The organism is Desertivirga arenae (assembly GCF_017355785.1).
Lineage (GTDB): Bacteria > Bacteroidota > Bacteroidia > Sphingobacteriales > Sphingobacteriaceae > Desertivirga > Desertivirga arenae.
Window position 1 is genome coordinate 230,686 of the sequence record NZ_JAFEWE010000005.1, and the last position, 57,671, is coordinate 288,356.

39 protein-coding genes (2 of these 39 only partly in view) are annotated in these 57,671 nt (G+C 41.2%); 9 read left to right on the top strand and 30 right to left on the bottom strand.

Features of this window, described 5'->3' with window-relative positions:
- The 8 genes from J4N24_RS12815 to J4N24_RS12850 all read right to left on the bottom strand — a co-directional run.
- Positions 1 to 1,056, bottom strand: the 5' portion of a protein-coding gene (locus J4N24_RS12815; RefSeq protein WP_207534086.1) for a DUF4998 domain-containing protein. The gene continues 165 nt to the left of window position 1, outside the view; only the first 1,056 of its 1,221 coding nucleotides appear in the window; its start codon is at positions 1,054 to 1,056; the stop codon falls past the left edge of the window.
- Positions 1,057 to 1,076: 20 nt separating this feature from the next.
- On the bottom strand, positions 1,077 to 2,309 hold the full coding sequence (locus J4N24_RS12820) for a DUF5000 domain-containing lipoprotein (protein WP_207534087.1): 1,233 nt from the start codon (positions 2,307 to 2,309) through the stop codon (positions 1,077 to 1,079).
- A gap of 31 nt (positions 2,310 to 2,340) precedes the next feature.
- The gene (locus J4N24_RS12825; protein ID WP_207534088.1) at positions 2,341 to 4,257 is read right to left on the bottom strand and encodes a RagB/SusD family nutrient uptake outer membrane protein; all 1,917 of its coding nucleotides are present in this window, start codon (positions 4,255 to 4,257) and stop codon (positions 2,341 to 2,343) included.
- 7 nt (positions 4,258 to 4,264) lie between these two features.
- Positions 4,265 to 7,561 carry a SusC/RagA family TonB-linked outer membrane protein gene (locus J4N24_RS12830; protein ID WP_207534089.1) on the bottom strand — a complete coding sequence of 1,099 codons (3,297 nt, stop codon included), beginning with the start codon at positions 7,559 to 7,561 and terminating at the stop codon, positions 4,265 to 4,267.
- 403 nt (positions 7,562 to 7,964) lie between these two features.
- The gene (locus tag J4N24_RS12835) at positions 7,965 to 9,566 is read right to left on the bottom strand and encodes a solute:sodium symporter family transporter (protein ID WP_207534090.1); all 1,602 of its coding nucleotides are present in this window, start codon (positions 9,564 to 9,566) and stop codon (positions 7,965 to 7,967) included.
- Entirely contained in the window at positions 9,566 to 10,585 is a 1,020-nt protein-coding gene (locus J4N24_RS12840) for a GntR family transcriptional regulator (protein ID WP_207534091.1), read from the bottom strand. The genes J4N24_RS12835 and J4N24_RS12840 overlap by 1 nt, the downstream gene beginning before the upstream one ends.
- Before the next feature lie 93 nt (positions 10,586 to 10,678).
- A complete protein-coding gene (locus J4N24_RS12845; protein ID WP_207534092.1) occupies positions 10,679 to 12,721 on the bottom strand; it encodes an alpha-amylase family protein in 2,043 nt (680 codons plus the stop codon).
- 59 nt (positions 12,722 to 12,780) lie between these two features.
- A complete protein-coding gene (locus J4N24_RS12850; protein WP_207534093.1) occupies positions 12,781 to 13,287 on the bottom strand; it encodes a 3'-5' exonuclease in 507 nt (168 codons plus the stop codon).
- Positions 13,288 to 13,512: 225 nt separating this feature from the next.
- On the opposite strand from J4N24_RS12850, the gene J4N24_RS12855 reads away from it, so the two are divergent.
- The 3 genes from J4N24_RS12855 (at position 13,513) to J4N24_RS12865 (ending at position 15,579) form a co-directional block, all read left to right on the top strand.
- Complete coding sequence (locus J4N24_RS12855) at positions 13,513 to 13,959, top strand: KTSC domain-containing protein (RefSeq protein ID WP_207534094.1); 447 nt, start codon at positions 13,513 to 13,515, stop codon at positions 13,957 to 13,959.
- Between the two features lie 6 nt (positions 13,960 to 13,965).
- Entirely contained in the window at positions 13,966 to 14,517 is a 552-nt protein-coding gene (locus tag J4N24_RS12860) for a uracil-DNA glycosylase family protein (RefSeq protein WP_207534095.1), read from the top strand.
- A gap of 183 nt (positions 14,518 to 14,700) precedes the next feature.
- Complete coding sequence (locus J4N24_RS12865; protein ID WP_207534096.1) at positions 14,701 to 15,579, top strand: NmrA family NAD(P)-binding protein; 879 nt, start codon at positions 14,701 to 14,703, stop codon at positions 15,577 to 15,579.
- A gap of 25 nt (positions 15,580 to 15,604) precedes the next feature.
- Here the strand turns inward: J4N24_RS12865 and J4N24_RS12870 are convergent, their stop codons facing one another.
- From J4N24_RS12870 to J4N24_RS12885, 4 genes are all read right to left on the bottom strand, one after another.
- Complete coding sequence (locus tag J4N24_RS12870) at positions 15,605 to 16,255, bottom strand: DUF1361 domain-containing protein (protein ID WP_207534097.1); 651 nt, start codon at positions 16,253 to 16,255, stop codon at positions 15,605 to 15,607.
- A gap of 100 nt (positions 16,256 to 16,355) precedes the next feature.
- Positions 16,356 to 17,759 (bottom strand): B12-binding domain-containing radical SAM protein, encoded by a 1,404-nt coding sequence (locus J4N24_RS12875; RefSeq protein ID WP_207534098.1) that lies wholly within the window; start codon positions 17,757 to 17,759, stop codon positions 16,356 to 16,358.
- A 224-nt stretch (positions 17,760 to 17,983) separates the two neighbouring features.
- Positions 17,984 to 18,274 carry a hypothetical protein gene (locus J4N24_RS12880; RefSeq protein WP_207534099.1) on the bottom strand — a complete coding sequence of 97 codons (291 nt, stop codon included), beginning with the start codon at positions 18,272 to 18,274 and terminating at the stop codon, positions 17,984 to 17,986.
- A 92-nt stretch (positions 18,275 to 18,366) separates the two neighbouring features.
- Positions 18,367 to 21,267, bottom strand: coding sequence for a ligand-binding sensor domain-containing protein (locus J4N24_RS12885; RefSeq protein ID WP_207534100.1), 2,901 nt, complete (start codon positions 21,265 to 21,267; stop codon positions 18,367 to 18,369).
- A gap of 177 nt (positions 21,268 to 21,444) precedes the next feature.
- Here J4N24_RS12885 and J4N24_RS12890 point away from each other — a divergent pair, with 177 nt between their 5' ends.
- The 6 genes from J4N24_RS12890 to J4N24_RS12915 all read left to right on the top strand — a co-directional run bounded on the left by J4N24_RS12890 (position 21,445) and on the right by J4N24_RS12915 (position 31,928).
- Positions 21,445 to 22,275, top strand: coding sequence for a hypothetical protein (locus J4N24_RS12890; protein ID WP_207534101.1), 831 nt, complete (start codon positions 21,445 to 21,447; stop codon positions 22,273 to 22,275).
- A 72-nt stretch (positions 22,276 to 22,347) separates the two neighbouring features.
- Entirely contained in the window at positions 22,348 to 25,356 is a 3,009-nt protein-coding gene (locus tag J4N24_RS12895; RefSeq protein WP_207534102.1) for a SusC/RagA family TonB-linked outer membrane protein, read from the top strand.
- 39 nt (positions 25,357 to 25,395) lie between these two features.
- Positions 25,396 to 27,060 (top strand): RagB/SusD family nutrient uptake outer membrane protein, encoded by a 1,665-nt coding sequence (locus J4N24_RS12900; protein WP_207534103.1) that lies wholly within the window; start codon positions 25,396 to 25,398, stop codon positions 27,058 to 27,060.
- A 125-nt stretch (positions 27,061 to 27,185) separates the two neighbouring features.
- Positions 27,186 to 28,481 carry a glycoside hydrolase 5 family protein gene (locus J4N24_RS12905; RefSeq protein WP_207534104.1) on the top strand — a complete coding sequence of 432 codons (1,296 nt, stop codon included), beginning with the start codon at positions 27,186 to 27,188 and terminating at the stop codon, positions 28,479 to 28,481.
- Between the two features lie 12 nt (positions 28,482 to 28,493).
- Positions 28,494 to 29,597 (top strand): family 16 glycosylhydrolase, encoded by a 1,104-nt coding sequence (locus tag J4N24_RS12910; RefSeq protein ID WP_207534105.1) that lies wholly within the window; start codon positions 28,494 to 28,496, stop codon positions 29,595 to 29,597.
- 27 nt (positions 29,598 to 29,624) lie between these two features.
- Complete coding sequence (locus J4N24_RS12915) at positions 29,625 to 31,928, top strand: glycoside hydrolase family 3 N-terminal domain-containing protein (RefSeq protein ID WP_242691611.1); 2,304 nt, start codon at positions 29,625 to 29,627, stop codon at positions 31,926 to 31,928.
- An 80-nt stretch (positions 31,929 to 32,008) separates the two neighbouring features.
- Here the strand turns inward: J4N24_RS12915 and J4N24_RS12920 are convergent, their stop codons facing one another.
- From J4N24_RS12920 to J4N24_RS13005, 18 genes are all read right to left on the bottom strand, one after another.
- On the bottom strand, positions 32,009 to 33,025 hold the full coding sequence (locus J4N24_RS12920; protein ID WP_207534107.1) for a glycoside hydrolase family 43 protein: 1,017 nt from the start codon (positions 33,023 to 33,025) through the stop codon (positions 32,009 to 32,011).
- 138 nt (positions 33,026 to 33,163) lie between these two features.
- On the bottom strand, positions 33,164 to 33,889 hold the full coding sequence (locus J4N24_RS12925; protein ID WP_207534109.1) for a hypothetical protein: 726 nt from the start codon (positions 33,887 to 33,889) through the stop codon (positions 33,164 to 33,166).
- A gap of 9 nt (positions 33,890 to 33,898) precedes the next feature.
- Positions 33,899 to 34,897: a hypothetical protein gene (locus J4N24_RS12930; RefSeq protein ID WP_207534110.1), complete on the bottom strand. Its 999-nt coding sequence runs from the start codon at positions 34,895 to 34,897 to the stop codon at positions 33,899 to 33,901.
- 18 nt (positions 34,898 to 34,915) lie between these two features.
- On the bottom strand, positions 34,916 to 36,427 hold the full coding sequence (locus tag J4N24_RS12935) for a helix-hairpin-helix domain-containing protein (RefSeq protein ID WP_207534111.1): 1,512 nt from the start codon (positions 36,425 to 36,427) through the stop codon (positions 34,916 to 34,918).
- Between the two features lie 33 nt (positions 36,428 to 36,460).
- A complete protein-coding gene (locus tag J4N24_RS12940; RefSeq protein WP_207534113.1) occupies positions 36,461 to 37,876 on the bottom strand; it encodes a PP2C family serine/threonine-protein phosphatase in 1,416 nt (471 codons plus the stop codon).
- 14 nt (positions 37,877 to 37,890) lie between these two features.
- Positions 37,891 to 38,529: a vWA domain-containing protein gene (locus tag J4N24_RS12945; protein ID WP_207534114.1), complete on the bottom strand. Its 639-nt coding sequence runs from the start codon at positions 38,527 to 38,529 to the stop codon at positions 37,891 to 37,893.
- 148 nt (positions 38,530 to 38,677) lie between these two features.
- A complete protein-coding gene (locus J4N24_RS12950) occupies positions 38,678 to 39,940 on the bottom strand; it encodes a mandelate racemase/muconate lactonizing enzyme family protein (RefSeq protein ID WP_207534115.1) in 1,263 nt (420 codons plus the stop codon).
- Positions 39,941 to 39,958: 18 nt separating this feature from the next.
- On the bottom strand, positions 39,959 to 40,258 hold the full coding sequence (locus J4N24_RS12955; protein ID WP_256439375.1) for a sulfatase/phosphatase domain-containing protein: 300 nt from the start codon (positions 40,256 to 40,258) through the stop codon (positions 39,959 to 39,961).
- A 63-nt stretch (positions 40,259 to 40,321) separates the two neighbouring features.
- Positions 40,322 to 41,728, bottom strand: coding sequence for a sulfatase family protein (locus J4N24_RS12960; protein ID WP_207534117.1), 1,407 nt, complete (start codon positions 41,726 to 41,728; stop codon positions 40,322 to 40,324).
- A complete protein-coding gene (locus tag J4N24_RS12965) occupies positions 41,715 to 43,562 on the bottom strand; it encodes a sulfatase-like hydrolase/transferase (protein ID WP_207534118.1) in 1,848 nt (615 codons plus the stop codon). The genes J4N24_RS12960 and J4N24_RS12965 overlap by 14 nt, the downstream gene beginning before the upstream one ends.
- Positions 43,563 to 43,570: 8 nt before the next feature.
- Positions 43,571 to 45,004 (bottom strand): sulfatase family protein, encoded by a 1,434-nt coding sequence (locus tag J4N24_RS12970; protein WP_207534120.1) that lies wholly within the window; start codon positions 45,002 to 45,004, stop codon positions 43,571 to 43,573.
- A gap of 25 nt (positions 45,005 to 45,029) precedes the next feature.
- Positions 45,030 to 46,562, bottom strand: a complete 1,533-nt coding sequence (locus J4N24_RS12975; protein WP_207534122.1) for a sulfatase family protein — start codon at positions 46,560 to 46,562, stop codon at positions 45,030 to 45,032.
- A gap of 195 nt (positions 46,563 to 46,757) precedes the next feature.
- Positions 46,758 to 49,100: an arylsulfatase gene (locus J4N24_RS12980; protein WP_207534123.1), complete on the bottom strand. Its 2,343-nt coding sequence runs from the start codon at positions 49,098 to 49,100 to the stop codon at positions 46,758 to 46,760.
- A 34-nt stretch (positions 49,101 to 49,134) separates the two neighbouring features.
- On the bottom strand, positions 49,135 to 50,538 hold the full coding sequence (locus J4N24_RS12985) for a sulfatase (protein ID WP_207534124.1): 1,404 nt from the start codon (positions 50,536 to 50,538) through the stop codon (positions 49,135 to 49,137).
- Positions 50,539 to 50,586: 48 nt separating this feature from the next.
- On the bottom strand, positions 50,587 to 51,972 hold the full coding sequence (locus tag J4N24_RS12990) for a sulfatase family protein (RefSeq protein ID WP_207534125.1): 1,386 nt from the start codon (positions 51,970 to 51,972) through the stop codon (positions 50,587 to 50,589).
- Between the two features lie 15 nt (positions 51,973 to 51,987).
- Positions 51,988 to 53,436: a sulfatase gene (locus J4N24_RS12995; RefSeq protein WP_207534126.1), complete on the bottom strand. Its 1,449-nt coding sequence runs from the start codon at positions 53,434 to 53,436 to the stop codon at positions 51,988 to 51,990.
- Between the two features lie 140 nt (positions 53,437 to 53,576).
- Complete coding sequence (locus J4N24_RS13000; RefSeq protein WP_207534127.1) at positions 53,577 to 55,031, bottom strand: RagB/SusD family nutrient uptake outer membrane protein; 1,455 nt, start codon at positions 55,029 to 55,031, stop codon at positions 53,577 to 53,579.
- Positions 55,032 to 55,049: 18 nt separating this feature from the next.
- Positions 55,050 to 57,671: the 3' portion of a SusC/RagA family TonB-linked outer membrane protein gene (locus tag J4N24_RS13005; RefSeq protein ID WP_207534128.1), read on the bottom strand. 462 nt of this gene lie beyond the right edge of the window; only the last 2,622 of its 3,084 coding nucleotides appear in the window; its start codon lies beyond the right edge, outside the window — the gene reads right to left on this strand; the stop codon is at positions 55,050 to 55,052.

Here is a 57,671-nt window from a genome sequence, read left to right on the forward strand (position 1 = left end):
AAGCACCCATCCTTTTGCAATCGATTCATCTTTCCAGCCTCCGTCATTCCCTTTTAATGTTGTAGCCGCTCCGTTAAGATCTGCTCTACCCCAAACTTCAAAATTGTCTGGATTGTGGCAGCAGTCCCGACCTGTTTCTTCCAGCCGACCTAAATTGTTGTATACACGGCCAAGATCAATAGTAAAGTGAACAGGCATATAATCTCCTCCATTTGTATGGAAAACGTTACCCCAGCCCTGAGGGCCAACACTTCCATCCCACAATTTTTCATAGCTGGCACCTGAATCCCAAGGCTGAGCATCATTGGGAAGTTGAACAGCCTTGAACAACGACTTATCACACTCAACGTAAGAGTACACATGAGGAAAATTCTCATAGTTAGCTACGTAAAAGGTGTCTAAAGATCCCTGTGCTGGTATGTAAGAAGAACGGTACTGTATTTCTGTTCCAGGTTTAAAATCATCCAGCTGAATAGAACTTTCGTTAGATAGCAATTGCTTTTCTACAGATCTCCCGGCTTTGTTAACATACTTAATTGTAGTAGCAATATTAATAGTATCAGGAGAACCAAAGTTAAGCGTAAGGCGTCCAGTGTTATCATCCAACACATAAGGACTACTCCCATTAAAGGCCCTGTTTAAAAGTCTTGCCTCATAGATACTACCATAAACCTTAACATTATTTACTTCCAGGGGAATAGACTTGTTTCCGTTCTTATCGAAAGAATAAATTGTAAAAGAATAAGTGTACTCGTTCAGATTTGGGATTACTACCTTTATTAGATCGTTCGTGTTATGCGAAGTTGCATTCACAGCGATAGAGTCACGCATATTATTCCAATAAACAATATATTTTGTAACGCTAGGATCCGGACTTGGGTTAAAGGAAAATCCTACCCTGTTTTTACCAGGCAGCACGCTCACTTTGGCCATGCGTCCGGGATAGACAACCTCTTTATTATTTAAGAAGGATTTAAATTCAGTATCTTCCTTACTGCAGCTGTAAACAATTATCCCGAGGATAAAGAAAAGTGTTACACGATATATCAATTTCATGTGTTAAATTCTTAAAGTTGTTAATCCGGATCTCCAAAAAATGTCATTTCCATTACGTGGGCGAAATCTCCGCCTGACCACGTATCGGATACTGCAAGCCGCAGATATTTAACTTTTGGTGCAGTAAGTGGCAGATTAAAATTTACGCCTCCTCTAACAAAAGCCTCATCCTGAGGAGTTGCAGACGTGCTTGGATTTCCCGAAGGAGGGTCTGGATAATGATAGTTAGCTAAATTTACCCAGTCACCCACAACTGTTCCAACTGGTGCTGTTCTCGGTAGTACTGCATCTTTAGGTTGGTCTTTAGCAGATCCCCAAAGAGCAAAGTTTTTTGGATTCCCATGGCCGTAGGCAAATTCATTATAGCGTTCGAACATGATAAAACGGCTCAATTTTACACTAGCACCTAATCCAAATGTGGCAACTATAGGAAAACCCTTTCCGGAGTTAGTATGCCATCCGTTCCCGTCGATCTTTCCGTCCCATAAATAAGGTAGCTCCCACCCATACCCAATTTCTCCATCTGTTGGAAGTCTGTAAGCAAAGAACTTACTTTTATCTAACTGAGTTTCCGGCAGTGGTGTGATAGTTTGTACAGTTGTGTCCGACTTATTTCCAAACTTATCTGTAACATAATAGGCGAATTTCCTAGGAACTGCTGTGTAGCCCCGAATCGAATAATCAACATCAGTACTCTTTGTAAAATTCTGATCAACTACATCCAGTTGGTTCGAAGCTTCATCCAGCGTAAGAAAAATAATTCCCACCGCCTTTTTGGCGTTATTAGTTGCTTTAATATTTACACCACCAAAATCAGGAGTAAGCGCAATTGAAGGTTTAATCAATAAATAGGGTGGAGTTAAAGGATGAACCTTTATAGTGACTGGATCAGACATAACATTGGCCCGGGATACTGCATAAAGGGTAACTTCGTAATCCTGACTTTTCGCAAAACCCTCAACAGTAATGGTGTCTGAATAGTAACTTGACTTGTTTTCAAGATTTTGAAAATCGTTAATCTTGTATCTGGCAAGAACATACAGAAGATTCTCAGAATTCGGTAAGGTGTACGTAATATGAGCACCACCGTTAAAGTTTTCGACTTTAACATTTGTTAAAATGCCCGGCTTGCTTTTATCGTTTGAGACAGGATCGTTATACGCATCGATGCGTTCACAGCTTGTGCTTAAAATACTCAATAGGCCAGCCAAAAGCAATAACGTTTTGAAGCTGTTTATAAGATTCTTTATCATTTTACTATATAATTTGTAAAAAGTCGATTTTTTACCAAAATGGATTCTGAACCAGGTTAGGGTTAATAACAATGTCATTATCCTTGATAGGCCACAAATAATCTTTTACTCCAAATACAGGGTTAACTAATGTTCTAGGTCTGTAAAAGTTTATTGCGTCTGCTTCGTATACATTCCATCCCTGTAGTGGGGTTCCCAACACATTTTGAAGTTCTTTCCATCTACGAAGATCCCATCCTGCCTGCGCTTCAAAACAAAGCTCTATTCTTCTTTCCTGATGAATAATATCTCGCATCCCCTCCTTTGTATTGATCTTATTTGGATTTCTAGAGTAGGTGGTCCAGGCCGCTTTTACTCCAGGTAGTCCGGCTCTTTCTCTTACTAAATCAATATATTTAAACACGTCAGAATTAGCTGGCCCGCTAAATTCATTTAAGCATTCAGAATATAGAAGATATAAGCCTGCAAGACGAATTAATGGAAGATGAAAAGGAACAGGCGTAAAATTTTCGTCATATACTGATAAATAATTTACCAGCTTTTTAGGCCAATATCCTGTCACATTTAACCTGATCATATCTTTTGGTCCTGCAAAAGAGGTGCTTCCACGCGATTGTACATAGTACGCGTTATTCTGGTCGTACCTCCCATTTCCGAACCATATACCTCCATCAAATGCAATGCTGGCATAAAAACGAGATTCACGATTAAAGTGAGCTCTCACTGTTTCGTATCCCTCTTTTACATAGTATCTAGTAGCTGCATCACCTGTTTTTATCGAATACCTATTAGTATAATCCCAGGTTTTATCTTCGTTTATAGGAACTCCTTTATCTGTATAGAACATCTCCTGTGTTTGAATAGGAACAGAAAAAGTAGAAGGGTTAGAGAATACATTGATAGTTGCTTTCTGAGTTAGACGAGGTGTAGCAAAACCTTGATAGTCAAAGGTTGGACTTTGAGGCCATACCGTCTCAGGATTTTCATCCCATTTCTCTGTTACGGAGTTCTGAATGGTTAAAACCTTCTTTAACTCGTCAGACAGCTGCCCAACCGTTGCAGGTGGGAGATAAGAATATAGTTTCATTCCCTGAGCTTCGCAGATTGTGATTGCAGCAAGACTAGCATCTGCAGCTTTCTTCCATTTCTGAGCATCAAAAGATGTCGGGAATAAATTAACGCCATTTTTGTCCTTAAAAGAAGCATAGTCGGGATTTCCATTAAACAAAGGACTTGCAGCAGTTGCAAGTACTTCCGCTTTTAAAGCCAGGGCAATTGGACGGGTAATCCTTCCGAGTTCACGTGCTTGATTTGAAATAATCAAAGGTAAACCAGGAGTAGCTTCATCTAATAAAGCAACTATATAATCAACAACCTCGTCAACAGGTGCTCTTTTAACTCTTATTTCATCAGTACCACTCGTTATTTCAAGATTTTCCCGAACCAGAGGAATGGGTCCATACATTCGGAATAAGCAGTAGTGATAATAGGCTTTAAGGAACTTAGCTTCCGCTATCCACCTTTGCTTTTCTGATTCAGTTAAATCTATAGGTTTATCTATATTCTCCAGCATCGTGTTACATAATCTTATCGACCTGAAAAGACTATAACTTCCATTTTCCCCATCCCACCTGTTAAGGCCCGGATTGGAGGAGTTTTGTCTCCCTTTTATTAAGTTGAAGCCAGTAACATTGAAATCTAAATAATTGGTCAGATTTTCAGGATAAATAATTTCACCGGAAGTAGTAAAACCAGGATCTGAAGCAACATTAGACTGCCTTTGCAAATAAGCATAGCAGCTGAAAAGATAATTTTCCGCTTCATTTCTGTTTCTAAAGGCATACTCTAACGTTCCTAAATTATCAGGAGTAACGTCTAAATACTTTTTACAAGATGTGCCTGATAATGCCAGCAATAACAAGCATATATATTTATAATATGATTTCATATGGTAATTACAAACTAACGTTTACACCAATGTTGTACACCTTCTGGATGGGGTAAGCAAAGCCGTTCCCACCCTGTTCCGGATCCCACATCTTAAAAGGACTCCAGGTTAAGAGATTAAGTCCGTTCATATATATCCGGCAATTATTTAACCTTATACTCTTTGCAAGTCGCTTAGGCAAAGTATAACCTAATTCTAAAGATTTAAGACGAACCAGGCTTCCGTTACGCATCCACCATGTACTGGTTTGCAGGTTATTTTCGATATCAGCTTTATTTAAACCGAGGCGAGGATAGAGAGCATACAAATCCTGATTTTGTTCTGACCAATGATTATCAGCAAATTCTCTCATCAACTGCGTGTTTCCCCATACCCAAGCTTCTTCACTCGGGACAAAAGGACTTACTTTCCTAGGGTCAATAAAGAAGGTCATTCTTGCCTGGCCTTGAAAAAATGCAGATAGATCAAAGTTCTTGAATCCCGATGTAAAACCTAAACCATAAACTATTTCAGGCGATTGAGGAAAACCAATAAAAGCTTGATCTGCGCCGTCAATCTTACCGTCGTTGTTCAAATCTCTGTACTTAATGTCACCTCCCTTCGGGGCTTTTCCATTTGCTGAAAATATTTGAGAAGGAGAATTTGCTGCTTCCTTGTCATCCACAAAGAGTCGTTCTGCTATGTACCCCCATGCCCTGTTTATTGGCTGACCTGAAGTATATCTGTAAGATTCTCTCCATTGCGGTTCCTCATAATTCACATACTTGTTTTTGGTAAATGTGAAGTTAGAGATTAGGCCGAGCCTAAGGCTTCTTCCAAGACTTCTGTTAAAATCCGCGTGAATGTCAATACCCTTTGAATTAGCTGTTCCGATATTCGCACTTACATCAGGTTTTCCCTGATAAATAGCCTCTAGCCCCATTGTGGTAGGTAAAGCTGCGCGGGTCATCAGAATATCCTCACGATCATTATTGTACACTTCTGCAGTGAGGTTCAAGCTATTGAAAAGTGTTAATTCCAGGCCAATGTTCGTTTGTTTTGAAGTCTCCCAGGTAATATCTCTATTTTCGTAACTATTGATGTATACCCCACTGCGAGTATATCCGCTAGTCCCGAAGGATGCATAGTTTCCTCCACCATTTAAATTCACATCGGGCTGGTAAAAGAAGCGTTGGTTACCTATTGCGTCGTTACCTACAAGACCATAACTAGCACGGAACTTCAGTCGGTCAATAACATGCGTGATTCCACCTTTCCAAAAAGCTTCATTAGATACTACCCATCCCCCACCAATTGTTGGAAAAAAGCCGAACCTATGATTCTCGGAAAAACGCTCAGATCCATTGTACCCAAAATTCGTCTCAAGAAAATACTTGTTCCTGTAAGAATAGGTTAAGCGACCTGCGAGACCTAAGTTCCGATACGGAAGTGCATATTGAAGAGTGGCAACTGTATAATCAGTTTTAGGGTCTTTTTTATTCGAATAGAGGGTTTGTTGCGCCGTTGCAATAAGAGTAGAATTTATGTTGTGGTTTCCAAAAGTCTTATCATAATTTACAGAACCCTGGAAATACAAATACGTGTCAATATTAGGTTCTCCTGCACGGTACTCCAGATATTCCCTTGCGTCTCCAGGCTGACTGTTAAGCCAGTTCAAAGAATATTCTCCGGTTGTCCTGTTGTAGTTTTGAGCAGAATAATAAAAGGGTCGATAAGACATCTGGGAATCAAAATACGAATGACGGTTGGTGCTAAAAATACCTCTGGCAGTTAATCCCTCAGTCAAAAAATCAAGCTTTTGATTCAATTCCAATTGAGCAGACATTCTCGACTCTGAAGAGTTTTTATGTCCCCTAAGTAGCGCAGCATAAGGATTATTATAGCCAATTACTGTTGATCCACTGGTAGTCGGTAATCCTGCATTTCCAAACAATATATGCTGTGCATTTCGATTCGCTTCATCAGGTGGGAAAAACGCAGGAAATTCTACAGGACTAGTGTGAACAGCAATATTATAAAGATCTGTCGAAAAGCCTCCATCAGCAGAAAGAGGGCCATTATATTCATTGAAGTTACCAGAAAGGCGAACAATAAGTTCTGTCTTCTTCGTTAAATCGATGTTAACATTTGAACGAAGCTGGTAATTCTGAAATTTAACGTTGCTGTTGTTATTATTACGGTCATCTTCTCTTAAAATACCATTATCAATATTATATGAGCCAGCTACATAGTATCTGGCAACACCCCCTCCTCCACTTACGCTAAGATTTGCTCTCTGTGTTGTAGTTCTTTTCTTGAAGAGCAGCCCTAGCCAATCTACAGCTGGATATACATAAGGATTAGATCCAGGATCTTTGTTTACTGTCGCTTGAGTGTTTCTTATATCATTTGGAGTGAATCTTGGATCGCTCGTAACGTCTCTTGTAAGGATAGCCTCATTATATAGGTTCATATAAGTAATGGGGTCGGCCAGCTCTAAAGTTTTTGCAGACTCTGAAGATGAGTTCTCTAAACGGAAACTAATTTTTGCCTTACCCTCTTTTCCTTCCTTCGTGCTTACGATAATTACTCCATTAGCTCCTCTTGCTCCATACAATGCAGTTGCACTTGCATCTTTTAAGATGGAGAAGCTGGCAATGTCATCGACTTGAAGACGGGCAAGATCAGATGGAGTTAGTTCCACATTATCAATTAAGATTAAAGGATCTCTCTTATAACCGAAAGTTGTAACGCCACGAACAAAGAATTCAGAGTTATCTTGCCCCGGCTGCCCGCTCCTTTGGTATCCTATAACACCCGCTACCTGACCAGCAATAGCATTTGTTAAATTACTGGCAGGAATTTTTAAATCGCCAGGCTTTACAGTTGTAACAGAGCCAACTATTGCTTCCTTACGTTGCTTAGTTCCATAAGCAACCACGACAACCTCATCAAGTTTACCCGAAGCTTTTAGTACTATATTTAGAATTTTGTTATTAGCACTTACGGTCACCCTTTGATCACGGAAACCCACATAGGTCACTCTCAAAACTGTCCCTGTCTCAACATCCAGTACAAACTTTCCGTTTAGATCTGTATTTGTTCCAACACCCTTTTTGTTTTCAGCGATAATGTTTACACCTATAAGCTTTTCTCCAAGCGAATCAGTAACGGTTCCTGTAACTGTAATTTTTGGAGTCTGAGCAGATGCACTAATACTTAAAAGATTAATAAATAAGAACACAATCCAATAAAGTCTGGCCGCAGGATCTCCTGACCTTTGAATGGTCAGCAGTGGCCACTTTAATTCGAAAATCTGTTTCATAAATTTCGTTTCATAATGGTTAATTGTTCAGCAATAAATTTGTGAAGAACTGAGAATTACATGTTTCAGCTGTCTCCTCATCTTGGTTAAATGATATTTCAAATGGTTAGTTATCGAGAAGATTTGAATCTCGGTTAGTAGAGTTCCACTCTTAATGTTTATAGTAGCTTTTTAGTCATATGAATTTATTTAATTAAAGTTCTATTCTATTCTGTACTACAATAGTAAGGAAATAAATTCCACCTGCAAAATTTTTTATATCAAAATCAAAAATTAAATATTATAGACTCCTGCAAAGAAATACCACTGCTTATCAGGCACTTAATATAACTCACACTTCTGAGGGGTCGCAAAAGTAAGGGGCAACAGAAAGAGATAGATTAGGCCTTTACCAAAAAATTTATTATTTGGCTAGCACCAAGGGAGAAAAAACCAGATAGATGAGAACCATTAATACCAAAAGCACAATGCTGTAATAATGCCTGTTCTTCCAGGGTGAAATATCCACCTTATTATTTAGTTCAAGAACGAATGGAGTAGCGCGAGGTTTTAAACGGCCAATAATCAGCATTAACAAAGAGGTTATACAAAAGATAATGGCAACAACGTGTAGAAAATGAAGTTTAATATCAAAAACAAACTGACTAAGTAGATAACAGATAATAAAAGTTACAAGCCCGGCTTTAGCGGCAAGGGCCGGAACCCTTTTTGTTATAAAACCCAAGAAAATAATAGTGAATATAGGTATAGTGAATAATACACCAACCTTCTGCAGGTAGTTATAAAAACCCTGCTGAGAGAAGATTATGAAAGGCGCAAAAAAGACGGCAAATAATGAAATAGCAATCTGAAAAAGTCGTCCCGCCCTTACCAATTCATATTCCGAAGCTTCAACTCCGCGCTTTTTTTTCAAGTAAGGCTTATATAAATTCAACACGAACAGTGTACTGCTGCTGTTCAGACCTGCATTGTAAGTGGTTATAGCCGCTCCTAACAAAACAGAAGCTGTTAGTCCCACCAAAAAGCCTGGTAAAACATCTTTAACCAAGGTTGGAAAAACCTCTGCAGTATTATTTAGGGAAGGATACATATGAACAGCAATCAAGCCTGGGATATTAATTAACAGAGGGCAAAGCAGTTTAGCTAAACATGCAAGAGCGATTCCCTTCTGACTATCCTTCAGACTTTTGCCGGCTATTGCCTGCTGTATGATATACTGTTCCATACCCCAGTAATAAAGGTTCACTATGATCATACCCGTAAACAAAGTAGAAAAAGGGACAGCATCTGTTTCTGATCCGATGGCATTTAGGTGTTCTTTCTTGGACGAGACAAGTACTTCTAATCCTGATTCTACACTTCCTCCTCCTAAATGCATAAGCCCATAATACGGGATAATCAATGCAAGAACGAACATACAGGTACTGAGTACTGTATCAGAGATCGTTATAGCTTTAAAGCCACCCAATATAGAGTAGAGACTTCCGAGTATTCCAATTACAAAAACAAGTAGCCAAATACTCTGCCAATAACTTATCCCGAAGAATGTGGGTACATTGAACATACTGCTAAATGCTACTGCACCTCCATAAAGCACTGCTGGCAAAAGATTTACGATATAGCTGAATAAAAACACAATGGAGACAAGCAATTTCGTGTCCTTATCATAACGCTTCTCAAGAAAATCGGGAGTGGTCATTACCCCGGTTTTAAGATAAATGGGAATGAAGTATTCAGACACAATTAACATGGCAAACACCGAGGTAATTCCCCACCCGATGACCGACATGTTATTCATATAAACCGATTCATTCTCGCCAATAAACTGGTTTGAACTTATATTGCTGAAGAATAAAGAGGCACCTATTATAAGGTATCCATTAGTCCGACTCGCAAAGAAAAAATCAGTAGTAGTGGTTTTACTACTACCGGACGATTTCACAAACGAAATAAATGCGGCTAAAAAAGTAAAAAAAACGAAGCTTAATACTATAGTAAGGTTCACTATAATGAGTTTCTTCTGATTAATTCATTTTTCATGGTATGCTTCACAGGCGTCTTACTAAGCACAAACTCTGCTGCCATCCTTCCCATGTTGGCGAAATCAATCGAGAAGGTAGTGATGCCATCAAAAATTATTTCTTTTACATAGTCGTCGTTATGTGAAAGAATTCCCAAATCCTTACCTAAAACCAAGCCTTTGCTTTTCGTATCTTTCAACATCTGCCATAACTCTAAATTATGGATCGTGAAGTAGACTTTCCCTGACTCAATACTACCTGGCTCGTACGTATTTTTCAGTATGCCGTTAATATTATAATCTTTTACAAACTTCTTAAAGGATTTCAAAACCTCATTAGGCTCGGCAGAAGAAGGTTTAAAGAAGAAAACAAATTCGTCAAATTCCCTTATCCGGTCAGCGAGAGCGGCGAAAGCTCCATAAGATGATTTCTCAAATTCCTGCACGATATAGGAGTACTCTCCCTTCAACCGAAGATAACGGTCCACCATCAAAAACTTATTCATCGGAAGTTCTTCCAGCAAAGCAACTGAATTGGGATGGGGAATTGGAGCTATTACGTACATCCCATATTTCCCTTTAATATCCCTTAGAATCGTCTCAAATATTTGAGGATTATTGTGATGAAAAAAGATATCGAGATGTACATTTTCACCCAAGCTACTTCTGAAGCTCTGATAAAAGGTTTCCTGAAAGGTATCAAAGGCAAATAATAATAAGCAAACCTTTAGATGCTGCTCAGTCGATTCGGTTGAGACGAAATAACCTCTCCTATTCTTGGATTCTATGATCCCTCTCGTTATTAACTCTTTGTAAGCCCTTACTATCGTCTCCCGCGCGTAGTTAAACTCCCGGATCATCTGATTAACCGAGGGCAGCATATCTCCTCTCGATACGATCTTTTGATCTATCGCATTAATAATCCCCTGTACAAGTTTCTCATGCTTGGAGAAGGAATTAACATCTTCCAGTACTCTTATCTCATTAAATAGGTCGCTATTCATTAATAAGGTTTTTTGTATCGTTTTTACTATTAAATGGCCAGTAGTTAAATTTACTATCTCTCAGAGCTCGCCCAGTCTTTTCTAACCAACAGCTCATAGTTCGATTTTCAAAAGCAGTGCATCCTTTGCAGGAACTTTTATTTTATGATCTATCCCCAAAGCAAATGCTTTTCCGGAAAATATATCCATAGAGTTACTTTTTAGTACTCCAGACAGCCCGGTTTTAGAAAGATCTACCTCCAATTCCTTATCAGAAGCTTCATAATTAAAGACCGCAAAATAACAGAATCTCCCGATCTTTTTCCAAAAGACTTCACATGCAGATTTTCCGGTATTTCCAACTAATGGTCTGAAGGCTTTACCATCTGCCACCAACTCCAACAATTCATCTTTTTGAAACAATTCTTTCGCCCTGGTTCTCCATATTCCGGGGGTCGAGAAGTCGTCCCCAGTAATAAATGTTCCTGTTATAACGGCAGATAAAGTTCTGGCTCTATTCTCACCGTAACTTTCAGTTGCAAGCACCACATGGTCTGCGTCAACGTAATTGTACAGGTTAGTTTGCCACCAGCCGTAGGTCAGGCTATTTAAAGTATATTCGGTTTCATTAATTGCCTTGAATGCATCACAAGCTATACGCCTTGCATGTACGTAACGGCCAGAAGCCATTGTCGGGGAAATAGCTGCATAAATAAGCATCTTATTATCTAACTGGTTCACAAGATATTCCATGCCCGACCTATAAGCCTGCATGCCTGTAGAAATATTTTTATCGTAGAAAGAATCGGCCTCAATCGCTGCATGTCCAAGAAAATCAATTTTAATCATCTTAAAACCACATGCCTTCAACTTACTAATCACTAACTTTATTCTTTCCCTGGTGCCAGGATGGGTGGGATCTAAAGCACGGGCGCCATCGAAATCATGATAGCCTCCGTTCACTTTCGTCCAGGCATCCCCAAAAACATAGGATGTACCCTCCATCCGCCTCTGCCCTCCCGACTTAAATCCCCAATCAGTAAAGGGAGCCCAATAAACGCCAGGCTGCAGACCTCTCTTAACACAATATTCAGCAAAACCTTTAAGTTCACTAAAATCACCTTCTAAACCTCCTTTAATCATATTGTCCCAGTAAGAATCGAGATCGATAAAAAAATCTTTCCCGTTTCTGAAGCCTTGAAGGCTATCAGCGAAAAAATCGACAACACCGGTTGCATTCTCATAGTTTATATTCTGCTGTACAACGCCCCAACTATTCCATCCTACCGGAGTCGGTTTATTCCAATTAAAGACAAAGGGTTTCTCAGCAAGCCTGTTAGCTTTTGCGTATTCTTCCAACCCCTCCCGCCAATCGGAGAAATAACCAACCATAAATTTCGCTGACTTAAGCTGATTATTCACCAAAAATCCATGTTCGTGCTGATCCCGCGTTACATCTTTATCGGTATATCCTGATATCGCGCTTAGCTGGTAACCAAAACTACTAGCCTTTGTCTTTATGGCCGACTTCCAAACCTGGTGTTCCACTGATCCGATAACCAATCCCTTACCTGATGTCTCCTCGTAAACTGTCCCGATCTCTGAACTGATATTCACCACTCCTTCTTTAAATTCTTTGGCGTCGTAACGTATCCACGCGTCGTTATCGAAGGGGACAAAAAGAGAACGTTGCTTTAGCTTTCCCTCAGGATTAATTACATCGGCAACTAGAGGCACCATATAATTTGATTTCAATTTAAATCCTTCAATCGTAAGGTCAATAAGAAAAAAAGGCTTTCCTACATATGTATAAATATTATGGCGGATAGTGGGTTTCCCCTCAGACTGGTACTCTATACTCGTTTTAACCCCCCGGCCAAACTCATCATTTATCTTTTTACTACTCGAGGTTCGGTTCTTATAAATACTTGTGTTCAAAGTTGTATTTAAATAACGCGCATCCATCGTGCCGTTAGCTATTATCTTTTTACCCGACTCAAACACTTCCAGCTTACCCGACAAAAGATCATACCTGATGCTTCCGGTCTTTCCGAAAGGAATAATGACAGTTTGTTTTGTGATAGCAGTTGCTCTGGTAGAAATCAGAGAAATCAGAAGTAATAATCCGGTTAGTTTAAGGGATTTAAGAAGAGACATATTCTATACTATTCTACAAGTATAAGATATAATTCTTTTTGGACAAAAATATTATTTACTTAGGAATTAACCGGCTGACTTTCAGCAGTCTTTTTATTATGCATAATGAACAATTTCGCACAAGCAATTGCATCAGATAGAGCGTCATGGTGATTAAGTTCTATCCCATAGGTGTGACAGAGCAGATTCAATTTCTGTCCGTAGATCTTATATGTGCAATGGGTTTTAAATCCAGGAACAGTAAGGCGATAGTAACTTAGGGTTTGTTGAAGACAGCTAACATCAAAAGCACTATTATGAGCAACAATATTTTGATCACAGATATAAGGTCTTAGACGTGGCCAAATCTTATCGAATGTGAGGGCGTTCCTTGTTTTCTCCGGAGTTATCCCATGCACGGCAATGTTCTGGGCCGAGTAGAAATTATCAGGCGGCCTCACTAGTATAGCTCCTTGCTGCGTAATTACATTCTGTTCTACCCGCACCAAACCGATTTGGCAAATACTGTGGCGTTTTCCCTGAGCTGTTTCGAAGTCTAAAGCTGTAAAGGTGTGTAGATTATTCAAAATTATAAGATTGAAATATTCGCACTAAAGATAATTCTTTCTGTCTACCCTATCTCTATTCCTATGCATTAATAACAACAAGGGCGGGGGTTCAAATCAGATTTCGAATAAATGATCCAGGAAAAGGATTTAATCGTACCTTTGCCGCTCCTTAATGAGAAAAAGGAAGGATTAAATAGATTATTACTCAGGCATTTGCCTGAATTCCCACTCATATTAAATTCATTGAAAAAGATTATTGATTACAGGAAGCTGTTCGGGGTAACAGAAACAGCAGATTTACAGGAATTGAAGACGGTTTATCGTGGATTGATGAAGAACTGGCATCCTGACAAATTTCAGGAAAGTGAAGAAAGCAAAACAGCCGCCGAAGAAAAAAGCAAAGCAATCATTGAAGCTTATCACTTCCTGGTTAGTATAGCTCCGGAAACCAGAGAAAAAACAGCAAGTGAGTATATAACTACAACTAACTCTGCTATTGCCGACTTTCAATTCAAGTCTCAGGTCCTTACAGTCAGCTTTATGGATGGCAACGAGTATGAATATTATGGCGTTCCCAAAAACGTATATGTTAAATTTATCAATGCAGACTCTCCTGGTCGCTTTTTTAGAAGACATATCTGTAACGCTTACGTTTACAGAAGCACATCCCGTTTAACAGCTTCAGCTTAGCCGCCTATGCCAGTAGTAAGACATAAATTCCAAAGCATTCAGCCTGGTGCTGATGCAGAAATGTTAATTCTTGGCACTTTTGTACCCGAAGCCGAAGAAAATACAGATTTCTTCTACGGGCGTTCACGAAATTATTTATGGCATCTGCTTCCTATCTGTTGGAAGCTGGAGTCATTGAAAGAAGCTTCTTTAACTCAGAAGCAGGATTTTATGAGAAAGTATAAGATTGGCTTTGCTGATCTTATCAACACTCTAGAGGTGCCAGAAGGAGAAGAGGCTAATACCGATGATAATTTCGTTGACAGCCACGTATCTGAATGGAATAACATTATTTCCTTAATAGAAAGTCTTCCTGCACTGAAAGCTGTTTACTTTACAAAGAAAACATTCAACGGCATTCCGAATATCAAAGAGCAGCTTATCGCCATTGCCGCTTATTGTAAACAAAAGAACATCCGCCTCTGCAAGCTTGAAACCCCTGCCCGCCATTTCAGCGTAGAAAAACAGCAGCAGTGGGTTGATACCATTGTCTTACAAAAAACTTGTCTGAGAGTTTAAGGTAATCCTCCTGTTTTCCTGTTAGGAGTAGGCACACGGTTTATTTTGACAGATTCAACCATCGGGACCACAAATGTTAGTTAAGGTAAAAGTTCCATCTTTTTTCACTACCTAGACTTTAACCCCTGACATACTGTTGTCATACCAGCTGTTCATCTTTGAACTATCGAAATGAAATGTGGTATGAATATTATTGTAGGAGCAACAGGACAAATAGGTTCTCTTATTTTAAGACAACTCAAGGATGCAAATATCCAGGCAAGGGCAGTATTGAGAAACCCGGCAAAATTATTTGATAAAACTTTAGAATTCAGACAAGCTGATCTCTTTAGCCTGGAAGAGGTCAAAAGAGCATTCGAGGGAGGATCCACAGCGTTCCTTATCACTCCGGAAGATCCAAATTCGAATGATCCGATAGGAGATGCTGAAAAGATCGTGGAGAATTACAGATCTGCGGTTATCACTACGGGGATACAGAAGGTAATAGTTTTATCCAGCATCGGTGCTCACCTTCAGGAGAATACTGGCAATCTGGCGATGTCCAGAATTTTAGAGCAAGGGTTTGAGGATCTGGCAGTAGAGAAAATTTTCATACGGCCTTCATATTATTACAGCAATTGGTTGCCTTATCTTGACATAGTGAAGCAATATGGCACACTACCCACTTTTTTCCCTGAAAATCTTGCATTAGATATGAATGCTCCTGAGGATGTAGCCAAGTTTATAGTCCTAGTACTTTCCGGTAAAATCGATAACGCCAGTCAGAAAATTATTGAATTAACGGGTCCTGGCCTGTATAGCTCTTCTGATGTGGCAACTATACTTTCAAAAGTATTCGGTAAAGAGGTACAGGCCCAGCAAATACCGAAAGAGAACTGGAGGGAAACCCTTTTATCTGCCGGATTTACTGAAAATGCTGCTAAGAATATCATGGAGATGACACAAGTTGTTGTTGATGGAATGGCAATACCTGAGAATCCGGATAAGGTAATTCGTCTTTCGACAACTTTGCAAAAATATTTTGAAGGACAAACGGCCATTGAAGATGGCATATCCACATAGATCATGCTCGCCCAGTCGCTACTTCTTATCGTCTAACAAGCTTAAATGAGCAATACATCATATTTAGTAGCAAACCGATCAATATAGTAAAGCCCCAGGTTTGAGGATGAGCAATTGGGTGAATAAGACGTTCAATGATATCGTAGAGCAAACTCCATGGACTGCTTAGAATATCCCAGCTATTCCATCTCAAAAACCTGCCCAGATAAATACCAAAGGCGCTCAGGAACAAAAAGCAACTCGTTAGTATTAAAAGTTTTAACCTGCTCATATACTGTTCAAGTAAGGCCTCTATATCCATCAAACTCTGAAAGCCGTATAATAAACCGGTCCATGCGAATGAAAGGATTAGTATAAGGTCAAACCATATCGGAGCAGAGGTCTCAGACCGAAGATGAAAAAGATCTGTTAGAATATACGGTGAATTGGGAAAGAATAGTAACCAAATGAAGATGAGTACTGAAGTCACCCATCTCCTATTGATCCTGTAAGCAATAACATAAGTACTAATAAACCAAGGTATAAAGGCGAGAAACAGGTTCCAGTTAAGAAAAAGATAAGCGCCTGTCCCGGTTGTCAAAAATCTTAAAACCGATAAGATTAATGAGAATACCGACATTATTACAAGGAGATACGATGTATTAGCGCGGTCAATTTTTTTTAATTCTGCTAACATAACATAAAGGTGTTTTAAATGGTAGAAACGATAGTAAACCCATTTTTTATAAAGTCATAGGGTAAATGCTGCTTAGCGTATATTGAGCCGTATAACGTCGCTACAAAGAAACTGTCGCTGCAATTTGGGAAGGACCGGTTGAAACTTTTCCGTCTAAGATATTCCCGTTGATCATACCTGAACCAGTTCTTTTACTCATGTCAATTGGATAGTTTCTCCTAACACGTTTGTAGGCATAAAAACCATTCATAAATAAGGCTAGAAAAGCTGCGCCCATACGCAATGTAAAAGCCGCCCGGATTATTCTTCTAAGAGAATACTTGAGAGAAAACGACTTTTTCCATAAAGCCCGGTGCGCGTCCAGCAATTTCTGCTCAGTCATTTTTTTCGGCCTGAATGCCACATTATAACCGTTGTAGAAATTCCAGTTCCTATCTTCAATGATCCTTCCCTCCATCTTCAATGTAGTATAAATGGGAGTACCCCGAAAAGGAGTCATGATACTTAAAAACGGCACATCTATTCCGATTTCCATTAATTGATCAGCCATGTTAATAATACTCTGCTCATCATCATTGTCAAACCCGGCAATAAATCCTGCCATAACAGCAATTCCTCTTTTCCTGATCTCTGCAACAGCTTCTTTGTAACTGCTTATTTTATTTTGTCTTTTATTCGCATCTGCCAAAGATTCTGTCCCAAAAGACTCTATACCAAGAAAAACACCAATACATCCAGATTCCTTCATAAGATCAAGTAAGTCCGAGTCTTTTGCAATATCCATGCTCGCCTGCGTAAGCCACCACTTGTTCAAAGGGATCATACCCTTCAAGAGTTCTTTTATATAAGGCCTTCGGATAGTAAGATTATCATCCCAAAACCAAACAACTTTTCTTTGCCACCAGAACTTGAACCTGTCGTATGAAGCATCTATCAGTACATCTTCCACAGGTCGTAACCGAAAGCCGGGATTTAGTGAAGGAACAGTGCAAAATGAACAGGAAAAAGGGCAACCTCTGGTAGCTTGAATGACTTTCTTAACGAAAAATTTGTTTGGAAGAAGATCATACCTGGGTGTAGGTAAGCCTTTCATATCACAAGGAGATCCCTTATAAATTCGCTTAAGTTGATTAAGCTCCACGTCTTCAAGAAGAATAGGCCAGGCATTCTCTGCTTCCCCCGTCACAATCGCATCAAAATATTGAAGTGCTTCTTCCTCACAATAAGTGACATGAGGTCCCCCGGCAACTACAGTCTTTCCTTTCTTCCGGAACTCTGTAGCTAAGTTATATGCAGCATTAGCAAAACCACTAAAAAATGAAATTGCAATAAGGTCAGCATTACTGTTTATTTCTATCTGGTCTACCTGCTGATGAAACACCCGGACATCATGTTTCTCAGGGGTTATTGCAGCTAAGTGAATACCGGTTATTGGAGGTACAAAATCCCTTTCGTGTCCAAACTCATATCTCTGAATATAGGCGATGATTAAATCTATTTTCATTGGAATAATCTGTTTAATTATTTATGGTTCTCATTCTCGCAGTAATACCGGTTCACTTACTGCAAAGAGGATCCTGCTCACATGCTAAATTCATATGAGAATTATTTTTTTAAGAAATAAAAGGAGAATAACCGTTTAAGGTTAGAGCTACGGTTAAGGCTTAAAACAAAAAGAAGCCCATCTATTGCACCGCAGGAAAAGCAGCACTAACCACATGGAGCATTTTAACTTCCACTAAATGGGGTACCAAATACACCCACCGCAAGTTCTGCCCAGATCAGTACAAAAACCAGCAATAACACTGCTCCGAAAATAAACCTCTGCTTTTTATTTTTAAACTTTGCCAGGATTAAATCGAGTCCAAACCCTGCCCCTAACAGCAACAAAGCAGCTATAACGAAATCGAATCCACTCCAGTTCACTTCAGAGCTAAACTGCATTGCAACCAGCTGAACCAGTAATAGTAGTCCCACCACTACTACAATCCCAATTTGTCTTTTTCTTCTTGTGATCATGATAAATCAATTTGATAAACCAAAGGTAATACACATACTTTGAATTTCAAAGTAGTTTGATATAAAAATAACTATGAAAGAAAAAAACTATATTAAACTCTCTCTGTCAATTTGAAATCCTTGAAGAACTCAAAGAGATTTACTTCACCTGTTATTTGCAGCTTCTTCCTCAGCCGGTACCGGCTGATCTCTACTCCGCGGGGGGATATTTGCATCAATTGAGCAACTTCCTTAGTGGATAGGTTCATCTTCAAATAGGCACAAAGTCGAAGATCGTTAGTAGTTAAATTGGGATATGCCGATTTAATATCGTTTAGGAAATTGGTATGGACTTTATCAAAGTAAATTGCAAACTGCTCCCAGCCGCCGTCAGCCTTTTCTTCATGACTTAAAGTTTTTAGGATCTTCTTTATCTCCATTTGCGGCAGCTCATCAACAACGTGCTTATTCAGGTTACTAAGCTCTCCCTTGATCTTGTCAAGGAGTTCGGCCTTCTTCCCCAGGTGCATAGCAATAGAAGCTAATTCTGAATTTTTTGCCTCAATTTCTGTTTCAAGCTTCTCATTTTTAAGCTTAATTATCTCTTTCTCTGATTTATCAATTTCCAACTGATGCAGATATTCCAAACGTCTCTGCTCTTCTTCAAACTGCCTTTGCTGATCGAGGAATTTTTTGTGCTGCCGCTGATATATCTTATAAATAATAAATGCTATTATAAGACAGTAGATAAAATAAGCAAGCAAGGTGTTATACCAGGGGGGACTTATGGAGAACTTATAAAAAGCCGGCTCAGACTCCACTCCAAAATTATTCCTGGCTTTCACTTTAAATATGTAATCACCATAGGGCAAATTGGTATAATCCTTTTCAGTCTTCTTAGTATAAACAGACCAGTCCTTATCAAAACCCTCCAGATAGTAACTGTATTGGATATTAGATTGATTTTTATTGACAATAGAAGAATATTCGAAGTGAAAAGAATTTAATGCAAACTTAACTACAGGCACTTCCGACTGTTTCTTCACCTCATTCACCTCTCCGAAGTAACCTCCAAAAAGAAGAGAATCTGTTTTTCCAATTGCCTTAATCAGGCTGAATTGAACTTTTATTGAATTACTGTTACTGCTGTACTTTTCAAAGTTTATATGATAGAAACCCTTCTGCGCCCCTACCAGCACATTATTCCTGTCGATAGGATTAATATGTTCAAAGCCACTAACCAGTTTACCATTAAGCTCAGGTATATATATTAACTCAGTTTTCCCTTTTGAAAACTTACAAACACCCAGGTTCTTATCTTGGATAAACCAAATATTTCCGTCAGCATCCTCCTTCAGATATCGTATATAAAGGCTCCCGAAAATTTTACTGAAGTAGGCAGAAGGATAGAAACGGTTATTCTTTTCATGATATTCATAAATACCACTCTCGGTGCATATCACGATCCGGCCTTTTACCTTATACACATGATTATTATACGTCGAAGGTAAGCCCTTACTTTTAGTATATAATGAGATGACAGGCTTATTGAAATCCTTAAGGTTTATCTTATAAACTCCTTTATAGGGGTGGGAAGCCCAGATAATATTATCAGCCCCCACAGTTATAAAACGTGCCGATTCATTAAATCCTTTAATACTTCCTGCAAGTTGGTAACCTCCATGATCTGCTTTAAACACATCTATACCATGATAGTTACCAGCCAGGATAACATCAGAACCAAGCTGTTTATGTTTAAAGGGAAGAAAGTTCCAATACCCTTTGCCTGATGAGAATTGGTTCGCAGCGTTCAAACTTAAAAGAAAAGCGCCCTCGTGCTTACCCAAAAGTAAATTTCCCCCAAACTGATCCAGCCCCCAGGTTTGCCCTGCGGTATTTTCAACATACCGGGGAGTACCAGAAGCCAGACCTAAATCTTCATTGCTATTTACCGGCAAAGAAAACACTGCGCTGGACAAACCGAAAAACAAAGTATTATGTGAAATTATAGAGGAGTGCCCGGCTCCCTCTGCAAATACATCTGGATTAATATGTTTTATGGCATTGTTGCTCGCTATAAAGTCAATTCCATTATTAGATCCAATCCATAAGTTGTTATTCTGATCCTCATGGATACTTAAAATAGTACTGTTTTGCAGTCCCGAACCTTTATTAAAATTATAAATGATCCTGCCTTGCCTTGTTGCTATGTAAAGACCGTTATAGTTGGTAGCAATAACCATCAGCCCACTCTTGTCACTAAATGCCTGCAATATCTGTTTTCCTTTAAAATTTCCGGAGCCAAAGGAGGTGAGAGAATGAAGACTACTATTGGAAAGGGTAAATAAACCATGATCCATGGAGGCAAGAAGAATAGTGTCCCTGGCAAATGAAGAAACCGACGTTGTAACAAAGTTTTGAGGGAGTTTAATATACTTAGTGCTCAATCTATCCTTCTCCAGCACAGTCAGGCCTTTTTGCCTATCCTGAACTATTACTTTGTTGTTTGCGGTTCCAAGAAAGACCCATTGAGACGATGTTGGAATCGCACTAACCCTGTTGTGCCTTAACCTGAAAATTACATTGTCTGTTCTGAAATATACATCGTTACCGATAGCAACAATATCCCATATATCAGCAAAAGAACGTATTGCACCCGCAAGAAGGGGTTTTAAACTATGAAATTTTAATTTTCCATTATCAGTGGGAGAGAAATAGCCGAACTCATCCTGCCCTCCTACATAGATCCTGTTATCCTTCCCGATAGCTATTGACCTGACAATAGTTTTGTTTGGCAAGGGATATATCTTCCAGTAGGTCCCATCAAAAGTTAACAGTCCCTCATTATTAGCAAAGTAGACCAAGCCGTTTTTGTCTTGCTGAATATCCCAGTTCTGAGTTCCTCCATTATACTGTGTTTTTGGATAATTAATAATATCAGGCAGGCCAATTGGATTATTTCCAAAAGCATGCAGGTTAGTACAAATTACCAGGAAAAGGATAAGCCTGAACATGATTTATAATTAGTGAACTAAAAATAGAGAAAATCAGGATGAATGCCCAATGTTGTAGGTAAAAACCGCCTATACAAGCTAATTTATGGGTTTTGTTGTAGGTTTGTTGTACCCCTAAATTCTGCTAATACACACAAGTACCCCTACATTTGCTTCAACAAACCAATTAAACTAATTATGAATTTAAACCCTTTACTTAGCAAAAGGTACCTTGCTGTACCGCTAATAATTGCATCGCTATTTTCAGGATGTAAAGAAAACGAAGGAGAATTGGGAGCGGCAGCAAAAGCTGCATTTAAGGTAACTCCGGTTGCTGGAAAAGCAAACACGTATTTACTGGAAAGCACTTCCGACAATGCTTTCAGGTATCAATGGGATATCGGGGCCGGTCAGGGAATCAGAGCCGGCAAAGCAGTAGATACAGCCTACTATTTAAAGAAGGGCACCTATGACATTAAACTTTACGCTTACGGGAATGGCGGGTACGATGTGAGTAGCCAGCAGGTTACGGTTACTAGTGATGACCTGTCTCCTATTCTCAACAATCCTGTATTTCAAAAGCTAACTGCCCACCCCTGGAAGCTTAACCCTGCCTCTTCGGCTCCGGTTATTGTAGGTACCGAAGGAAATCCGGCTGAGTACTTTCCAGGTGGTCCTCTGGCTGATTGCCAAAAAGACGACATTTATACTTTTGCTTTTGTAAACAACGACTTTAAAGCTAGTTACAATGCAAATGGTTCGACCTTTAATGCCGGAAATATCGCACCAAACTATAGCTGTGCAGCCGACCGTTCTTACAATAACGTCAGTTTCACTTTCAGCTCTACTGTTTCCGGAGTTGGTCTTGCAACGATTACCCTGCCTGGAAATCCTCCGGCAAATTTCATTGGGGTTACCGATGTGTCTTCCAACAACTACCGTATCATTTCCATCTCAGATACAGAAATGGTATTACGTTCTGGAAAAACCAATGAGACTGTACACCAAATGAGATTTGTAGCGCAATAAAGAATAAGACTAACCAATTCAATCATGGAAAAAATAAAGCATCTTATCGTATTGCTAATAACATGCTGCTTTATGCAACAAGTATTAGCTCAAAATATTACCATAGCAGGAAAAGTTACAGACAAACAAGGACTGCCTCTTCCTGGGGTATCGGTAGTAGTTAAAGGTTCCCGCACGGCAACTACTACCAGTCCAACTGGTACATTTTCCATTGCAGTACCAAAATTAGGTTCAACCCTTGTTTTTAGCTTTATCGGAATGTCAGAGCAAGAGGTGCTGGTCAATTCATCCACAGCACTTAATGTGGTGATGGGTGAAAAATCGATTACAATGAACGAAGTTGTGGTTGTAGGGTATGGTAGGCAACGCCGGGAAAGCGTAACAGGTTCAATTGCAACCGTTAACACAAAAGAACTTGTACAAAGCCCTGTTGCCGATTTAAGTAATGCGATTGCGGGACGTGTTTCGGGGGTTATTACCAAACAACCGGCAGGAGAACCAGGAGCAGACGCAGCCCAAATCTATATCCGTGGTAATTCAACTTTCGGCAATGGAAGTATGGAACCCTTGGTAGTGGTAGACGGAATTGTCAGATCCTTTAGGGATTTCTCTCAAATGGATCCTAACGAAATTGAATCAGTAAACGTATTAAAAGATGCCTCTTCTGCGGCAATCTTCGGTGTTAAGGGTGCGAACGGTGTAATTCTTGTAACCTCAAAAAGGGGCCGTGCGGGAAAGATGAGTGCAAGCTATTCTTTCAATTACGGTGCTTCTCAGGTTACCCGCCTGCCTAAAAATCTTGGCTCCTATGAATATGCTGTTCTGTTTAACGAAGCTAAGCTTAACGATAATCCAAACGCTACACCCGAATTTTCATTAGAGCGATTGGAAGGATTCAGAAGCGGATCTGATCGGGAACTATATCCGAATACAGACTGGATGGATCTTGTAATGGGAGGTACTGCTCCAAGGATGCAACACAATGTTTCATTAAGCGGCGGTGCAGAGAAAGTCAAATATTTTGCTTCTCTGGGTTATCTTAATGAAGATGGCTTATACGAGTCTTTAAACTACAAACGTTATAATGTCCGTACAAATCTTGATATGCAGGTTACCGCAACTACAAAATTTGCAGTAGACCTTGCCGGACGACTGGAAAACCGCCTTACTCCTCCATCTGGCAATATTTTCGAGCACACGATGCGGAACCCTCCTATTCTGCCTGCGAGATTTTCAGATGGACGACTGGCTAGTCCTGGTTCCTATCCAAATCCTCTGGGTTTGGTAAGTCCTGAAAGTGGCTACAACAGAACTTCCGGAAACTTTCTCTTAACGAACTTCCAGCTTACTCAAGACCTTCCCTGGGTTAAAGGCCTGTCAGTTAAAGGGGTTCTAGCGTTCGACAGAAACTTTAGTTATAATAAAGTATGGAATTCATGGGTACCCCTTTATGTTAAGAATGCCGACGGCTCCTTTGGAACTACTGCCCCAACTAAATCCTCCCTAAACAAGAATTTCGGCGAGGGTAAAGGCATAGAATTGCAAGGTCATATTAACTACGAAAATCGCTTCGGCCAGCACGGAATTTCTGCACTCGCACTTTTCATTCAAAAAGAAAACGAGAACAGCAGCCTTTATGGTGGAAGGAATTCTTATGAAAGCTCTGCTCTTGAATTACTCAACTTTGGTCCCGCTTTAAATGAAACACTTGGAGATTTCGAAAATAAGACAGGATTAAAAAGTGCAGCATTTCGTATCAATTACGATTATGCAAACAGATACTTCCTGCAAGCAAGTTTACGTCGCGACCAATCAGAAAACTTCGCTCCTGAAAACAGAACAGGTTACTTCCCTGCCGTTTCTGCTGGTTGGTTAGTAAGTAAAGAAGCTTTTATGAGCGGAATTAAGGCTGTCGACTACTTCAAGTTAAAAGCCTCCTATGGTAAACTGGGAAGCGACCGGATAGGAAGCCGGTTCGGTTATTACAATAGGTATAATCTCGTAAACAACAACTACGTGTTTGGAAACACCTTGGTTAACGGCTTAACTCCGGGAGCTATTGCTAATCCTGACCTCACCTGGGAAACTTCTACTAAGTCTGATATCGGTTTCGAATCTCGATTTGCCGGTAATCTGCTTGGTATCGACTTTACCTATTTCGCTGAAAAACGTGATGACATTTTAGCTACCCGCAGTCTGTCTGTTCCACTGTCTTTTGGAGCTGCCTTGCCCAGTGAAAATATCGGAACGGTTAAAAATAAGGGTATTGAGGTTGCATTAAGTCACGATAACAGACTTAATAAAAATATGAGTTATTTCTTGAGGGGTAATTTCACCTTTGCAAGGAACAAAATCATTGAAGCTGCTGAAGCAGCAAATGTTCCTGAAGGTAAGAGGATCACAGGAAGGCCTAACAATGGCTATTATGGATACAAAGCCATTGGAATTTTCAGGGATCAGGAGGATTATAATAATTCCCCGAAGCCAACAGCCTTCCTGAATTCAACAGGGCCTGGTGACATTAAATACCAGGATATTAGTGGTGCAAACGGTACTCCTGATGGCAAAATAGACGATTACGATATTACTTACCTAGGAGTTGGTCCTTTGCCTGAGATCATCTATGGTATCAATGGAGGCTTAAACTTTAAAGGTTTTGAATTTAATTTCCTTTTCCAGGGAGCTTCGAGATCGCAGCAACTTCTTACTCAAAATGCGGCATGGGCATTCTATAACAGCGGTCGTGTTACTGAAGAATGGCTTGATCGCTGGACTCCGGCAAACCCAGATGCTTCTCTTCCGCGCTTATCTCTGAATGCTAATGGCAATAATAATCTAACCAGCAGTTTTTGGGTAAAGAATTCCAGCTACCTGCGCTTAAAGAATGTTGAGCTGGCGTACACGATAAAGAATAAATTCCTTTCCAGATACACCTCTGGAGGAGTAAGGATATTTGCAACAGGCCAGAATTTATTCACCGTTACTGATATTCTAAATGTGGATCCTGAGAATACTGCTGCTAACGGATGGTATTACCCACAGCAAAAGACCTATACAGTGGGATTGAATGTACAATTCTAAAGAGAGATCAAATTATTAATCAATTTAATTCGACAAGAAATGACTTCTTTAAAATATAAATGGGCAATAGGAGCTTTCATGCTTGCCTCACTAACTTACTCTTGTAAAGATGACGTTCTGGACATAAAACCAACCGACTTCGTTTCAGATGCAGCTGTTTTTAGCGACATCAATCTTACGAGTCAGTTTGTAACCAACATTTATTCGAGTTTGTTAAGCGGGTTCGAACGCAGGGATGCAGGGTTAGGGCAAGACTGGTCTGTAGGTTTCGGTTTACTGGACATGGCCACCGATGACATTGAAGGACACGCATCCCTCAACGTTAACTCTATTCAAAATGGGGATCTGAATCCTTCCAACTTCAATTTCAGTATTGAAATGTGGCAGGCAAACTATATCGTAATCCGGAAAGCAAACACTCTTTTGGCACGGATAGATGCAGTACCCACAACAGATAGCAACCTGAAAGCACGATTGAAAGCCGAAGGCAAATTCCTAAGGGCATTTGCTTACCAGGAACTGATAAAAGCTTTTGGAGGAGTACCTCTCATTACTACAGAGCAAAAAGTGAGCGATGATCTTTTTGTCCCAAGAAGCTCATTTGAAGAATGTGTAAACTTCATAGTTAAAGAGTGTGATGAAGCGGCTGTTGATCTTCCTCCTGGATACTCAGACATCGAATTGGGCCATGCTACAAAAGGGGCAGCTCTTGCCTTGAAAGCTCGTGTGCTACTGTATTATGCTAGTCCCTTGCACAACCCTGGCAATGATACTGGCAGATGGAAACGTGCTGCGGATGCTGCAAAAGACGTAATGAATTTAAATGTCTATGAGCTTTATCCAAATTACTACCGTCTGTTCCTCGACAAAGCTGGAAATAAGGAGGTGATCTTTGCAAAAAAATATGGAAGACCAGGAAGGACTCATGAAACAGCCTGGAAATTAGGAATGAGCATCCAGGCACCAGCTGTAATTGGAGGAGTATGGGGAGCCTTTCATGCTACTCAAAACCTGGTGGATTCATACGAGATGAAAAACGGTATGCTTATATCTGAACCAGGGTCCGGTTATGAGCCTCAAAATCCCTATGCTAATCGCGATAGCCGCCTGGACCAATCCCTCCTAAGAAATGGTTCTCAATGGAAAGGAGTTACCGTTGAAACTTTTGAAGGAGGAAATGCAAACATGGCATCTAATGGCGACCGCACCAAAACCGGATATGGTTTAAAGAAAATGATGGACGAGAAATATGTTACTGCAGACCAGGTGTATCAGGGAGGCGATAACGACTGGCTGTTTATGCGATACGCAGAGGTGCTACTGAATTATGCAGAAGCACAGAATGAGTTTTCACCGGCACATAGTACCGCTTTTGATGCCTTGAACGAAGTTCGTAGAAGAGCGGGACAACCAGCATTACAAGGATTATCTCAGGCACAGCTACGAGAAAGGATTAGGAATGAGCGAAGAGTAGAATTGTCCTTCGAAGAGCACAGGTTTTTTGATGTCCGCAGATGGAAACAGGGTTCGATATATTTCAACCAGCCTGTAAAGCGTATGAAGATTGTGAAAAACAGTAATGGCACCTTTACTTATACCGTTGAAAATTTAGAGAACCGCATCTATAAAGAGAACTTCAATTTGCTACCAATTCCACAGATAGAGAGGGAGAGAAATCCAAAGCTCGAGCAAAACGATTACTAACAAAATACATTCAGGACTTTGCTGACCTGCAGCATTGCGACAACACGCTGTCTGGTTCATTACGTGTCAGCTCTGACGCAAGTCGGCAATACTCCTGAAATACCTTCATAAAACACAACATAAGGATGAACAGGAATATAGTTAGAGCAGTATTATTTGCTTGCCTTCTATCTGGTACAGCCAGAGCCGGCGACTTTCCTATTAAACAACAAGCTGTTAAAGTTGAGGTAGTGAAAAGCGGAGTTGGATATCAACTTTTTCGAAACGGTAAACCCTATTACGTTAAAGGCGCTGGAGGGAATAATTATCTTAGCCGCTTAGCTTCTTATGGTGGCAATTCCATAAGGACCTGGAGTACTCAAAATGCACAACAGATACTTGATTCTGCCCAAAAACACGGCTTGACTGTTTTAATGGGATTACCTGCGGTGCCTGAGCGACATGGTTTTGATTATAACGACGAAGAAGCTGTACTAAAGCAGTTTAATAAGATCAAGGCTGAAGTTATTAAGTACAAGGATCATCCAGCCCTTTTGGCTTGGGGAATCGGGAATGAACTTAATCTTTCCTACAAGAACCCCAAGGTATGGGACGCAGTAGAGGAAATAGCAAAAATGATCCACGAAATAGATCCCAATCACCCTGCATCTACTGTCCTTGCCGGAATTAACAAGAGTGAAATTGACTATATCAAATCGAAAACAACGAGTCTCGACTTCCTCTCCATTAATACCTACGGAGGTTTGGCCGGACTACCTGATCGTGTTACTGAGCTGGGTTGGACAGGTCCTTATATGGTAACCGAATGGGGACCAACAGGCCACTGGGAAGGACTATCCACCCAATGGAATGCACCGGTTGAAGAAACGAGCAGTGAAAAAGCAGCAGTCTATAAAAGCAGGTATTCATATTCAATGGAGAAAGATAATTCCCGTTGCCTCGGCTCCTACGTGTTCCTTTGGGGACAAAAACAAGAGCGTACTCCAACATGGTATGGATTATTTACTGAGAAGGGTGAAGAATCAGAAGTGGTTGATGTGATGCAATACCTTTGGAAAGGCGAATACCCTGCCAACAAAGCTCCTCATATTTATTCCTTCCAACTCGATGGCAAAAAGGCAAACCTTAATGTAAAGCTGAAGCCTGCAGAAACCTATACAGCGAAAGTCCTTGCTATAGATCCCGATAACGATAAGACAAGTTACGATTGGGAATTGCTGCCGGAAGCGACAAAAGTTGGCGAAGGCGGAGATCATGAAGACAAACCGATAGCAAGAAGCTTCCAGTTCAGACAAATAGGCAAGGGTACCATAAGTTTTTCTTCACCTGAAAAAGAGGGCGCTTACCGACTTTTTGTATATGTTAGAGATGGCAAGAACAAGGTAGCTACTGCCAATATCCCATTCTATGTTAACCCTTAGTTTCATCTGAAAATGAATGCAAATAAATTAATAAGGTTAAGTCTTTTATTCCTGCTGTTTTGTCCTTTATTAGTACAAAGCTGTAAAAAAACATCAGAAACAGCAGGGGTCACTAACCTTAGTCTTGAAGCCGAACCACTTAATGATGGTTCAGGACTGGTTAATTTTAAAGCCTCGGCCAAGAACGCAGACCGGTATTATTTCAACTTTGGCGTGTCAGCGAACGAAGAGGGGATGAAATCGACTACTGGCCAGGTTTCTTACAAATATACCTCCACTGGCACCTACTCGGTAAAAGTAACTGCCTATTCTTCCGACAATAAATCAGCCTCATTTACCAGGCAAGTCTCAGTAACAGTTAATCGTACAGATGACGAAAATGTATCCCCTGATAATTATCCCGGAATGACCTTGGTTTGGAGGGATGAATTCAATGGAACATATTTAAACACTTCAGACTGGACTTATGAAATCGGTACAGGTGATAATGGCTGGGGAAACAATGAATTGCAATACTATAAACAGGAGAACCTTTCTGTGGCAGATGGCATACTTACGATCACTGCCAAACGCGAGAGCTTCGGTGGCAAAGAGTTTACCTCTTCAAGAATAAAAACTCAGGATAAAAAGACCTTTCGTTATGGTAGAATTGACTTTAGAGCAAAACTACCTAAGGGGAAAGGAATATGGCCGGCACTATGGATGCTAGGAAATAATATAAGTACGGTGTCCTGGCCTGCAGCCGGGGAAATTGATGTTATGGAAATGGTCGGCGGCGGTGCAGGAAAAGACAATACTGTTCATGGAACCATCCATTTCGACAATAATGGAACCTATGCTAATATTGGAAAATCTTTCACTTTATCAAGTGGAGACTTCTCTGATAAATTCCATGTATTCTCGGTGATTTGGGAAGCTAACAGCATCAAGTGGCTGGTAGACGATGTAGAATTCAACACCATCGACACCTCCTCCCCTGCTTTCAGTGAGTTTAAGAATCATTTTTTCCTGCTTATTAATCTCGCAGTGGGTGGCAACTGGCCTGGAAGCCCTGATGCCACCACTGTTTTTCCGCAGAAAATGATGGTAGACTATGTACGTGTATTCCAGAAATAATAAAAGATTCGATAAACAAAAGAATTTATGAAAAATGCAATTGCTGCAATGCTACTATTTGCAGTAACAACACACACTTTACAAGCCCAAAACAAAAGAGAAGATAAGCCAGGGTTTCATACTGAAGTACAAGCTCTGCTATCTAAAATGAGCCTGGAAGAGAAAGTAGGCCAGATGACTCAACTAACTCTCGATGTTATTACCAAAGGCCCTGATCGTTTCAGTAGTGCTGAGCCAGTAGAACTCGACCCGGAACTAGTGAAAAAAGCATTCTCAAAGTATAAAGTTGGATCGGTACTTAATACAGCTAACAACCGGGCTCGTAGCGTAGAAGTATGGCATAAAATAATCCGCGGCATTCAGGATGCAAATAAGGGAGGTCTTGCCATTCCTGTGATTTATGGAGTTGATGCGATACACGGCGCAACTTATACCGCCGGAGCAACCATGTTCCCGCAGCAAATAGCCATGGCGGCCAGTAGAAATAGAGAGCTGGTATTGAAGGGTGCGGAAGTTACAGCTTATGAAACCCGGGCAAGCTCTATTCCCTGGAATTTCTCACCGGTACTCGACCTTTGTCCTGATCCTCGCTTTCCCCGTCAATGGGAGACATTCGGCGAAGATCCTTTCCTGATCTCAGAGCTGGGCGTGCAGATGATTAAAGGCTACGAAGGACAAGACAATAAGATATCCGACCCCTTCCGTGTTGCTTCCTGTATGAAGCATTTCCTTGGATACCAGGTCTCCGTTTCCGGGAAAGACCGTACTCCTGCTTATATTTCCGAGCAGGCGCTGCGTGAATATCATCTTCCTGCCTTTAAAGCAGCAATCGATGCCGGTGCACATACCATCATGATAAATTCAGGAATTATAAATGGGGTGCCGGTGCATGCTAATTCCGATATTCTTATTAAACTTTTAAGACAAGAGCTCGGATTCAAAGGCCTGGTGGTAACTGATTGGGGAGATATAGAAAATCTTTATCAAAGGGATAAGATAGCAAGGGATCATAAAGAGGCAATTATGATTGCTATTAATTCCGGCATCGACATGAGCATGGTCGCTTACGAATACGAAAGGTTTTGTGACAACCTGATTGAATTGGTAAAAGAAGGGAAAGTAAAAGAAGCTCGTATCAACGAAGCGGTAGGTCGTATATTAACCTTGAAGTTTGAGCTGGGGCTTTTCCAGAAAGGTTTTTCCGATTACAAGAAGTATACGAAGTTTGGTAGTGATGAGTTTGCAAGATCAGCATACCTCGCAGCCGGTGAGGCAATCACACTTTTGAAAAACCAGAACAGCATACTACCACTAAAAAGAAATGCTAAAGTGCTTATTGCTGGACCGAACTCCAATTCAATGCGTACCCTTAATGGTGGCTGGACCTACTCCTGGCAGGGAGAGAAAGTGGAAGAGTTTGCTTCTAAATACAACACCATCGTAGAAGCTTTCACTAAAAAAGCAGGTGCTGCTCAGGTTTCTTATATCCCCGGAGTGAGTTACAAAATGGCAGGAAAATACTTTGAAGAATTTGAAGACCGAATGGATGAGGCTGTGAAGGCTGCATCGGCTGCTGATGTAGTAATCCTTTGTCTGGGGGAGAACTCCTACACAGAAACACCAGGTAATTTAAGTGATCTTTATCTCTCGGACCTTCAAACTGAACTGGCAAAAAGGATTGCAGCAGCAGGCAAACCGGTAGTATTAGTTTTAAACGAAGGACGACCAAGGATCATCAGCAGAATAGAGCCTCAAATGGCAGCAGTGGTCCAAACCTATCTTCCTGGTAATTATGGAGCGGATGCTCTTGCTGATATAATCTATGGAGACATTAACCCTTCAGGTAAACTCCCTTATAACTACCCTAAATTCCCGAACTCTCTGGTGCCCTATAACCACAAACCATCAGAAAGCAGAGAGGTAGTACAAGGAGTATATAACTACGACGCCGACTATAATCCGCAATGGGAGTTTGGCCATGGTTTAAGCTACACCAACTTCAGCTACAGCAATCTTCTTTTAAGTACTGATAAGATATCTGCAACCGGAACTATTACTGCTTCTATAGAGGTAAAGAATACAGGATCAAGAGAAGGCAAGGAAACAGTCGAACTTTACCTTAGCGACCTTTATGCATCCATCACTCCGGACGTAAAAAGACTAAAGGGTTTCGAAAAGATAAACCTTAAGCCCGGTGAAAGTAAAACCCTGCACTTCACTATTAGTCCGTCTCAAATGTCATTTATTGGACGAGATAATAAGCCAGTTGTTGAACCCGGAGAGTTTAAAGTAGAGATTGGCAAACTGACAAAAACTTTTACTGTTCAGTAGCTGAATGAATTAGAGGAGGCTATTGATAATTGCTAAACTAAGAGGGCTGGTACTAAATAAGTACTAGCCCTCTTAATTTCTTATTTCACCTGTTCAGAAACAGGCCATTTTTTTAACAATCTCTTAAGTTCTGCTTTTGTGATTGGTAACACCGTCCCGTGCCGAGGATGAAAGTCCATCGTTACTTCATTATCAATTACATGGAAATTTCTTAGATCTGATGATTGAGTAAACTGATATTTCCCTTTAGTGTACAGGTCGTACATTAGAATATATCCCTTTCCGTCGTTAAGCTTAAATACCCCCGCTCCTTCTACCGGGTCAGTAGTTTGCTGAACTTTTTCCTCTTTTAATTCATAGCCTTCTGTCAACTTATCAGACAAAGCAAGTTTTATGCCTGGTTTACCGCTTTCTCCTTTGAAAAACAGGTGAAAAAGGCCATCTTTCTCAACAATATCTGCATCTATCGCACCGGAGTTAGTAGGACTAAAAAACAGTTGCTTGGGTTCAGTTTCAAGATCTGTAAAGTCCTCATTGGCGTATGCGTAATAAATTTTATCGGGATCATTGCCATGTTTAAGAGAAAAGTAGATCATGTATTTTCCAGCCTTAGAATCGTAAATTGTTTGAGGAGCCCAAGCCCTTTTCAATGCCTCATTTCCTGCAAAGCGCTGCTGAAAATTAACCACGCTACTAGTCCAGTTAATCAGGTCAGTTGACTTCATTAATACAATAGCCCTATTCGAATCCCAGCCATTAGCAGATATCATATCTGTTGCCACCATGTAAAAAGTCTTGCCATCTGCGCCACGAAGGATGTGAGGATCGCGTACCCCCCCGGTTGTACTGATCTTTTCACTGCTGATCACCTCCTTATTATCGTTCAGTGCTTTAAACTTATATCCGTTGGTACTATAAGCAAAGCGAATAGCTTCTTCTGACTTTCGGTTTCCTGTGAAGTAGGTGAACAGATAGGCGGAAAATTTATTTTTGGGACTCTTCTCCCTGGAAGAATTTTGCTGCTGTTGTCCATAAGCGTGCATCTGGGAAAAACTTAAAACCACACATAGGGACTGAAAAATGTACTTTTTGATCATTTCTAAAATAATTGGTTAACCTTCACATCAACTGCGTTCTTATAATTTGAGCAGATCCGTAAAATCAATAAGTACAAAAAAAGGAATAAATTATAAATAACAAAGGGGCCAAATAATTTAGAGAAGGGGGTAAATCAACTATCCGAAGTATTTCATGATCTTTTCCAGCTCTAGCTGGATCTCCTTCTGCATATTTTCCCCTGCTAACAAGAAAGAACTTCTCGTTGCATTGAGAGAATCTTTTTTTGTTGTTATCTCCTGGCTGATCTGATTGATCTCGCCCTTCAACACGTTCAACCGCTGGGTAAGTGCCCTTAATTCCTCTGCCTTCTTCTGCAGATCGAGCTCTTTTTGTTCAAGTTCAGCTTTATACTGCCGGGCATGTGCGGTTTGAAAAGCGTTAAGGTCACGCCCAATTACATTTTGATATTCATGACCGGTGGAAATGAGGCGCTCCTTACTTAAGCCTGCGTTCTTGAGGATATTAAAAGCTGTAACGTACCTAAGGTTTTCATCTGCAATATCATCAATATCTAATTTCGCTTCTATAAATTCTTTGAAATCAGGTCCAGTAAATGCAGGGTTCTCACGGTTAGCTTTATCTAATAATGCTTCGAAATAAGCTGTATGCTCGGGAAAGGGCATAGTATCGGATTGCCGAATAATAGCTGAAGCGGCTTGCGATGTTGTAGGCGGGACACTTGCAGCTGCTGTTCCTTTCCCTGGCTCATCAATAAGGGGATGCGTGGTATCTTTATCTGAAGTCGGGGGTGGAGCCTGAAGAGGATTATTTTTAGCTACTTGCTTGCTCTTATCTTCCTCAAACTCCACAAAGGGATTCAACAAAGCCTTTAAAAAACTCATGCCTGATAATTACTTTTTCAAACTCAATAAAAATCCGATGGTAAAATTAGCGTCCCAGTCGAACACAAAGGTGTCGGTTTTAGTAGCGTCGGCAATAGCCTTATAGATGTTCAAGCCCGCCTGCATTTTTTTATCTTCTCCATTATAAGAACCCGGACTTTTTAAAACCGTGTACCTCTCCTCTCCCTTCCGGTGCTGTTTAGCAAGAGTAAAAGGAACTCCACCAATTATAAAACCTACATTTCGTTTATCTGAAGGTACTTTGGCAACAGCCTCCTTTACCTGATTGTAAACATCCTGGTCCGAAAGATTTTGCTGGAAATATTTAGCACCAGGAAGTTCCTGGCTTTTAAGAGCACCATTCTCTTCCCAGGATATCTTAGTGTTTCCTGAACCAATATCAACCATGAAAGAATTATCAATAAAGGCTGGGGGCACGGTTGCCTGAAGAGCAAACTTAGCTTCCTGATCCGGAGTCACATTATTGACCACAAAACCCATCTTCTTTAGTTCATTACTGATTGTTTTTGTCTTAGCTTCCTTCTGTGCACCAGAAGAAATAACGAAATGAACATTGTTTTTAGCTACCCCCTTATCGAACATTCCAGCAATGTACTTCTTCAAACCTCCGCGAATGTCTTCTGTCGTTGCCAGTCCTTCATAAGCCAGAGACTCACCAAAATCTTTTGACACAATCTCCCAACGCTTCTCCTTGTCAAGATTAATAACAAAGGAGTTAAACCCTGTTGCCCCTAATTCAACAACTCCGTTTAGAGTGCCGTTCTGCGGCTTTTCAGGTGTATAACTAAATTCTCTGGCTTCATCAGAACTTGTTTTATTATTATCCTGCGCCTGACTTTGATTTCCGGAAGCCGAACTGTCCCAACTGTTCGTTGCCCCATCCGAGGTCTCCGTCTTATTACTACCTCCTGAATTCTTGAAGGCGAAATAACCCAAGACGGCTATTATTGCGATGATGATAAATATTCCTGCTGGTTTTAATTTCATTGTCGTAATTTTTAATTTCTACTTATTAGCCATTGTTATCACTACAACCCTACCGCCATCTTCGTTTGATAACAAAAGTTTTTTTCCATCTGTTATTTCCACCATTGATCCTACCGGGATCACCTTATCTTCCGTCAGATCCTTAAGTGAACTCAGCTTCTGATTCACCAGAACCCATTTATTATTAAACCAGGTAAAGTAACCTACTGGTACTTTTTGTTCTGCCGTAAGACGTTCATTTCTCACAATGTTTCTATTCACATGCCATTGGAACAGATATTGGTTATGGTAAACCATTAATCTATGGTTCTCAGGCTTCCACACGGTTAGTTTAAACTGATAGTAAAGGTCGAGAACAGGCAATGTTCCTTTTATAGGAGTTCCGCAAAAAGGACATTTCGGCGAAGTGGAATTATCAAAAACGAACCACTTCTGGTCACAGGCTGGATTGGCACAGGGCTGCATCAAATCGGTGGTCTTTAATAGTGCCTGCTCCCACATGTCGGCATTGGGGCGTTGTTGTGGATTATGTAGGCCCACTATAAACGCCTGATCAAATAAAGCCTTCAGGTAAGGCCCAGTTATAGTATAAGGCAGCTTTGAAATATCAGCCCAAGGTAGAGCTGATTTGGGTTGTTGATCCAGTTTGGGCCTGTTTGATGCATCAGTAGGGTGTTCAATAAACAATGCTTTTTCTCCCATCGATAAAAGATCATCTTCTTCAGTGTCTAAAGAATTGATCTTTCCTCCCTTTAATGGATGGCGGTAAAGCAAGTACATATAGATCATCACTGCTAAGGCATGAAGGTCAGTGAGTCGATTAGCGTGCTTTCGACTAGGGTCACGAAGCTCAAGATGTTTTGTACTCAATACTTCAGGAGCAATAAAGTCGGCTGTTCCGATCACGTCAGGTGGATAAAGGCCTGGTACCACCAATCCATCAATATCGATTATGGTCGCATCGCGGTTTACCGGGTCAATCAGTACGTTTTTATAGGATAGATCTGAGTGAGCCAAGCCTGCTGCATGCAAGCGCTTTACGCCTCTGGCAATCTTAACTGCGATTTGGAAATAACTTAGCCAGTTTCCTAATTCAGATTCGTCTAATCTTAAGGCAAACTGCTTATTCCTGAACTTAGCCGACGCGAACCATAAGCCCTGTTTTTCTTTCCCTTTTATCCCATCACTCGTTGCATAGCCTTTGGCGAAAAAAAAGTTCTTTCTGTACGTGGGAACAATTAAACCTATCTGACTACCCACCTGTACTACATCGGTAGGCCAGGAATAGACAGTCTTGTAATACTCCCCTCCTTCCCTATTAAAGAAGCTGTCATAATATTGCGTTACCAATTTTGTTAAACGTTCTTTCGAATTAAAATCCTGCTTGTCCCGGTAAAAGGCAATCACGTAAGATCTATCCGGAGCGAAGTACACGTCTTTCATTCCTCCTCGCATAGGTTCGCCATTATCAATATACTGATAACTCTTACCTGAATGTATAATTGAAGAAACTGACTTAACGTTTGTCATCAATATTCGATTTATTATTTGCCTTTAAATTGCTTAGAACACTATAGCCAAGGTCCTGTCATCATGATTTCCTGTACTCCAAAAATCCATCCAGTCAGAAAATTGCATAACGATATCGTTGTTATCCGGGTTAATATCCACTTTCACTCCATCCTCATTCTTACCCTTCAAATCATCAAGGAACTCTTTCCATTTGTTAACATCCTCGAGGTTTGCTTCGACCACAAACTTTGGATCATAAACCCCATCAGACATCAGCATCAGGTAAGAAAAGTCTTGTATTTGCCGGAAACTGAAACGTGTAGCAAACTTCTCATTTTTGAAGATCTCGGGCATTGTAATAAACCGGGTACCACCACCAAATTCCCCTACATCTATCCAATTCAGCAAAGTCACCTGAGAAAGTTCTTTATCAAGAACGGCAATAGGACAATCGCCCACCCCAAAAGAGAGAAACACATAACCCGTTTCATACTTTTTAAACAGAGTAAAGATTAGGGTACAACTAAGGTCTTTAAGAGCATGACCTGCCTTAGAAGCAAAATCCTCCAGCTTTTTATGGACATTTAAAGCTGCCTTACCAAGAGTGTTATATACAAAAAGCTTTAGTTTACCCTGACTGTCGGGTGCAGTCTTCTCGTTGTGATCCCTTAGTATCTGATCGAATTCGAGCAAGCTTTTAACGGAATCTTCCTGTTCAAAAAAATCAACAACAGAACGGCATGCGATGTCAGAACCTTTTCTGGAAAATTTGGCACTACCTGCTCCATCACTTACAACCACAATACTCCAACCATTTTGCAGATCTTTATAGGCGAAATCATCCTCGCGAAAAGAACCAACATTGGCATGAGATCGACCACGTTTTGACGAAGCAAGGAGGTATTTATCTCCTAAAGGTTCAAATACCGTAATATTGTCTTCCTTCCAGTAAGGATCTTCCCTATCGCTATCCAGGTTCTTCCATAAACTCCTTGGATCAGGGTTAATAGTTAGAGGGATTTCCTTTTCATTAAAAGGGTCTTCCTCTGCCTGTCCTTTAAGTTTATATAGGAACTTAAGTTTTATATCTCCACTTGAAGATGGGTTTCCCGTAATTTGGGCTTGCTTTTCATCAAAGCTTAATCCAGTTTCCTCCAGTCCTTCTAACCTCCATTGCTCCATATCAGTCCAACCTAATTTCTCAAAATCGAGCTTAGCTTCATAAGATTTACCTACACTGGCATTTAGAATTCTTACCGATTGCCCCTTTATATCGGCAACCCTATCTTGTATTTTCCACTCAGCCATAAGATGGTTCTCGGTTTGATTAATGGTGTTAACCGCCGCAACGACTTTTTCTTCCTTGATAAAACTTTCAAACAGGCCCTTCCGGTTAGAAGGAACCTGAATATTGTTTTTCCGGAATAGTTCTGTCAGCTGTTCTTTCACACTTCCTGGTTCCGGCATATCTGCAAAGGATTTTAAGTAACAATGTTTAACTCGGATGGAGGCGGAGGAAGCTCTCCAATGCCTGTTACTTCTTTTCCGGCATCTTCCACCTTGGTTGAGGTAACGCCGATGGAAGCAGATACCCAGGAGAAGAACTTAGAGATGCTCTGGCTATCAGCAGTGTCGAGACTAACTACATTCTCTGTAATTTGCTTTAATAAGTTTGAGTCAGCACCGCTACCGGCAGCACATGCAACGGTATAAGCAGTTTTCCGTTTTTTGAACTCTTCTAAGCCCGATTGCCACTCGTCGGTAGGAATTCCATCTGTCATAATGAAAACCAATGGCTTCCAGTCGCCCTTCTGCTCCTGTGTTGTTTTCGCAACCTCATTATCTATGCAAGTTGCTACCAACTTCAAAGCCTCTCCTAAACTGGTGGTACCAGTGGCTTTAATATCTACCATTTGGAAAGAAGCCAGATCAGTTAGAGGAACAAGCTGGCGGGCTGTACTATCAAAAGTGATGATGCTGATAAAGGCAGTTTCAATAGCCTGCGGATTTTGTCGCAGGGAACTGATCATCACCTGAACTCCATTTTTAACCGCTTCAATCGGTTCGCCAGTCATCGAACCCGATGTGTCTAATAGTAAATAAACCGGTAGTCTTCTCATTTCTTGTTTTTCATTAGGTAAATGATAGAAAGCAATCTTCCAGCTCAGACCTTCAGATAGCCGTATATACTGCGTGTATAACTCTCAAGAAACTTAAAGGTTTTTAGCGAGAAGCGGTATGTTACTTCCTCCCCCCTACCCTTTTCTGCTAAACATGCTGTTTTATCAGCCCCTGATTCAAACAAATCCCAAGCCCGGGCTTGTCAGATACAGGGATATAGCCATTTATAAAAGCCTCCTTCGGCGTTACTAAGTCATTACTCCAGGGAACTTCACCAAACGCGTACTCCAGAATGCAGAAATTAGGAAGAGTGGCGCAGACAGCTACGCTTGCTGCCGTAGCAACAGGGCCACTAGGGTTGTGTGGAGCAACCTGAATATCTCCTGCCGCTTCTGCGGCTGCTGCTATGTATTTAAGTTCAAGGATCCCCCCGCAATGCTTTACATCAGGCATAATAATTCCAAGTGCCATGGTATTGATCAATTCAGCATATTCCTTTCGTCCGAAGACAGACTCTCCACCGGCAAGCGTTTGTTTGATAGATTCCTTTATTTGTTTTGTTTCCTTCGGATACTTTAAAGGATTAACTGGTTCTTCAAACCAAAATAAGTCGGCAGCTTCAACTCGCCTGGCGGTCTCTATAGATAGATTGAGATTCAGGTGACTGTGCACATCGATTAAAAGGTCAATCTCCTTTCCAATAGCCGACCGCACACCCTCAATACATTTTATTCCATGCAGAATATCTTCTTCAATTTGTGCAGGGCTTGATTTATCTAACGCTCGCATTTCATCAAAAGGCGCAAGTTTCAAGGCTGTGAATCCTTGTCTAAGGGCTTGCTCCGCATTTTTCTGGAAAGAAGCCACAGGTCTTTTCCCATTTGCATCACGATCGTTAGTGGCCCGGTTAATATTGGCATACACTCTGATCTTATCTCTTAGCTTTCCTCCAAGTAAGGTGTGAACCGGCACCCCAAGGGCTTTTCCATTTAAATCCCAGAGCGCTTGCTCCAAACCACTAAAAACTGTCCTTTTTATTTTGGTATCTGCTATCTTAAATGCCTTCTGCCTGAAAGCCTCTAATTCAAACGGAGAACTACCCTTAAGAAAACTAAAAAGAAGGTTCAGCTCCTTTCTCACAGCAACTTCATTCCCGGGCGCAGTTCCTGCCACCGCTTGCGAACATTCTCCCAGTCCCACCAATCCTTTATTGGTTTTCAATTCAATGAAATACCAGTTTCCCCGCTGGTTAACTTTTACAACATGAAGGCTGAGATCAGTGATTTTCAGAGCTTCATTCCCTGGATTGATCAAGGCTTTGGCATCCAGAACTGGGGATGCTAAGGGAAGCGCCGCTACCATGCCTGCGTTCTTTAAAAAATTGCGGCGTGAAGTGTTTTCAGATGACATTGTTGTAAAATTTTAAGATTAATCAAGCCTAAGACTATCTTTATTATCGTAGTGATAATTCCATTTTTTCATATACTCGTCTGCAGGCAGAAAAGAATCACGCGCCTGCTGCAGTCTCCTTTGTAACACTTTGTCTAAGTTCTTTTGCAGTGAAGCAAACTCTGATTTACTTACCAGATTATTCAACTGGTAAGGATCTTTAAGGTTGTCATATAGCAGCCATGGACCTTTCAAATCCTTCACATAAGTGTAGCGGGCGGTTCGAATGGCACGATATTCCTTTCCTCCACTCAAAAAATTGTTCTCATGAAAAGGCAAGTAATACCTCCTATGATCGCAATGGCAGTCAAAGTCATCCAGGTAGCTTTTCTAACTTGCATACTAAAGGGCTTTTAACTTCAAATCCTTATATTTTCTCCGCATTGTTTCCAACTGTCCTTTGAAGCGCTTGTCACCAGCAAGATTTTTGGTTTCATGAGGATCATTCTTCACATCATAAAGTTCTTCGTAGTTATGCTCCGTAAATAACATATACTTCCACCTACCTCCTGCTACACCTTCTACTTTTGGGATCTTAGGACTACCCTGAAACGTATGCTCATAAAAAAATTCCCGCTTCGACCTGTCCTCTTTCAGCAAATCATTTCCCTGCATGCCTTCAGAAACAGAAAGACCGGCTGCTCCAAGGATAGTTGGAGCGATATCAATATTAAGAGCTACCTGCTCTGAGACCTTTCCTTTTGATAAATTCTCCAGTGGATTGTAAATAATCAGAGGAACCCTTATTGATTCTTCATGACCATACCATTTACCTTCCAGTCCGTGCTCACCTAAATAAAAGCCGTTATCCCCCATGAAAATGACGATCGTATTATCAGCTATACCTAATTCTTTGAGCTTCGAAACAAGCTTTCCCACAGCTTCGTCAACTCCGGTGATCAATCTGTAGTAGTTTTTCACCGACTCCTGATATAGCTCGGGACTGGAAAAAAACGTCCTCCAGCGAACTCTGGCAATATTTTCTTCTGTTTTAAAGAAATCCGGAAAGGATTCCCAATATCTCGGATCTGCAGTTTGCGGAACGGGAACCTTATTATCATTATATAAGTTCTTAAACCTATCCTGCACTATAAACTTTGGAGGATTGCCATCAAGTTCATGCGGCGCCTTGAAACCAATAGAGAGACAAAAAGGGCCCTGCTTACCAAACTGATCCAGGAACTTTTGAATATCGCTGCTTACACTATCTGTGTTGTGAACAATTTCTCCGCTCAGGTTCTTTAGCTCATAGTCAGGTTGCACCTTTGGTGTACATGACCAATAATCAAATTCTTCAATAGGAGGCTTCAATCCCACACCATACTTGCCAATGAAGCCCGTTTTATAACCCGCCTTTTTTAGCAGGAATGGATAGGTATTTCGAACAGCTTCCTGAGAAAAGTCTGTTGTAAAATTGTTTATTTTATGTCTCGAGACATATTGACCACTTAAAATACTGGCTCTGCTTGTGCAGCAAATAGCGGTAGTTACGTAGGCGTTTCCGAACCTGGTACCTGCATTAGCCAAACGATCAAGGTTTGGCGTTTGAATAATTGAATTTCCTGCAACCCCTAGGGCATCCCACCGATGATCATCGGTGAGAATAAAGATTATGTTGGGCTTTGCCGCCTTTGTTTGAGCGATCGCAGTAAAACCTGACAAAGCAAGGAGCAGATGTGCTCCTTGCCTCACTAACCAATGATTTATGTTTCCAAGCGTATAGAAGGAACCTTTATTATTTTTTTGCATTAGCACGTGTTGAAGTTAGAGATAAAAGATACCTCGCATGAGATAGATCGTAAACTGTAGAATTACTATCCGCGACTATCGTCTTAAGCTTCTCGTTAAATTGCCCCAGGTCTTTCCTTTCGACAGATAACAGGACATTGAAGGCCTGCACTCTGGCGATATTGTTAGTTGAATTAAGAGCAGACGAAATCACAGCCAGACCCTGATTTTTTTCTCCCAGTTTATATACGGCCTCTGCTGCTGCAATTCTTACGGCCTCAACCTGGTCGTTGAGCAATTCAGATACCTGTGCTTTCGCCGAAGATGCTTTTGTTCCCAATATGGTTATTCCAGTTGCTGCCCAGTAACGTACCACAGCGTCCTTATCCTTTAATCTTTTTGTTATTTCAGGTAACTGTTTCGGATCGCGACTTGATGCCAGCTCTGCTGTTTCAAGCACCCTTGCAACATCATATCCTGAAGATCTCGCGAAATCATAAGGAGCTGTACTTTTGGCAATTTCTTCCAGCTGAGCTTCCGGAATAAAACCAATATCCCTAGTCTCGACCAGCGTTTTATGCAGCTGCTTCCGCAAACGTTCCAGATCAGCCTGATATTCCTTCTTACCGGCCAGGTTATTTATGTTATGTGGATCAGCAACAACATCATACAGTTCTTCGGATGGCTTTTCCTTCCAGAATACCAGCTGTGTTTCATTTAAAGTTCCTGCTCTATACTCCCTCTCCCAGGATTGCATAGATGGCGCCTTCCATGAATAAGCAACATGCTGGCCGTAGATCTTGTGTGGATAATAATTCCTGATGTACCTGAAACGTTTATCTCTTAAAGACCTGATCTTATCCTCTGTCTCGTCCATCCGGCCACGAAAATTAAATGCATACTTATTTTCAGCCGGCAAAACAGGTCCTGCAAACGGTCTACCCTGCATGTACTCAGGAATTTTAATTCCTGTCAGATTTAAAATAGATGGAGCAAAATCCAGAAAAGTAACCAGCCGGTCTGTTCTGGTCCCCGGGGCTTGTGGTGCTAAATGCCTGTATTTTTCAGGAAAACGAATGATCAAGGGAACATGAAGTCCTGACTCGAACATAAACCGTTTGCTACGAGGTAAAACACCTCCATTATCTGCATAATAAAATACAATGGTATTCTCCGCTAAACCAGCCTCTTCCAGTTCTCTAAGCAATTTGCCGGCTTGCTGATCCATTTGCTCTACCTTGTCGTAATACAAAGCCCAGTCATGTTTCATCTCTTCGGTACCAGGATGGTAAGGCGGCACTGGGGCTTTCGAGGGATCGTGCCTTAAATCCGGCTGCTTTCCGTGGATATTGCTTTCATGCGATATATTAAGATTAAACACCGCAAAGAATGGCTGTCCCGACTTGCGGTTTTTATACGTCGCAGTATTACTCGATTCATCCCAGGCGTCCGCCTGATCTCCTGTATTATAATCCTTTTTCGCATTATTGGTAGTATAATACCCTGACTCTCTGAGATATTTAGGAAAAAATTTGATAAAAGATGGTGAAGGATAGCTGCTTCGCATATTCTCTGTTCCCAAGGTTGTTGGAAGCATTCCCGTTATAAGTGTACAGCGGGATGGGGCACAAACAGGTGCTGTAGAAAATGCATTTTCATACAAAATACCCTTAGTTGAAAATTTGTCCAGATTGGGAGTTGTAGCGTACTTGTCCCCATAACATCCAAGAAAGGTGCTATTATCTTCACTGACTATCCACAGAATATTGGGCTTTGCGGATTGAGATCTTGCCTGAACGCTCCAGCCTATCACAAGAGCCAGGGCTATAATTTTTTTAAATGATGATACAATCATGGTGCTGTTTAATTTCTAGCTGGAGGAGGAACCGGCAATGGAACATAATCCTGATTCAGGATCATCCATTCCTGCAAACGGGCTTTCAATTCTTTCTCAATTGTTGCCACTTCAGGCTTTCCTGCAAGATTGTTGAACTCATGCGGATCGTTCTTCAAATCGAAGATCTCGAACATAGGACGACTTTTGGCAAAGAACAGTTTAGCATACTTTTCATCCAGTTGTCCTTTATCGTTCTGCTCTTTTAACTTAAGCCAGAAAGGCTGACCTGCAAAATCAACAGGGTGGTAAGGAAGCTGCCACATGGCATTGTAAATCAACTTGTAATTCTTATTGAAAACGGTGCGACCCAGGTCGAAATTAGCAGTATTAGTAGGTAAACCTGATCCATGTGCTCCTCTAACGGCAAACACATACTCTCTCGGCTCTGCCTGCGAGTTGGAGAACACTGGTGTAATGCTTTTTCCTGTAAATTCTTTTGGTTTAACAACACCGGCTACTTCCAGAAAGGTTGGCGCCAGGTCTTCACCCGAAATCAAAGCCTCAGATTTTTGACCTCCTTTAATTTTCGCCGGCCACCTAACTAGTAAAGGCACATGAATTCCCAGATCGTAGAGAGTTCCCTTACCTCTTAAAAGAGCACCACCATTATCTCCCATAAATACAATCAACGTGTTTTTGGATAATCCACGCTTTTCAACTTCATCTAATAATAGGCCAACATTATGATCCAATCGCTGGATCTCCCCCAGGTAGCCCGCAAAGTCCTCTCTTAATTCCCTGGTGTCTGGCCAACCTTCCGGTAAAGTGATCTTAGAAGGATCTGGTTCAAAATTCTTTGCATTAAAAATACGGTGAGGATCATTATAGCCTACCTGAATAAAAAATGGCTTGCCCTTCGGAACCAGGTCAGCAAACTCCCTAAACTGAGTTAAGGCATCCTCATTAGAACCGGTTTTTAAATAATCAACCCTTTTCTTAAATGTTCTCAGATCATATTTATTAAACACATCCTCCGTTTCCGGTGGTGTTGCCGAACCATCCAGGTGAAATGTACGACCGCAAATTCCGGTGAAATATCCGGCTTTTCTCAGCACCTCAGGATACGTGACAATATCAGCAGATAAAGGTGCAGAAAAACGGCTCATACGAATATCTATCACAGACCTGCCCGTCATGAAAGACGCTCTTGAAAGCACACATTGCGGAGCTGTAGTATAAGCCCGGTTAAATTGAATCCCGTCTTTTGCAAACTTATCGAGATTAGGCGTTTTTAAATCAGGGTAACCATACGTGCCAAGAAAAGGCGCACTCTGGTCATCCGAAAGAATGAGGATAATATTTGGGCGGCTCTCATTCTTCTTCTGAGCTAAAGCTGTTGAAAAAACACCTATTACTGTCAACGAGACAACAAGTAGAGTTTTGAAATTAATTATTTTCATAATGATGTGGATGCTATTAAATCTATCAGTCTGCGGCTACCGCTCCCTTGTTTTTACTATATCTGGTTTTATCCTTGTCAAGTACCTTTGCTTCAGGATAATTTTTATAAAATTCTGCCTGGGCCAGTTCTGGATTATTTCTATTCTGAAATACTTTCAGCAATGGATCCCGGTTATCTGTCATCCATTTCTCAATATCCTTACGGTAGGTTTCCAGCTGCGCTTTATAAGCAGGATCTATGGCCAGATTAGTTACGTTGGAAAGATCTTTTCTCAAATCGTATAGCTCTTCAACCGCTCTGTAGCGATACGAACGTACCCTGGCCGCAATTTCAGGATTAGTCGCTGCCGCGGCTTCCATTGCTTTTTGCGTTAAACCCTCATTGTTATTACTGTAGATGCGCTCACCATCAGCCCAGGCGTTATAGATGTATAAATAGTGACCGTCTTGAACAGCACGCATCGGAGTGGGGCCTCCCCCCTGCTTGTAGTCAATCTGAGTGTAAACCTTATCCCTTCCGGCTTGAGCATTACCCTTAAGCAATGGAAGGAAAGACTTACCATCCCCTTTTCCTGCCAGAGGAATATTTAACGCATCAAGAATGGTTGGAAGATAGTCTACGGTAGAAACAAAATCCTTATCATTTACAGAACCTCCTTTAACTACACCTGGCCAACGAACTAAAAATGGAGTACGGTTACTTGCATTGTAAGCATTTGCCTTTGCGAAAGGAATAGCTATTCCATTATCAGACAAGAAGATTACCAATGTATTTTCCGCAAAGCCAGATTCCTCTAATGCCTGCATTACTTTACCGAAAGTATCATCAAGCCTACGGGTTGAGTTGAAATAATAACTCAGTTCTTCCCTAACTCCGGGAAGGTCAGAAACAAAACCAGGAACAGCAATTTCATTTGCAGCGTAAATCCTGGAAGGCTTTTCCTCTCCGTCTTTCAAAGGAATGGAAGGATTATAATAAGGACGATGAGGATCATGAGAATTCACCATAAAATAGAACGGCTTATTGTCATTCTTCCTTTCAGTAAGGAAAGCCTTAACATGTTCGTAGTATTTGGAAGGACTACGGCCATTGCCCAGGTCGCCCTGATCCGCTTCGTAATCCCAATGGAAACTCGCTTTAGGGGTAGAATGCCCCACCTTACCCAAAACGCCTACTTTGTATCCATAAGTTCGCAGTACTTCAGTTATTAACTGAGCCTTACTTTCATCCTTCATCTTATAGAACCCATTTACCCCGCTGTTATGCTCATACAAGCCGGTCATAATTATTCCACGGCTGGGTGCACAAATTGCAGAGTTAACAAAAGCGTGGTCGATACGGAGTGACTGACCCGCGAAGCGATCAATGTTAGGGGAAATATCTTTTACCGGCGATCCGTAAACACCTAAGGTGTTACGATCAAGATCATCAGCGGTGAATAGAAGGACATTAAGCTTCCTGGCACTACCTGTTTGGGCTGAGGTTTTGGTGATTGGAATTAAGCATATAACAGATAACGCTGCAACTACGAGGTATTTCGGAGTAATAGTTTTCATGATTAAGTATTTGTAAATTAGTCAGAAAGGAATTACAACACTCTCTTCCTGGGCATCAAAGCGATTGTCATCAACGTAAGGAGAGATCAGGAGGACCTTACTTTGCAAGCCTCCTGTCATTCCTCCAACCGTCGGGATGACAACTGAATTTAGGAATATTAAAAAGAGCCTTTCAAGATGGTAAAGACGAAATTCTCAATGCCCGCTCGAAGAACTCAAATGTTCTGTTTTATACTCGATCATAATGTTGTTAAGTTTTCCTGTAAAAGTAAAAGGCACCTGATATCTGTCTGAAACAGGAGAATTTCTGTCAGCTCCAACATCAATACCATCTTTATAAACTGCAATCCGGCCTTCATAGGCCTGAATCTCACGTTCAGCTACTTTCTGATCATTTATATATAATGCTTCGGTTCCTGCAACTGCATTTCGGTTCTTTGAACCCTTAGCTGCTGTGTAATTAAACTCGAACCTTAGCTTTGATTTTCCAACAGGTACAGGAACCTTCGATTCCAGGTGTTTTACAACGCTACCGCTATTATGAGCTACAATAAACTTCCCATCTTTCAGGAAGAGACTTAATCCGTCAAATTCAGATCCCGACGCAAACAGAACACCCTGATCCTCTTTTGATCGAAGCTCAACATCTGCAGTGATACTAAAAGGTTCGCTCTGAAACTGCGGACCGCTATATGTGAGCATCTGGTCAACTCCCGGGTACAGCACCACTTTATTTTTTAAGCCAAAAGGACTACGGGCGCGGCCGCCGGCACTATGACCATCAGCATAATCGTTTAACGGGAAAACATTATACCTGACAGCCTCTCTATCAAAGACGGCCTGCAATTCCTTAACCTTCCCCGGATATTTTGCAGCCAGATCTAAACGTTCATTAAAGTCATCATTCAGGTTGTACAATTCCCATACGTCTTTTGCGAAATCGTCGCCCGGTTTATGAAAAACCGAAGCCTTCCAGCCATCTTTTACGATAGCCCGCTTTCCAAAAAGCTCGTAATACTGAATTGTATGGCGGTTAGGGGCTTTTGCATCTTTAAATGCGTAAACCAGGCTTGTACCTTCCACAGGCTTTTGCTCATGCCCCTTTATCACCTTTGGTATCTGTGCTCCGGTAAGTTCGTATATGGTAGGGGCTATATCAATAACATGGCCGTATTGATTACGGATACCTCCTTTTTCAAGATCTCCTTTAGGGTAATAAACAATGAGCGGCTGATGGGTTCCTCCTTCACTGTTTGGATCTGCCTTCCAGAGGCGGAATGGCGTATTGGTAGCCTGAGTCCAGCCCATAGGCGCATCTTCAAAGGAATGCTCCGTACCAATCTTATCTATATTTCTATAAAGTTCAGAAACTTGTTTGTCTTCATCTAAACTACTGATATAACCATTTAAGCTACCGTTTGGAGAACTATGACTTGAACCATTATCTCCAATACTAACCAGAATTATAGTGTTATCAGCCTGACCAATCTCCTTAATGTGATTAATTATGCGACCGAACTCATAATCAGCGTGAGTCATGAAGCCGGCGTATACTTCCATAAATCGGGCGTATACCTTTCTCTGTTCGGGTGTCAGGCTGTCCCATGCCTTCACGGAAGGATCTCGGTCTGGCAAAACGGCATTTTTAGGAATTACGCCAAGCTTTTTCTGGCGTTCGAATACTTCCTTACGGTACCAGTCCCAACCTTTGTCAAACTTGCCTTTATACAGATCACTCCATTTCTTGTCTACCTGATGAGGTGAATGAATGGCACCGGTGGCAAAATAAAGAAAGAAGGGCTTTTCCGGTTCAATCGATTTTTGGTTGCTTATGTAGCTAATTGCTTTGTCAGCAAGTAGAGTTGTAAGGTGCTTCTTGTTCGGCTCAATGTCAATCACTTTTGTATCTTCATACAAATTCGGGTGGTATTGGTCTGTGTGCCCTAACTGAAACCCATAAAAATGATCAAAGCCGCGCCCTACAGCCCAGCGGTCAAAAGGGCCGTTTGCTGTTATTTCATGCAGGGGAGCTACATGATATTTACCTACTGCGAATGAATTATAATTATTCTCGTGCAATACTTCTGCAATAGTTGCTTTATCAGCAGGCATAATAGCATCATACCCAGGAAAACCGGTAGAGCTATAGTTCAGTATGCCCATATGAACCGAGTGGTGATTCCTGCCCGTAAGTAATGCAGCTCTTGTTGGCGAACAAACTCCCGTTGAATGAAAATTCGTAAAACGAAGTCCGTTGTTTGCCAGACTATCCAGTACGGGTGTTTGCATCAAGCCTCCGAAAGAGCTTGAAGTTCCATAACCAGCATCGTCGATAAGAAAGACGACAACATTCGGAGCCCCGGCAGGAGCTTTTCTCTTTTCAGGATGGTATTCCTCTGATTCACTTATCTTTCTTCCGATCTTCCCCTTGAAGCTTTTATCAGAAGTGAATTCCTGACTGTTCTGACCACTTGCTGTGTTCAGGACCGAAGCCATCAGAAGCGCCGCACATCCCGATTTGAAAGGTAGCTTATTCATAAGTTTTAGTATTTAATAAAGAGATTGCAGGAATTTAATCCTGCAAAGAACCTCCCTTTTGTTTCGGCGCATTTGGTGCATTTACTTTAGGAAGGGATTTTGCTAACTCAGCTTTTATGGAAGTATACTTAGGGTCCTTTGCCAAATTTTTCCATTCCTGTTTGTCATTTTCATGATCATATAGTTCCTCAGAGCCATCTTCGTACTTTATATAGCGGTATCGTTCTGTTCTTACAGAATGATTCCCTAAGCCATGAGTAGTTAGCGAGGGGTTGTTCCATTCGGTGTCTGGATTTTTTAGAAGAGGTACTATGCTGTTAGCCTCGATCCCTTTCTTTTGAGGAAGTTTTGCCAGCTCGATCAACGTGGGGTAAAGGTCCATCAGATTCACCGGCCTGTTTGAAACAGAGCCAGCTTTGGTTACACCAGGAGCAATAACGAAAAAAGGCACGCGGGTTGCTTCTTCCCAAAGTGCGAATTTGCGCCAGTGTTCTTTCTCTCCCAAATGCCAGCCGTGGTCGCCAAATAATACAACGATAGTGTTCTTGCCGTATTTGCTTTTATTTAATCCATCAAGTAACCGGCCGATTTGGCCATCGGTAAAGGTGATGCTGGCCAGATAGCCCTGGATAGCTTTTTTCCATTGGTTATTTTCTGTAATAAATTTGTGGTCGCCCTGAGGCTTGGCAATTTTCACTCCTGCTGCAGGAACATCATTCAAGTCGTTCTCTATCACTTCCGGAAGTTGGATCTTGTCTAAAGGATACAGATCGAAGTATTTCTGAGGAACGTACCAGGGAAGGTGCGGACGTGTAAAGCCCACGGCCAAAAAGAATGGCTTCGAGCGGTCTTTGTTAAGGAAGTTCAAAGCGTGATCTACGTTTTTGTAATCACCCATATCCTCATCTTTCGCATCTACCGGACTCCAGTCGAAGTGCGCTTTCCCGTATACCGGGCTTTGTGCTGGTTTCGGAGAAGGAACTACTTTATGATAGACCGGCCAGGAGGCAAGGTCATTATAGGCATCATGGTAAATTTTCCCGATACCTTCAACATCGTAACCGTTAGCAGTAAAGTATTGTGGGATAGTCACCGCTTTTGATAGTACTGGTCTCCATGGCTGATCGTTGTGATAAACTCCTGAAGTAGCAGGACGAACACCGGTCATTATACTAGCCCTCGAAGGATTACATGCCGGTGCAGAGCAATAAGCGTGAGTAAAGATTTCTCCTTGTTTAGCAAGCTTATCCAGATTTGGAGTAATGACACCGGGATATCCCCCAAAAGGGCCAATCCAGTCGTTCATATCATCTACCGCGATAAATAAAACGTTTGGTCGTTCTGCGTTTTTTTGTGCGCTTACTTTTAAGGTTGATACACTCAACAGCAATGCTGCTGACAGGTAAAGCGCCTTTTTGTTGAAACTTGATATGTTCATTTTATGATTGTCTTTGTTTTTCTTCGGATTGTACTCCTTTGTCCCCCTCTACTCTCCCCCATCATCCGCACCCCGTTGCGATTCGTATCCTGGTCTAACCCTTTTTGGCTGCCCCGGATCTGAAGGTTTCCATGCCGGTAGTTTTGCAAACTCGGCCGCGAAAGTCTTACGGATAGCTTCAGCTTCTGGAGTACCTCTTCCTTCAGGAATTGGATTTTGCTCTTCGTAATCATTCACCAGATCAAAGAAACGTCCGTCATGATAGAGCTTATAGCGATGGTCCCTGAAGAACCTTGCAGCATTTTTGCTTGGCTGATTGTTTTGTAATGGATTGTAATGTGAGAACACCCATTGACGAGGAGTTCCTTTTTCGCCCCTGATTTGAGGCAAAATGCTATGCCCATCTGTATTCCAGTCAGCAGGTACTTTCTTTTGAATAGCATCGGCAATGGTTGGAAGGATATCAGTAAAATCAACAAGGTCATCTGTTACATGGTCTTTATAACGACCTGTCCCCCAATTCACGATCAAAGGAACATGGTGTCCGCGGTCAACTGTTAAACCCTTGCCACCAGGCACTTTGCTTCCATCCTTCATAGGGGTAACTACAGGTCTTCCTGTCCCATTATCCCCTGTAAAAATGATAATGGTATTTTCATAGATGCCTAGTTCCTTCAATTTTGCAACGATCTTACCTACGTTTTTATCGCTGTAGGTAACCATATCCCTAAAATTAAGGGTATCGTTTTTATGCCTTAACTCTACACTTTCCTTCCATCTTTTACTGTCAGGAGTTGGAAGGAACGGAGCATGTACCAAAGCCATCGGATAATAGGCAAGGAACTTCTTGTCTTTGTTCCTGGTGATAAAATCAAGAATGTAGTTCACAAAAATATCGGGCCCAAAATCCTCATCTGTAGTTTTTACAATATTGGCGTCCCGTTCTATCAATGGTTTAGCGTAGCGCTCTCCTTTGTTCTTGCCATAAGTTAGCTGCCATAAACAATATTGGTCAAATCCAAATAAACCAGGCAGTTTGTTATTGGCCCCCAATTGCCACTTACCGGCAATGGCAGTATTATACCCAGCCTCCTTAGCTAAATGAGCAAAAGTTTTCTGATAGGGATCAAGATAACCGAACTCTACATAGTTCTTGTAATTATATTTTCCGGTCATTATCTGTACTCGTGTTGGAGTACATAAAGGCTGGGAAAAGCCGTAGTTGAACTTCAGGCCTTCATTAGCTAGTTTATCAAGATTTGGTGTTGGATATGTGCCACCATAGGTTCCCAAACATTCTTTTCCCATGTCATCAGCCAGAATCAAAATGATATTCGGCGTACGGTTTGAAATCTTCTTTGTTTGAGCATCTAATCTTGCCCAGATCCCGGTGGCTACTGCAGCCAGCAGAATAATTCTAAATCTTCTAATCATCTAAGTTTCCAGGAATTATGGTTTATACAATGGGTTGGGTTGCGTTGGAACCGGGGCTTTAACGTCTTTTTTCCATTGCTGGAGCTTATCATAAAGCTCTTTCTTCTTTTCGGGAAGTTTTACGGCTAGGTCGTTCGTTTCGCCGATATCTTCCTTAATGTTGTATAATTCTACCCGGTGATCCTCGTAAAATTCGAGAAGCTTGTAATCTCCTGAGCGGATAGCGCTAACAGGTCTGGTTCTAAAGATATCTTTATGACGCTTGTCGGCATTGTAGCCTTCCAGGTAGGCTGGAAAATGCCAGAAAATAGCATCACGCTTTACTGCTGGTTGTCCTAACAGAACAGGCAGAAATGTTTTGCCGTCCAGCTGAGTATTAAGCGGCTGACTAACATTAGCGATCTGTAGTAACGTTGGATAAAAGTCTACTCCGATAACGGGCGAATCTGTTCTGGTACCCGGCTTAACTTTTCCGGGCCATCTTACAAAAAGAGGTACTCTAACACCTCCCTCATAAAGCATTCCTTTCGATCCCCGTAACGGCGGCTGGGCAGTAGCTCCTCCATATCCCCCATTGTCTGAGTAAAAAACTACAATCGTGTTTTCTTCAAGATTTAACTTTTTCAATTCATTTAATACTCTGCCTACACCTTCGTCCGCGCTCTCTAGCATGGCTGCATAAGTTGGGTTGTTATGATATTCATCTCCCTTTTTTGCTTTAAATTTTGATACCTTTTCTGGCTTACCTTGTATAGGAGTGTGAACAGCGAAATAAGACAGGTACAAGAAGAAAGGTTTTTCCTTATTCTCTGTGATGAATTTCAAAGCTTCATCAGTTAAACGATCGGTTAAATACTCCCCTTCCTTACCCTCTGTGATACCCTCGTGAGGAGCTTTTTCTTTATTTCCTTTCCCCGTGTAGGGATAGAAATAAGAAGGAGTGCCGGGAGAACCTGCTATTACGTGATCAAATCCCTGAGCATGAGCGTCTGCTCCTTGCTTTTTTCCTCCAAGTTGCCATTTTCCAATCAGCGATGTTTGGTATCCGGCGTTTTTAAGTTCTTCGGCAATAGTGGTAAATGCAGGGTTGAGAACCGGATTGCTTTTTACAGGAATTAGTTTTCTTTTAGTAGAATCACCTCGTTCAGACGTACCAACAGTAAATACCCCATGTCTGGGAGTATATTTACCAGTCATTAAAGAGGCCCGGCTTGGTGCGCAGTTCGGGCCAACTGAATAAGCCTGTGTAAAAACAAGACTCTGCTTCGCAAGGGCATCTATTTGAGGAGTTTCATAATATTTGCTCCCGGAAGCAACGTCTGTCCAGCCGAGATCATCCATGTATATGAATACGATATTTGGCTTTTTATCCTGGGCTTCCAGCGATTGTGAATAAAAAATTGCAGCTGTAACCATAGCGGTTATAGCTGCAATTTTTTTTGTTTTTTGATATAATGAGTTCATATCTGCATTTAATTTAAGTTATTCCCTGTAGCACTATCATTTGATTTTATCATTCCGACGATAGGAGGAATCCTGGTACGCCAGGTACACTTTAGGATCTCTCCTGCCGTCGGATGACAAGACAACTTAGAACCTGCGTTTTACTTCCAAAGCGGATTTTGCTCTAGCTTAGGATTCAAATCAATCTCGTGTTGGGGAATGGGAAACAAATAGTGTTTTTCAGATGCTGTTTTACCAACAACCTGCAATGCCGAAATCATTCTTTTGGTCCTGATCAAATCGAACCAGCGCTGGAATTCAAACATCAGCTCCAAACGACGCTGTTTGTACACCTCTTCCCGGAAAGCTGCTTTATCCAGATTAGCAATATCGACAGTGTTATCAGGAGTATTAATTGCTTTTCCAAAAGCCCTTCTGATCACTTTGTTGAGTGCCTCATACGCTTCTGCGGAAGGAGTCGCATTTGCCTCGTTAAGCGCCTCTGCATAGATCAGCAATACCTCAGCATAGCGGATAATAGGAATATTCTGGTTCGATTCTGTAGGGGTAAGAATGCTGGTAGGATCCCAGTACTTTGAAAATTTGGGGGTAAAAGTATACGTCCTTCCATTTGTAGGACTTATCAAGGATGTGAAAAAGGTAGTTGCCCTGCGCCTGTCGTTAGCACTATATAATCCGTATGCGATCGAAGTAGGTTCATCAGTACCGGCTGCAGTAATTCCGGGAATACCTACCGGAGTCGCCGATGCCGCCAGACGATTTCCTAGGCCAATTCCCCCCTTACATTGTGCGGAAAAAATATGCTCCTTTCCATTCTTTGTTGCCACATTAAACACATCTGAGAAATTCTCAAATAATGCGTAGCCATAAGGTCCATTAATTACTTCAAGTGCCTTAGACGCAGCTTTTGCCCACTCTTGCCTGGTTAAATAAACTTTTGAAAGCAAGGCTTTTGCAGCTCCACCTGTTGCACGGCCGATGTCGTTTCCCGCATAAGTTGCAGGAAGCGCTTCCGCATCCGATAAATCCTGAATGATCTGCTGATAAACATCTTCCACCGGCGACTTGGCCACCTGGATTTCCTCCTGCTTCAAAGAGGCGGGCGTGTGAAGAACCAAGGGTACCTCGCCCCACAACCTTACCAGGTTAAAATACAGTAAGCCGCGCAAGAACTTAGCCTCATTAACCAAACGGGTACGGAGCGTTCCATCCATATCAATCGCCGGAATTTTGTCTATTGCGATGTTTGCGCGGTCGATGGCGATATAATGTTCTTTCCAAAGCTCGTCTATACGGTCATTGGTAGTAGAATAGGTGAGCGCAGACATTGCTCTCACATCAACGTTCGTTACACGTTGACCAGCTATTACATCATCCGACTGAACTTCAACCGCTATATTGAACAAACGGTTGTACATCATTATAGGACCGGGATTTAAACCCGCAGTATAAACACTGTTTATGGCAGAGACTGCATCTGCTGAGGTCTTGTAAAATTGCTCGGTTGTTATGATCGAATCAGGACTTTCCTCCAGTTTTGCACAGGATGTTACAGAAACAGCAGCAACGGAAAGTATATAAAGTATCTTCTTCATGATTTAAGCGTTGAATGATTAAAGTGTGATATTGATTCCTCCCAGGAAAAGTTTTGCGGTTGGATACACATACTGATCCACGCCCGCACCGATCGTACTTTGTCCGTTCTTACTTACCTCTGGATCAAAGCCGCTATATTTTGTCCAGGTTGCAAGGTTCTGCGCGGTGAAGTAAAGGCGCATTTTTGCATTGTTATTTTTGGATGCAAAACGAATTGGAAGAGTGTAACCTACCGTTAAGTTTTTCAAGCGTAGGTAAGAACCATCTTCAACGTAGCGGTCGGAGTTTACAACTGCAGGATCTTCATAAGCACGAGGTATTAAATTACCACCGTTTTCAGGAGTCCAGCGTTGTAGAGCTGTAGTTGATGCATTTTGCTGACCAGAAAGGATCTCCAGCTGCTGACGGTTTTGATTGAAAATCTTATTTCCGTAGGATCCCTGGAATAAAACTGTCAGATCAAGGCCTTTATAAGAAAAGTTATTAGTAAAACCACCCAGAAGCTTTGGCTGCGCATTACCGATAAAGAAGCGGTCGGATGTTTCGGTAATTGTATTATCACCGTTCCTGTCTACATAGCGCTGATCTCCGGGTTTATTTCTTGTAAGATATACCGGCAGTTTACTAATATCATCTGTTGATTGAAAGATTCCATTCGTTTTCAGACCGTAGAAAGTTCCTAAAGGCTGTCCAACCTGTGCAATGCTTACACCATTAATAATATACTCAACACCTTCACCCAGACTTAAAATTTTGTTTTTATTGGTAGAAAGATTCAAAGAAGAGCTCCATGTGAAATCACCCTGAAGGTTATTTGTGTTTATCGAAAGCTCTAAACCTTTATTAGATACAGTACCGTAGTTTTGAAGGGAAGTAGACTGACCTGTAGTATATATTAATGGCACATTCAGAAGAAGGTCTTCAGTGCGTTTGTAATACCCATCAAGTACCAGATTGATTCTGTTCTTAAATAAAGAAAGATCAATGCCAGCATCATATTGCGCTGTACTTTCCCAGCTTAAATCAGGGTTAATAATACGGTTCGGAGCATATCCGATAACGGTGGTTCCATTAAAGATATAGTTATTGTTTCCTAGGGTAGCTAGCGACTGATAAGGATCTATATCTTGGTTACCAGTTAATCCGGCACTCAAACGAAGCTTCAAATTGCTGATTGCGGAAGGCAGATCAAATGCAGTTTCCTTACTAACATTCCATGCAAATGCCGCTGAAGGGAAATATCCCCATTTATTGTTAGCACCAAACTTTGAAGAACCATCGGCGCGACCTGTAACTGTAAACAAATATTTCTCCTCGAAAGAGTAATTCAAACGGGCAAGGGCCGATTTCAGCACCCAGTCGCGTGATATTGATGTAGGCTTTGAATAAGTAGCTCCACTTCCCAAATCATTGAAAGTAGTCTGTTCAGCACTGAAACCATACGATCCGGCCGTAACTCCCTCAAGGTGCATTGATTGCTCAGTATATCCCACAAGAGCGTTTATGCTATGCTTATTTCCGAAGCTCTTTACATAGTTAAGTGTATTTTCATTTAACCAGTTGGTGATCGTTCTGGTACCCACCGATGCTTCCCCGGTAGTAATTGTGTTCGCTCCCTGATAGATAGTGCTTGGTATATATCTGTTCTCTTTATTATTAAGGATATCACCACCTACCGAAACCTTGGCCGTTAAGCCATCCACAATCTTATATTCTCCAAAAATATTTCCTAAAACCCTGTTGTTATTGCTTTGATTAGTTTCACCAGCTAAAGTAGCAATCGGGTTGCCAAGAGGTGTTTCAAACTCGCTTTGATAGGTATAAGCTCCACTTGCATCTCTAACAGAAACCGTTGGTGGCATTAACAATAGAGCTCTGACGATGTTGTCTTTAGCGATATTGGAATTCGTCTTACTGGCAGAAAAACTCGCGCTTACTTTGAACTTGGTAGAAACATTTCTATCAAAATTGACACGTGCAGAATATCTCTTAAAGTTGGTGTTAAACAAAATTCCATCCTGCTTATAGTAATTTCCAGTAACAGCATAATGAGTTTTATCGTCACCACCACTGATACTTAAATTATGATTCTGGGAAGGAGCATTGGTGAAAGCCTCTGCCTGCCAATCGGTACCCTCACCCAAAGCATTTAACTGTTCTGTGGTATAATAAGCGGTTTTTCCAGCATTGATGCGAGCTTCATTTTTCAGTTCTGCCCATTGGCGGGAATTAGTTATTACATCAACTTTCTTTGTTACATCCTGCTTTCCGTAGCTCACGTCATAGTTCACAATATTTCGTCCGGCTTTACCGCGTTTTGTAGTAATTAAAACCACACCATTGGCACCTCTTGAGCCATAAATAGCAGTTGCAGATGCGTCTTTTAATACGTCTATCGTTTCAATGTCTCCAGGGCTCAAAGTAGCAAGGGCATTCACATTCGGACCCGCAGCAGTTCCTGAACTGGCATAACCATTATTGCTTTCGATAGGGAAGCCGTCTATAACGTAAAGGGGTTCGTTTCCTGCAGTTACAGAACTTCCACCCCGAATACGGATACTTACCGGAGCCCCTGGCTGGCCTGAAACCTGTGTTACCTGAGCTCCTGCGATACTACCCTGAAGTAAACGCTCTAAAGA

Bases quoted from the DNA above. Each gene is read 5' to 3' on its own strand.
- J4N24_RS12820 (WP_207534087.1), bottom strand. From the start codon at position 2,309: ATGATAAAGAATCTTATAAACAGCTTCAAAACGTTATTGCTTTTGGCT.
- J4N24_RS12825 (WP_207534088.1), bottom strand. From the start codon at position 4,257: ATGAAATCATATTATAAATATATATGCTTGTTATTGCTGGCATTATCA.
- J4N24_RS12830 (WP_207534089.1), bottom strand. From the start codon at position 7,561: ATGAAACAGATTTTCGAATTAAAGTGGCCACTGCTGACCATTCAAAGG.
- J4N24_RS12840 (WP_207534091.1), bottom strand. From the start codon at position 10,585: ATGAATAGCGACCTATTTAATGAGATAAGAGTACTGGAAGATGTTAAT.
- J4N24_RS12845 (WP_207534092.1), bottom strand. From the start codon at position 12,721: ATGTCTCTTCTTAAATCCCTTAAACTAACCGGATTATTACTTCTGATT.
- J4N24_RS12860 (WP_207534095.1), top strand. From the start codon at position 13,966: ATGCCAGTAGTAAGACATAAATTCCAAAGCATTCAGCCTGGTGCTGAT.
- J4N24_RS12865 (WP_207534096.1), top strand. From the start codon at position 14,701: ATGAATATTATTGTAGGAGCAACAGGACAAATAGGTTCTCTTATTTTA.
- J4N24_RS12870 (WP_207534097.1), bottom strand. From the start codon at position 16,255: ATGTTAGCAGAATTAAAAAAAATTGACCGCGCTAATACATCGTATCTC.
- J4N24_RS12875 (WP_207534098.1), bottom strand. From the start codon at position 17,759: ATGAAAATAGATTTAATCATCGCCTATATTCAGAGATATGAGTTTGGA.
- J4N24_RS12880 (WP_207534099.1), bottom strand. From the start codon at position 18,274: ATGATCACAAGAAGAAAAAGACAAATTGGGATTGTAGTAGTGGTGGGA.
- J4N24_RS12885 (WP_207534100.1), bottom strand. From the start codon at position 21,267: ATGTTCAGGCTTATCCTTTTCCTGGTAATTTGTACTAACCTGCATGCT.
- J4N24_RS12890 (WP_207534101.1), top strand. From the start codon at position 21,445: ATGAATTTAAACCCTTTACTTAGCAAAAGGTACCTTGCTGTACCGCTA.
- J4N24_RS12895 (WP_207534102.1), top strand. From the start codon at position 22,348: ATGCAACAAGTATTAGCTCAAAATATTACCATAGCAGGAAAAGTTACA.
- J4N24_RS12900 (WP_207534103.1), top strand. From the start codon at position 25,396: ATGACTTCTTTAAAATATAAATGGGCAATAGGAGCTTTCATGCTTGCC.
- J4N24_RS12905 (WP_207534104.1), top strand. From the start codon at position 27,186: ATGAACAGGAATATAGTTAGAGCAGTATTATTTGCTTGCCTTCTATCT.
- J4N24_RS12910 (WP_207534105.1), top strand. From the start codon at position 28,494: ATGAATGCAAATAAATTAATAAGGTTAAGTCTTTTATTCCTGCTGTTT.
- J4N24_RS12915 (WP_242691611.1), top strand. From the start codon at position 29,625: ATGAAAAATGCAATTGCTGCAATGCTACTATTTGCAGTAACAACACAC.
- J4N24_RS12920 (WP_207534107.1), bottom strand. From the start codon at position 33,025: ATGATCAAAAAGTACATTTTTCAGTCCCTATGTGTGGTTTTAAGTTTT.
- J4N24_RS12925 (WP_207534109.1), bottom strand. From the start codon at position 33,889: ATGAGTTTTTTAAAGGCTTTGTTGAATCCCTTTGTGGAGTTTGAGGAA.
- J4N24_RS12930 (WP_207534110.1), bottom strand. From the start codon at position 34,897: ATGAAATTAAAACCAGCAGGAATATTTATCATCATCGCAATAATAGCC.
- J4N24_RS12935 (WP_207534111.1), bottom strand. From the start codon at position 36,427: ATGACAAACGTTAAGTCAGTTTCTTCAATTATACATTCAGGTAAGAGT.
- J4N24_RS12940 (WP_207534113.1), bottom strand. From the start codon at position 37,876: ATGCCGGAACCAGGAAGTGTGAAAGAACAGCTGACAGAACTATTCCGG.
- J4N24_RS12945 (WP_207534114.1), bottom strand. From the start codon at position 38,529: ATGAGAAGACTACCGGTTTATTTACTATTAGACACATCGGGTTCGATG.
- J4N24_RS12950 (WP_207534115.1), bottom strand. From the start codon at position 39,940: ATGTCATCTGAAAACACTTCACGCCGCAATTTTTTAAAGAACGCAGGC.
- J4N24_RS12960 (WP_207534117.1), bottom strand. From the start codon at position 41,728: ATGCAAAAAAATAATAAAGGTTCCTTCTATACGCTTGGAAACATAAAT.
- J4N24_RS12965 (WP_207534118.1), bottom strand. From the start codon at position 43,562: ATGATTGTATCATCATTTAAAAAAATTATAGCCCTGGCTCTTGTGATA.
- J4N24_RS12970 (WP_207534120.1), bottom strand. From the start codon at position 45,004: ATGAAAATAATTAATTTCAAAACTCTACTTGTTGTCTCGTTGACAGTA.
- J4N24_RS12975 (WP_207534122.1), bottom strand. From the start codon at position 46,562: ATGAAAACTATTACTCCGAAATACCTCGTAGTTGCAGCGTTATCTGTT.
- J4N24_RS12980 (WP_207534123.1), bottom strand. From the start codon at position 49,100: ATGAATAAGCTACCTTTCAAATCGGGATGTGCGGCGCTTCTGATGGCT.
- J4N24_RS12985 (WP_207534124.1), bottom strand. From the start codon at position 50,538: ATGAACATATCAAGTTTCAACAAAAAGGCGCTTTACCTGTCAGCAGCA.
- J4N24_RS12990 (WP_207534125.1), bottom strand. From the start codon at position 51,972: ATGATTAGAAGATTTAGAATTATTCTGCTGGCTGCAGTAGCCACCGGG.
- J4N24_RS12995 (WP_207534126.1), bottom strand. From the start codon at position 53,436: ATGAACTCATTATATCAAAAAACAAAAAAAATTGCAGCTATAACCGCT.
- J4N24_RS13000 (WP_207534127.1), bottom strand. From the start codon at position 55,031: ATGAAGAAGATACTTTATATACTTTCCGTTGCTGCTGTTTCTGTAACA.